Below are 56,741 nucleotides of genomic sequence, written 5' to 3'. Positions count from 1 at the left end.
CCCGGGGCGAACAACGATTAATCAACCCCGTAGGAGAGTCGCGGTCAGCGACGGCTCACACGGTCAAAGTCCCGCCGAGTGCTGTCCGAGCACGCCGGGGACCAACCGGCCGCCCGTGTTGACGGCGCCGACAGGGAGATCTGACCTGGCGAACTTGTACCCTCGCCTCGGGAGTATCGGTCGCGCCTATCGCTTGTATCGGTTCGCACGTGTTGTTCCTCCGCCGGGCCGAGATCAGTATTGCCCTCGTGATACTGATCACTCGTAGGCCCAAGGAGTCGCTTTGAAAACGGATACCGAAGACCCCGCAGCTGGTTCTACCGGGATGGTGCAGCCAGCTCGAGTGAAGTTGCGATCCGTATGGACCGTCGTGATCTTGTGCATGCTCTTCATGGTCATCAATTTCGCCGACAAATCGGTAATGGGATTCGCCGGTGCGGCGATCCGACAGGATCTGGGTATTTCGGCGGAGCAGTTCGGATTGCTTCAGAGTGCGTTCTTCTGGCTGTTCGCTGCAGGTGCGATTTCGATCAGTGCGCTCACGCACAAGTTCTCGCCCGTCAATATCATCATGGTTCTGGTCGTGGTGTGGACCGCTACCCTGATTCCGCTGACGCTGACCGGCAGCTTCGCCGTTGTACTGTTATGCCGCATCATCCTCGGGTTCGCGGAGGGGCCGTCGATCGGACTGGCGATGGCTGTTGCCCACTCATGGGTGCCTGCCCGCAAGCGCGCCCTGGTCTCCGGCGTCGTCAACGCCGGTTCCTCCCTCGGACCCCTGATCGCCGCACCCATCCTGACGTGGGTGATTGCCGCGCACTCCTGGCATGCTGGCTTCTTCGCCCTCATCCCCGTTGCTCTCGCCTGGTTGGTGGCATGGTTCTTTCTGGGTCGTATGGGTCCCGAGACGGTCACGAAGGCGAACTCGGCCGTCGACCGCGATCTGCCTGAGCGGGTGCCGTATCGGACACTACTGATTCAGCCCACCGTGATCGGGATCGCTCTCCTGACGCTTCTGGGCTATTGCTGTGTCGCGTTGAAGATCTCCTGGTTGCCGCTCTTCCTCACCGAAGGATTGGGATACTCCACGACACAGTCGGGTCTACTCGTGACACTTCCCTACATCGTGTCGATCGGAGCGAACATCCTGTTCGGATGGATGTCGTCACGATTGTCCGTCCGGGGCATCCGCGGCAGATACGCTCGCGGATTCTTCGCGGTGGGACTGATGTTCGCTAATGGCATCTCGATGATCCTGTTCACCGTTCTCGGCGCCGGAGTGATGCAGATGGCATTCGTGGCACTGGCCTTCGCCCTGTACTCCGGTGCGATGAGCCTCTCATTCGCGGTGCTGGCTGATGTCGTTCCCCCCGCTCAGCGCAGCACCGTCTACGGATGTGTGATCGCGTTTTACAGCCTGGGTGGTGTCTTCGCTCCACTGCTCATGGGCTGGGTGGTCGGTGCGGCCTCGACTGCCGCGGACGGATACTCTTCCGGATTTATGTGGACGGGCACGGTCATGGCGATCGGTTGCCTTGTCTCTCTCGTACTGATCCGACCCGAAGCAGATGTCCGGCGACTCGTGCGGGTAGCTGCGACCACGGGAGCGCCCGGACCCGGCGCGAACCGGCCCCGGTAAGGCTGACTCCGACCCTTCGCCCCACTGCCAATCGATCTCGATCGGGCGGTCCTGCAGCTTACCGTGGGTGATGCCGGTGACGGCATCACCCACGTCACGTTGTGGCTCGTCGCTGCATCGAGTGACTAAGGTGCCAGGTCGTTGTCTCGCCACTGCGCCGCCGCCTTGCGTGTCAGGCCGATGACGGCGGTCGCGGAACTGGACGGACGCACCGCGTTGCGATAGATGAGACTGATCTCGAGTGTCGAGGGGGGCCCGGCAAACGGAACGCCCACAAGGTCGATGCGTGGCGCAGGGATCCGGCTGCCGAGCTCGGCTTCCAAGGCCACTCCCAGACCCGCTGCCACCATGGCGTGCAGCGTCTCCAGTGTTCCCGCTTGCACGATCATCGGTGTCCGGCTTCCGAAGTGCTCGTCCACCACCCGACGCAGGACAAAGTTCTCGGGAAACAGAACCAGAGGATAGGCCGCTAGCTGGTCCATGGTCACCTCGTCCACAGTCGAGAGGGGATGCCCCTTTGGTGCGCACACAAGTACCCGGGTTGTGAGAAGAGGCACCACGTGTAAGCCGGACACGGTGTCCGCCGGCTCATCCGGGCGGCGGGCGATCAGCCCGAGATCAAGATCTCCGGATAGCACGTCGCGACGAATATCGACCGAGCCTGCCTCGAGGACCTGAAACTCCAAGCCCGGGTGCGCCGCGACGAGCCGTGACATGACACCCGGCAGGAACGTGCGTGCCACAATGCCGATGGAGCCGATTCTGGTCAGCCCCTGACTCAGCCCAGTGATAGCACTTGCCTGTTGACGGATCGCGGTCTCGGCGGCAAGGGCGCTGTGCACGTTATCGAGGATCGCCTCACCGGCGGTCGTGACCGTCACACCCCGTCGCCCGCGCACGAGTAGGACGACGCCGAGTTCTTCCTCGAGCGCTCGAAGCTGCTCGCTCAGCGTCGGCTGGCTGACTCCAAGATGATCCGCCGCCGCGCGCAACGACCCGAGCCTCACCGCGCTGTCGAAATAGTGGAGCTGGGTCAATCGCACAGCGGTTCCTTCCGTGCGTAAGAGCGATAGTCCAGAACTATCACTAGCTTCGTGGTTGACCCGTTGTACCACGACGAGGCGCCGACCACGATGGATTCATCGGACAATGAGAGGACTGCAGTCGTGACGGAGAACCACCACGAAACCCCTTCGGTACTTCCGCTCGAAGGTATTCGCGTTCTGGACATCGCCACCGTGCTGGCGGCGCCGTTCGCCGCAACCCTTCTCGCGGAGTTCGGTGCCGAGGTGATCAAGGTCGAGCAGCCCGAAGTAGGGGATCCGGTGCGACACTTCGCCCCGTACCGGGATTCTCAGTCACTGCATTGGCGGGTCACCAACCGCAACAAGAAGTCGATCACTCTCGACTTTCACACTGAGGTGGGGCGTTCGTTGTTTCACCGACTCGTGCAGGAAGCCGACGTCGTCGTCACGAACTTCCGGCCAGCCAAACTGCGCGAGTGGAACATCGACTTCGACGACCTCGTCAAGGTCAATCCGTCCCTGGTGTACTTCCATCTCACTGCGTTCGGCCGGACCGGGCCCTATAGTGATCGGCCGGGATTCGCACGCGTGGCTGAGGCGATGTCGGGACTGACTTACACCACCGGCTATGCCGATCGAGCACCGGTCTTCGCGGGATATCCCATCGCCGACGGAATCAGCGGAATATATGGTGCCTTCTCGCTCATGATCGCATTGCGTCATCGCGACCTCACTGGCGAACCGCAGTTGGTCGACCTCGCACTGTACGAACCGCTGCTTCGGCTTATGGAAGATCTTGTTGTCGGGTACTCCGGAACCGGCACAGTCAAGGAGCGTGTCGGCAATGCGCAGCCGAACATCTGCCCGAACAACGTCTATCCGACTTCGGATGGCAAGTACGTAATCTTGCCTGCATCGACCGACAAGATGTGGAACCGGGTCGTCAACCTGCTCGATGACGATGAGCTCCGCCGATTCGCCACGAACGAGATACGTATGCGAAACCGGACACTGATCGATGAGCGGATCGCGAAGTTCACCGAGCAGTTCACGCTCGAGGAGGTCATGACGATCTTCCAAGAGAATGACATCGCTTGCGGGAAGGTGTATTCGGTCGCCGATATCGTCTCCGACCCGCAAGTCCTCCATCGAGGCAACCTCACGATCATTCACGACGACGACCTCGACGTGGACCTGATGGTGCAATCTCCGGTACCGCATTTCTCGGCGTTCTCTCCCACTGTAGAGTCCGCGCCGCGCCTGGGCGAGCACAACGAGCTGATCTACCGCGAGTTGCTGGGGATCGACTCCGACGCCGTGAAGCACTACCACGACGCCGGCGTCATCTGAACCGGTTCGACCACTTTCGTCTGTCCGGACGCTTCATCACTCACTCACCGAGAGGTACGTCGATGCATGACAAAATTCGTGAACTAGATTTCGACACTTACCTGTCCACGATCCGCAATTTCACGCGGACCCAGTTGGTCCCGATCGAATGTGAAGTCGACGATTCCGGCATCATCCCGGTCGAGATCGTCGGCGAGATGCGGGCGCTCGGACTGTTCGGTATCACACTGCCCCGCAAGTACGGCGGCCTCGAGTGGACAATGGCAGAGCAGGTTCGGCTGACCTTCGAGTTCACCCAGACCCTCGGCGTCTTCCGATCCCGGTTCTCCACAACCATCGGCCTGGCATCGCAGATGCTCCTCGACCACGGCACCGAGGAGCAGAAGGACGCGTACCTCCCCGCGATGGCAAATGGCGAGTGCATCGGATGCGCGGCAGTCACCGAGCCGGGAGCAGGCTCGGACGCCGGTGCCGTCGAAACCACTGCGGAGCGACGCGGTGGAGGGTACGTGATCAACGGTCGCAAGCGGTTCATCACCAATGCCTCGATCGCCGATGTCATGCTGGTCCTTGCTCGAACGGATTCGGCCATCCCCGGAGCGAAGGGCACATCGATGTTCGTCGTGCCGGCGGACACCCCGGGTATCGAGGTCGTCGCCGCACCGCTCGACCAGATGTTGTCCTGGCGGGGGTCTCCGACATGCGAGATCACCTTCACCGACGTCCGGGTTCCCGCGAGCGCTCTACTCGGTGGCGCCGAAGGTGAGGGCCTCGAGGCGGCGCTCCGCGGCTTCAACCACGCGCGAACTCACATCGCTGCGACCGCAGTCGGGCAGTCGATTCGCCTCCTCGACGAATCGCTTCTGCATGCCACCACCCGTCGCCAGTTCGGTCGGCCGCTTGCGAACTTCCAGCTCATCGCCGGCATGCTCGCCGACATCCAGACCGACGTGTGGGCGGGTCGGGCGATGATTCTCGATGCCGCCGGCCAGTTTGACGCCGGCCCGATTCCACTGACGGAGATCGCGGCCGCAAAGTACTTCTGCAGCGAAATGTCGGGGCGGGTTGCCGATCGGGCAGTCCAGATCCTAGGCGGCACCGGCATCGTCGGGAACGGCATCGTCACCCGGCTCTTCCGTGACGTCCGTGTCCTGCGGGTCGGCGAGGGCGCAAGCCAGGTACTGCAACAGCAGATTGCCCGCCGGATTGGGCAGACGTCGGCGCAAGGGGTGGCGTCGTGAACACAACCGTGACGACGATGTTCGGCTGCACATACCCCATTTTCGGGCTGAGCCACGATCCGGGGGTGGTCGCGGCGATTTCCGAGGCCGGTGGCGTCGGGATCTGGGCCGCGGCGCGGCTCCTACCCGAGGAAATCACCGATCGGGGCCGAGAACTGCGCGAGCGACTGGGGCAACGACCGTTCGGAATCAATGTGATGCTGCCACGTGGGGTACCCGAGAGTTCGGACCGCGCCGCGGTCGAGGCGCAGCTACCCGCCGAGCATCGCGCGTTCGTCGACTCGCTGTATGACAAGTACCAAGTTCCCCGGGATCGGGAGCGCGGCGAGCGGGATCGCATCGTCCGATCGGAGGAACTGTTCTCGGCACAGGTCGACGCTGCGCTCGGTACGGGTGCGCGGCTGTTCGCGATGGCAGTGGGAACCCGTGACGGCATCGCCGAGCGCGCGCGGGCGCAGGGCATGTCGATTGTCGCGCTGGTCGGCGCACCGCGGCACGTGCACCATGCTCGTGAGATCGGGGCGGACGTGATCGTCGCCCAAGGTTACGACGCCGGCGGCCACACCGGGTCCATCGGTACCTTCTCCCTCGTGCCGAGGATCGTCGAACTCGCCGGAGAAACACCAGTTCTCGCCGCTGGCGGTGTCGGTACGGGTGCTCATGTCACCTCTGCCCTCGCGTTGGGCGCAGCGGGGGTCTGGACGGGGACACTGTGGCTCGGGACCGACGAGCACGGGATGCCGGAGGTTCTGTTGCGTAAAGTCATCGAATCCGGCTGCGAGGACACCGTCGTCACCCGCGGCTCGAGCGGCAAGCCGATGCGGCAGATCCGCACTGCATGGAGCGACGAGTGGGCCGCTCCGGCGGCACCGGCCGCGCTTCCGATGCCCTGGCAGGATCTCCTGGTGGGCTCGCTGGAGGGGTCGGTTACCCGGCACGAGATCGCGCCGTTGATGTACACCCCCGCCGGGCAGAGCGTGGAGTGGATCCGGGGGCGCACAACGGTGGCCGACACCATGAACCGGCTCGTAATGGAAATGGAGACGGCTCGAGCGAATCTCGCGTCTTCGCGTACTGGGGGCGGGAACCCGGTGACCGGTGCGTGACAAGTTCACACGAGGGGTGAATAGCTCGACTTTCGCAGTTTCGGGGGATTCGGTGACTGTAGCGGTCCGTTCGCGATGGTCGACCTGCTGTGCGACCCATACCTCTCGCCGACGTCCGCGGGCCAGCCGGACGCGTCTGCGCGATCGCCGCCACCGCCCCTGACTCTCGACGCTCCGGAGGCGGCGCGAACCGAATATATCTGCGGAATTGCAGGCGTTGCGGGGTACGTGCGCGCCGAGACTCGGCGACTTGCTCATCGGTGTAACCGAGTTCGCGCAGGACGACTCCGGTGTGCTGTCCCACGGCAGGCGCCGCGACCGAAATGGTGCGGCGACTGCCGTCGAGGGTCTTCGGCTCAATCGTAGTGTGGTGCACCATGCGCTACACGACGCCGCTTAGCTCCAATTCGGTGGTTCCACAGCGTACCGACCGGTCACAGGTCCAGAGTTCGATCCGACTCCTGCCCTGCGACTTCCAGACTCGTCGAATTCGCCTTCCCCACTGGATGAACCGACTCGATCTCGGACGAGTTGACGGGGTCGTTGGGTCGGCACAACCGATGAGGCTGAACTCAGAGGATTGTGATCGTCGCAGCCACTGCCAAAGAGGTCACCGTGATCACCAATCCGACCGCCCGTCGAATCGTTGGGCGAGCTCGGCCGGCGGTGAAGTCGGCGCAAAGCGCCCGCCGATGCTGGGGCGACGAGACGAGCAGCACCGCGGCGAGCATCAGGGTGGCTAACGGTACGCCGGTCGACCACGTCCGATTGTCGTGGTCGACCGTGGGAAGGCAGCGGCTGCACAGTAGGGCGACCGCGCCGAGGGCCAGTGATGTTCGCACCCACGCCAGTGAGGTTCGTTCTGGCTGCAGTCCTGCGTCACCATGCGTTGTCGTCATCGGATCGCGAATACGAGAGCAAGCGTGGTGCCGGCGCCTGCCAAGACACCGACCAGCATCGGTGCCAGCGCCGGCGCAGGCAGGCTGTGACCGCGGCGCATCGCCGATTCCACACCCATCCATCGGAGGAAGCAGCCAATGGTGATCACTACTGCGGCTACCAGCAATCCGGTCACGAGGAGGCGATGGATCATTGGAGGCAATTCGGGGCCGAATGTTTCGAAACCGACTGCGCCTGCGATCATGCCGAGGGCTGTACGTATCCAGGCCAGGAATGTCCTCTCGTTGGCCAGGGTGAAGCGGGGGTCGGGATCTTCTCCGACACGGAAGGGTCCAGGCCGTCGGCGCCCCTTGGTCATGGCAGCGGAGCGGCGGAATAGATGTCGCGGTACTCGGCGCGGAGGGACTTCTTGTCCAGTTTGCCGACGCTGGTGCGCGGAAGTTCGGACCGCACGACGACAGTGTCGGGTAGTTGCCACTTCGCGAATCGCGTGCTGAGCAGCTCCTGGACCTCGCTCAGTGGCAAGTCCTCTCCGTCAACTGTGGCGACCAGTACCAGCGGTCGCTCCTGCCACTTCGGGTGCGGAACCGCTACCACTGCGGCCTCCGCGACCCGCGGGTGCACCGTGATCAGGTTCTCCATGTCGATGGAGGAGATCCACTCGCCTCCGCTCTTCACCACGTCCTTGAGCCGGTCGGTGAGTTTGAGGTGACCGGTCGGTGCGACGGTACCGAGATCACCGCTGCGCCAGTAGCCGTCCACGAATTGATCATGGCCGGGCTCGCGTCCGAAGTAGCTCGTGGTGATCCACGGTCCGCGCAGCCACACCTCGCCGACGCTGACGCCGTCGTGTGGAAGTTCCCGTCCCTGATCGTCGACGATCCGCACGTCGACCCCGTTCACCGGCAGTCCCTGGCAGCGCTTGAGATCCCACTTCTGATCATCGGAGTACTCACCGAGGGAAAACTTCACGCCGCGGTTGACGAAGGTTGTGGGTGTGGTCTCGGTGGCACCGTATGCGTGGATCACGTCCGCGCCCACCTCGTCGTGGAAGCCACGCATGAGCGCGAGCGGCGGCTCGGTGGATCCGGACAGCAGCCGGGCTCGGCTCAGGTCTGGCTTGGTGTCCAGGGTGCGGATGTACTCCAGCATGGGCCCGAATATCGCCGGGGCACCGTTCGCCACCGTCACCGTCTCGGCGATCATCGCGTCCACCAGCACTCCGATGTCCGCGGCGGTGTACGCCCCGGGCAGGACGATCCGGGCCGCGGTGTACACGGCCGACTGCGGTAGGCCCCAGCTCTGCGCGTGGAACATCGGGGTGATCATCATGACGGTGTCCTCGGCGGACATCAGCAAGTTCACCGCCTGCGCCATGGTGTGTAGGCAGATGCCGCGGTGCGAATAGTAGACGCCCTTCGGCCGCCCGGTGGTGCCGGTTGTGTAGCAGGCGCTGTACGCGGACCGTTCGTCGATCACGGGCCAGTGGTATTCCGACGGTGCCCGCGTCACCAGCTCCTCGTAATCGACCGCGTCCGGCAGGGTGGTCTCGAGCTCGATTACCGGGCGATCCGCCATGACCACCCACCGGCGGACACCGGGGGCGTGCGGTGCGATGGCCTCCGCCACACCGATCAACGATTCGTCGACCAGAATCACCGAAGCGCCGCTGTGCGCGGCGACGTACCCCAGGTCCTCGGGCGAGAGCCGTAGGTTCATCTGCAGCATCACCGCGCCGATGCCGGGGATCGCCCAGTACAGCTCGAAGTGCCTGCGGGTGTTCCAGTCCAGGATCCCCACCACGTCGCCCGGCTGCACGCCCAGCGCGTCCAGTACGTGCGCGGCGCGTTGTACCCCGATGAAGGCGTCGGCGTAGGTGTACCTGTCCCAACCTCCATCGGGTGTCCGGTACACGATCTCCTGTTCCGGATATGTGCGCGCCGAATGCCGTAGCAGCGTGCTGGTGTTGAGCTGGTAGTCGTCGCCGTGGGTCGATTGGTGTCCGGTGATCATGGTCATGGTGGTGCTCCTGCGTGGTGGTCGCCCGGCGCGGTGAGCGCCGGGCGATGAGATGAAGTGGGCGGATCCGAATCGCCAGGGTCAGTGGGCCTTTCGCTCCGCGAGGTGGACGGCGTCCCGGTCCGGGTTCGCCAGCAGCGCCACGGCCAGTCCGGACACGATTAACAGGGCCGCTCCGATCAGGAAGGCGGTGTGATAGCCCGACGCCGCCTGATGTGCGGCCTGGATCAGGCGGCCGGTGAGAAACGGTGCGATGACCCCGGCGGCGCCGAGAAAGGCGAACAGCACACCCAGCACCGCGCCGCGTTGCGCCACCGGGGTGATCTGCGCGACTGCGGCGCTGGATGCGGGGAACGTGGCGGTGAACAGGTTGAACGCGGGCAGCATCAGGATCAGCTGCAGTGTCCCGTCGGTGAATACGAAGCCCACCATGCTGAGCCCGGCGATCACCACCGCGATCCCGGCCACACCGGCCCGCGCCCACCGGGACGGTATGCCGCGGGCGATCAGCATCCGAGACACCACGCCCTGGCCGAACATCGCGATCGCGCCCATCGCGGCGGTCGCCGCGATCCAGTTGCCCGTCGAGATGGTGCTGATCTCGCGCACCGACTCCAGATACGTCGGCAGCCAGCTGGTGAGCAACGCGGTCACGAAGTAGCAGCCGAATCCGGCCAGCGCAAAGCACACCCAGGTGCGAGTGGAGAACAGTCGCCAGTACGACACCCGCCCCGCGGCCACGGAGGCGGATCCGGCACCGGTCGGTTCGGACGCGGCAGCGACACCGTCGGCGGGTTTGTCGTACGGTCCCTCTCGCCCGAGCAGCAACCACACCGCGGCCCACACCAGGCCCGCGATACCGAGCACGCCGAAACACCAACGCCAGCCCCAGTGCACCTGAACGATCGCCATCACCGGCGCGGCGACCAGCAGTCCCAGGCCCGACGCGGCCAGGACGATGGAGTTCGGCAGGTCGCGTCGCTCGTCCGGGAACCACTTCATCACCGCATGCAATGCGACCGGGGTAGCCGGCCCTTCCGCCAGTCCGAGCACGATCCGGGACACCAGCAGCACCGCGAACGAGGCGCCGCCGAGCACCGGAAACTGTACAAGCGCCCAAACCACCGCCATGAGGAGCAACATCGGCTTGGTTTTGATCCGATCAACGAGGAAACCGCCCAGCACGGTGCCGATCCCGAACAGGAAGAAGAACGAACTGGCGATCAGTCCGTACTGGGACGGGGTCAACCCCAGATCCTTCATCAGGGCGCGGGCAGTGAGTCCGAGCACGGACTTGTCACCCCAGTTGATCAGCATGAACAACGCCAGCATGGCGGTGATCAGCCACGCCCTCCGAGTGGAATGGGCCCGGCCGGGCGGGGCCGCCAGCGGGTTGAGGGTGAGGGACACGACGATGCTCCTTCGTACAGAGTGCGGGAAGGGTGTGGGTTGGAATCGGAACTACGGGAGCGGCGTGTCAGACGAGCGAATGGGTGGTCTTCGACTTCAAGCAGGCCGCGAGGCCCTCGGGGCCCAGCTCACGGCCGAGGCCACTGGCTTTCGTGCCGCCGAACGGCGCGACCGGGTCGAGCATGAAGTAGTTGATGCCGAAGGTGCCGGAGTCGATGGCATCGGCGACCGGACGGGCCGAGTCGGGATCAGCGGTCCACACCGTGCCGGCGAGACCGTAGTCGCTGGCATTGGCCAACGCGATCGCCTCGTCCACCGAGTCGTACGGCAGCACGCTGAGGACCGGTCCGAAGATCTCCTCCCGGGCGATGACACTTCCCGGGTCGACGTCGGCGAAGACGGTCGGCTGCACGAACCAGCCACGATCGAGGCGCTGCGGGCGACCGCCGCCGGACACCAGCCGGGCACCGTCGGCCACGCCGCGCGCGATATATCGCTCGACGCGGGCACGGTGCGCCTCGGTCACCATGGGTCCGACGAGGGTGCCGGGATCCAACGGGTCCCCGACCGCCGCGCTGCGGCAGAGCTCGGCGAAAAAGTCGACCGCCTCGGCGTAGCGACCGCGCGGAGCCAGGATGCGGGTGTTGGCGACGCAGGTCTGGCCGTTGTTGAGCAGCGTCGCCTGGAACAGGCCGTCGGCGTTGACGGCGAGGTCGACGTCGTCGAGCAGGATCGCGGCAGACTTGCCACCGAGCTCGAGGGTGACCGGCCGCAGCAGTTGCCCGCAGCTGGCACCGATCTGTCGGCCCACCTCGGTGGATCCGGTGAATGTCACCTTGTCGACGCCGGGGTGCCCGACCAGGTAGCGGCCGATGTCGGCGGCGCCGGGCACGATGGAGATCACCCCCGGAGGCACGCTCGCGGCGCTCACGGCGTCGGCGAACAGGTAGGTGTCCAACACCGTCTCCGGACCGGGTTTGATCACCACGGCGCACCCGGCGGCGAGCGCCGGCGCGACCTTGAAGGCGGTCAGCAGGTTCGGGTAGTTCCACGGGACGATCGCCCCGATCACGCCCACCGGGAGCCGGTCGACGCGGGCGCTGCCGCCGAGCAGCCCGGGCCGGACCTCGGAGAACTCGGTGTTCCGGGCCAGGTCGGCGTAGTAGCGGTAGACCGCGACCGGGATGGCCGCCTCCACCGCCAGCGCGGTGGTGATCGGCATCCCGTTCTGCTGGGCGACCAACGCGGCGGCCTCGGATCCGCGCGCCTCCACCTCGTCGGCGAGGCGGTCCAGCAGGTCGGCGCGGCGGCCGGGATCCCAGCCCGCCCAGCCTGCTTTATCGGTGAGGGCCCGGCGGGCCGCCGCCACGGCAGCGTCCACGTCGGCCTCGCCGGCCGCGGGTGTCCGGCCAATGACCTCACCGGTGGCGGCGCCGATCACCGTGATGGTGTCGGCGCCGGCCGGGGACCGCTGCGCGCCGTCCACGAAGAGTGTGTCGTGCTCGATCATGTTCACTCTCTCCTGTGTCAGTGTGTGATCAGAACGGCTGGTCGCCGACCACGGTGACCCGCTCCATCACCCGGCGCTGCGGGAAGTAGTCGCTGATGGCGTAGTGCTGGGTGATGCGGTTGTCCCACATCGCGACAGAGCCGGGTTCCCAGCGGAATCGCACCTGGTACTCCGGCACCCGAGCCTGGAACAGCAGGTAGTCGAGCAGGTCATTCGCCTCCTCACCGGGCAGGCCGTTGATGGCTTCGGTGAAGGGCTCGTTGACGTACAGGAACTTGCGGCCGGTCTCCGGGTGGGTGCGGACCACCGGGTGGGAGGTGCGCGGATGGATGCTCTCCATCTCGGCGATCGCCTCGTCGGTCATCGTCAGGCCCCACGACTTGACGAAGGTGTGCGTCGCGGTGAGGTCGTCGATGCGCTCGCGCACTCCGTCAGGAATGTTGTCGTACGCGGCAGCCATATCCGCCCACATCGTCTCGCCGCCGATCTCGGGTACCGAGATGGCACGAAGAATGGACAGCATGGACGGATCGCGCCGGAACGAGGTGTCGCTGTGCCAGACGTTCTCCATCCCCACAGCGGTGTCATCCTTGGCCAGCCGGGAGATCGCCTGCACTTCCCCGTTGGGGAAGAAGTCATTCGCTTCGATACCACCCCAACGCTTCGCCAGAGCGATGTGCTCAGCCCCAGTCAAATGCTGTTCGCGGAAGAACAGCACCTTCCATTCCAGCAGCGCCCGGTGCAACTCGGCATGCGTCTCGTCGTCGATCGCGCCCAGGTCTACACCCTCGACCACGGCGCCGATCGTGACCCCGACGGGACGAAGGATCAGGCGCTCGTAGGGCTGATGAAATAGCTGCTCACCGGCAGTGCGGCGCAGTTCACGGGTGCCGAAGTGCAGGCGCGGATAACCGCGGTCACCAACCATGGGGACGCGGGCGAACATGCTCTCTTGCGTGATCGTCGTCATGGTTAAAGTGTGTCGCCAATCACCATCGACGCCACTGTGTCTTCTCGCAACCCTGACCCGGCATGCATGTGCAGTAGCACAATCATAGGATGAAGCATTACCAGCACAACATCGCCGGCCCCGGCCCGCGCCCCGACGGTGTCGACCGGATCCTCAGCGAGTTGGGCGGCCGGATCGCCGATGTCTCGCTACGCACCACCCGGACCGCGGTGACCACCATGCTGTTCCCGCCCGAGATCGTCGACGCCGAGATGCCGGCGATCGCGCGCCGCTCCTTCCCACTAGTGCTGGCTAGCCTGCGGACCGGCAGTACCCCCGGCGAGAACGAGCTCGCCATGCTCCGCGACCGCGCTGCCCAACGGGCCCGCGAAGGTGTACCGCTGACACTGCTGCTCCATATCTGGCAGCACGGCTTCCAGGAATTCTTCGAGGAGTCCGGGTGTATCGCGAACACAGACGAGACGAAAGCGTTGACCTGGATCGGGCGCGCGATAATGCGCCTGCAAGAGATATTCCTCGCTGAGATGGTCACCGCGTATCAGGGGGAACAGGAAACCCTCACCGAGGAACGGTCCGGAGCCGTACCCCTGATCGCGCGCCTACTGCTGCTCGGCCAGGATCCGCGGGCGGACGCGGAGCGGCTGAACATCGCCCTCGCAGAGTGCTACGACGTCCTCGCGGTGCGCCTCGGATCCGTCGCCCACGACGGCCGCGATGCGGAGGCGCGGGAGGTGGCAGAGCGGCGTCGCCTGCACCGCATGCTGGCCCTGTTGCGCACCGGTGGAGGTCCCGCGACGCTGTCAATGCTCGACCGGATCGGAGGCTACGTGCTCGTGCCGCGGTCCCTCGATGCCGCGCGGAGCGCCGAACGACTGGACCGGTTTGTCGCCGCCTTGGAATCCGCTGCCGGCTCCGCGATCACCGCTGCGGTGGTGGAGGACATCCCGATCGGCGGGGTGACCGCCGCCGCCCGACAGGCCGACGAGGTTCTCGATCTGGTGCGCGCCCTGGACCGGAGTCCCCGCCTGTATCGACTCTCCGACGTGTTCATGGCCCACCAATTGAGCCGGCCCGGCCCCGGCGTCGACCACCTGGTGGCCGGTGTGGAACCGGTGCTGAGCCACGACGAACTGCGCACCACCCTGCAGACCTACTTCGACTGCGACCTCGACCGGCAACGCACCGCGCGCCGCCTGGGCGTGCACCCGAACACGGTGAACAACCGGCTGAACCGAATCGCCGAGATCTCACCGCACAGCCCGTTCACCCTCGCCGGCATCACCGCGCTGTCCGCGGCACTGACCGTCGAACGGCTGCGGTCCACCGGTCCACCGGACCAGTCGTAGCACGCCTAGGGATACCCAGCAGGTGGCGACCACCGAGGTCAGCGCCCGCTCGGCACGCTTGCGGCGCTGCAGCAACCAGATGCTCCTATGTTCGTCAAGTGGTGTGCGCGGCCTCGAAATCCGCGCGGATGGCGTGGTAGATCTCGCGGACGACGAACCGCTTCAAGGTAGACACGTTGAGCCGTCCGTGCACGGCCCGAACTGCGAGGTACGCGGTCGCCTGCGCGATGGTGCGGGCCAATCTGCCCTGACGGTCGCCGCTGACTACGCCCTCCGCCGAAATCATTCGAATCAATAACACCGACCACGGCGTCGCAGCGACATGTTCGACAAGGAAGCGCGGGCGCGAGGGTGTGGGGTCAAAATCACGGAAAGGCCGATCGCGATCCTGATAGGTGAACACCCCACGGATGGATGGTGGAGTGGTGGTGGGTGGAGGGGTGTTCACCTATGGCGAGCAACAGTGCGGGCCTTGGTAGGTAGACGAACTGACGGTTCGGTAATCACACGTAAGAGGGGCCTCCAATCACACCTGATTCAACCTGCTGCAGGCACGGTCGCGCACTCCAGGCGAACGGATGGTTGCTGCAGATCGTTCTGGTGGGCGCAGTGCCGGCGGGGGAGTGGAGTGAGTGCTTCACCGTCAGTCCCACTGGCGGACCTGAAGACCTCCGCTGGCGAAGAGTCCATAGGTCGCTGCCGGTCTGTGGGTGACTGCTGTAAAAAACATTTACGCAGCGCCTTCATAAACCAGCAGGCTGGCACACTGTTGTGCTCTGCAGAGTGCGGTCAGAGTGCCTCGGCCTACGGATTTCGTGCACTGAGGGTCGGAAAAAGCGTGACGATCGCGAAGTTGGCCGGACAAGCACCGGTACACAAGCGGCCTCCGGTCAGGCCGTCCGCGACGCCCTCACACGAGAACGCGCCGGTGCCGGTCGTGGTCGATGTCGAACTCGACCAGGGCTACTACGACCGCGGCATCGCCGCCCGCCGCAACGCCCACGTCCACCTCGAGGACATCCTCGACGGCATCGAAGACGAAGCCGACAGAATTCTCGCCGACCTGCTCGCTATCCTCGACTGCACCGAAATCGACTGACGGAGTAGTGATCCCGACACAGGGGATCGTCAACTACGGTGCGATAACTGAAAATATCGCCGCCGAGTGCGCACAAAACCATGAGTGACATGGGGTAGGGCGACAGTGGGGCCGATGTGGTGGCAGGTGGTCCTCCTCCGTCGGATCCAGTTATCCGACAAAGAAGCCCCCGCCAGCGAAACTGGTGTGCGACGGACACGGGTGTGCAGTCGTTATTGATGACGGGTCACTACCTGACCTGGCACTGCCAGATTTCATCTCACAAGGTGGGTGTGTCTGGGGCGAGTGCGTTGCTGTTGTGTCCTGCCATTTCGTCTGGAACGAGGCCTGGGCGAGTTCAGGGTGGGGTGAGACCCTGCGCGTCTGGGTCCGACGGCGTCGATGGCGCTGTCGGTGCCGGTGGTGTTTCGGTCTCGTCGGGCAGGGTGGTGGGCGGTGGTTCGGTGGCGGGCAGGGTGACCGACCATCGTTGCGCCGGAACCCGCCACAAGCGGGCCACACCGAAGAACACGGTCGCCGCCAGCACCCCGAGAGCCAGAGCAATCAGTGGAGCCCGCCGCCCCGCAGCCGGGTACGCCGCCGCACCGAGCATCAGGCCGGCACCCACCGCGTTCAGGGCCAGGGCCGGTTCGGTCGTCACCGCCACAACAGCAGGCAGGCCGATCGCTGCGGCGCCCACGAGCGCGGTGGCGGCTGCGCCGATCCCGGAACGCAACCGCAGCAGCACCGTCAGCACGGCGACGGCAACGACTGCTGCGATAGTTCCGGCCCACTGCGGACTGACCAGCACCCCGCTCAGGCCGTCCTTCGCAGCGATGGTGTGGTCGAGTACCTCCGATTCGCGGAGAGCGAGGCCAGCGAGCACACCGCCGATCAGGGCGGCGACGATCGGGCCACACCGATCAACGAGATCGAGATTCACCGGCAGACCGTAACCCGCAGCATCGGCAGAGCCCGGCATTCCGGGTGAGCCTTAGCTGTGGCTGCGTTGGTGTTCACTGGGGATGTCGGGACCTCGGCGTCAATGGCTGAGGTGTCGTTGGAGTGCCGGAAGATCGGCGAAGCCGATCCTTTTTGCGGTGTGATGACCGTATCGTCCATGTCCTGGGGGTATGGCCGCTGTTCGGTCTGCGACTGTTACTCGCGGCACCGCCTGTGGTGGCGGCATTAGCAATGCGAAAAGTGGGTTTCCTGGTTTGCCGTCGCGGCACTCGTCGGTTTGGCGATCGCCGGGTTGGTGAATTGGGCGTATACCTCTTACTGGGGATTGCTTCTCTTCGCTGTTCCCTTGGCGGTCCTTGGATCAATCGTCGCGACGTTCCAGCGAGCTATCCCGCGTCCGGGGACGTCAGGACGTGGTCCTGCCGCAGCGGGATAAGGGCAGTGCTGAAGACGCCTTGGGGCGACACATTTTCCGACACGCTCTAGACGCGATGAACTGAACGACATCGGTGCTAACGCCGCGACTCGACGTCGCCTCGATGCCCCGCAAGCGGATCCGTGAACGGGCCAGCTGTTCGGTCATCAATCCGCGGTGCGGTGGAACAAATGGCCGAAGTCTGGTGCGAGCCGATCGAGAGTAGTTGAGAAGTTGCGACCTGTACCGCTTTCTCAGTGTGGTGAACCGACTGGGGTTCGGTGTGTTCCGGATGAACGTCGGGGGATCAGGGTCGGGAGGGCACGCCTGATCGGGTTGTCGACGAGGGCGGGTTCGAGCATGAGATCGAGGGCGGTGGCGGCGATCTGGTCGAACGGGGTGCGCACCGAGGTCAGCGGGACGGGAAGTAGATGTGCGAGGGGGATGTCGTTGTACCCGACCAGTGCGATGTCGCCGCCGACGGATAGGGACCGTTGATGGGCGGCCGCGATGACGCCGAGCGCGAGGTTGTCGTTGGCCGCGAAGACCGCGGTGGGCGGGGTGGAGGAGTTGAAGAGTCGGCGTCCGGCTTCTTCGCCGCTTTCGATGCCGAAGGTGGTTTCGATGAGCCGGTCCGGGTTGACCGCGATTCCTGCCTCCTGCAGAGCCCGCCGCGCTCCGGCGAGGCGTCCGGTGGCGGTGGAGGTGAAGAGCGGACCGGACAGCACGGCGATGTCGGTGTGCCCGAGGTCGATCAGGTGCCGGGTAGCGAGGTAGCCGCCGGCTTCGTCGTCGCCGATCGAGGACGGGCTGATGCCGTCGGTGCGCAGGACGAGTGCGTGTGGCACCCCCTGCTCGCGAAGCTCGCGCGGTAGCGGATCCTCGCGGAGGCTGGAGGCGATAATCAGGCCGTCGACGTTGCGGGCGAGGAGAGTGCGTGCCGCCTCGCCTTCGTCGGTGGGGTCGTCACCGGTCGTCGCGACGACGGTGAAGTAACCGAGCCGGGTCGCGGCACGGCTGATGGCCTCGAACATCAACGCCATAACGGTGTCGCTCAACCGCGGGACGAGCACTCCGATGGTCGCAGTCTGGCCGCGCCGCAGGCTGGAGGCGAAGGTGTTGCGCCGGTAGCCGAGTTGATCGGCGACCGCGCGCACCCGTTCGGCGGTGGCCGACCGCGAGGGCGGTACCCGATCGTCGAGCACCCGGCTCACGGTCGAGGTGCTCACGCCGGCTGCCTCCGCGACTTCCCGCAGCGTGACCACCCTGCTCTTTTCCCGCATCCGCTGCGCGCTCCCGTTCGCTTCCATGGCCTTCCTCTCTACCGCCTTCGGTGGTCTGTCGACCCACTGAGAAGGCCTGATCACCGCGTCCTCCGTGGTGACCCTTGACACAGTTACCGATCGTAGCGCACGATGAAATCGTTCACGGGAACGTTCCCGGGAACGTTTGCACAGATTCTTCGAGGGAAAGAGCACCCCATGAGCACACTCGACCTCCGCGGCCTCACCCCGGCACCGGTGACCCCGTTCACCCGGGACGGCGCCGTCGACTACGACGCCATCCAGCGCCTCGGCTCGTGGCTCGGCAGTGTCGACGGCGTCAAGGGCCTGGTCGTCCTCGGCCACGCCGGTGAGGGCACCTTCCTCACCCAGGACGAACAGGTCCGCGTCATCGCCGCGTTCAAGGACTCCGTCGACGGCCGGCTGCCGATCATCGCCGGCATCACCGGCGAGGGCACCGCCGTCTCGGTGGAAGAAGCCCAGCGCGCCGTGGACGCCGGCGCCTCCGCCGGTCTGGTGTACCCGTCGCACGGGTGGCTGCGGTTCGGCTACCAGGACGGCGCACCGCAGGATCGGTACAAGGCCATCTACGAAGGCTCCGGTCTGCCGCTGATCCTGTTCCAGTACCCGGACGTCACCAAGGCCACCTACAACCTGGACACCCAGCTCGAGATCGCCGCCCAGCCCGGCGTGTTCGCCACCAAGAACGGGGTGCGGAACATGCGCCGCTGGGACCGGGAGATCCCGGTCCTGCGTCGCGAGAACCCCGACCTGCAGATCCTGAGCTGCCACGACGAGTACCTGCTGCACACGGTGTTCGACGTCGACGGCCTGCTCGTCGGCTACGGCGGACTCGCTCCCGAGCCGCTGGTCGAGCTCATCGCCGCCGGCAAGGCCAAGGACTACTCCGCCGCCCGCGCGATCCACGACCGTCTGCTGCCGGTGACGGCCAACGTCTACCACCGCGGCTCGCACATGGAAGGCACCGTCGCCCTCAAGGAAGGCCTGGTCGCCCGCGGCATCCTCGAGCATGCCACCGTGCGTCCGCCGTTGCTGCCGCTGGCAGAGGGCGCGGGTGCCGAGATCGCCGCCGCTCTGCAGTCGGCCGGGCTGTCCTCGGTCACCGTTCCCGCTTGACCCGGCCCACCCCTCGCCGGTTCAGGATCCGGATTCTGTAAGAGAGTCCGTTGCGTGCGGTATCTGAGCACCGCGCGCTGGTCCCGCCGCCCGGCCCGCACACCCCCCGGGCCGGGCGGCGGCACCACCCCCGAGTAGTCCCGGGCCACTTCCGGCCCGCCGCGGCCGTGGTCGCCGTACTTCCCCCTTCGAGCCGGCGGCGCCGTCTATCCTCGGCGCCTCACTCCGCATCGGCGGCTCGAACACCAGAAAGTAGGCTCATCGATGAGCACATCAGCCGATTCCGCCGGAGGCACATCAGTGGTCGCAGGCGCACCCCGACCACCGGCCGGCTCTCGCTGGTCGCAACGCACCTTCGTCCGGACCCTGGCGATGGCGGGGCCGGCGTTCATCGCCGGGGCATGGCAGTTCGGGCCCGGAAATCTCGCCAGCGCCGTCCAAGCCGGCAGCGAATACAGCTACTCGCTGATCTGGGTCATCGCCCTGTCGACGATCTTCATGCTCGTCTACGCCGACATGAGTGTTCGCCTCGGCATCCGCACACCCGTGTCGATGATCAGCTCCGTCAAGGACATCCTCGGTCGCCGCGTCGGAACCGCCGCCGGGATCGGCGTCTTCATCATCACCCTGTGTTTCTCCGTCGGCAACGCCGTCGGCTCCGGGCTCGGCCTGTCCATGGTGTTCGGCGGCTCCCCGCTCATCTGGTCCGCGGTCTGCACCGTCTTCGTCGGCCTGATCCTACTGTTCCGCAACGTCTACCGCACCGTCGAACGCGTCCTGCTGGTCATCGTCGCACTCCTGGCCGCCACCTTCATCTTCAGTGCCGTCATCGCCCAACCCGACTGGTTCCAGGCCGTGAACGGACTCGTCCCCTCCATCCCACCCGGCGGGCAACTGCTCGTCGTCGCCCTGGTCGGCACCAACTTCTCCCTCAACGCCGCGTTCTTCACTTCCTACGGAACACACGAACGCAACCGCACCGCAGCCGAATACCGCCAAACGACTGTCGCCGACACCATCCCCGGGATCGTGGCCCCGGGCATCATGACTTCCCTCGTCATCATCGTCGCCGCCGCCGTCCTCGGCCGGCAGAACGCCGAAGCCACCACCCTCGCCGGGCTGGCCAGGATCTTCGAACCCATCGCCGGACCGGTCGGATCGACGATCTTCGCACTCGGCCTCTCGGGTGCCGCATTCTCTGCCATGGTCGCCAACGCCACCGCCGGCGGCACCATGCTCTCCGACGGACTCGGCAAAGGCCCGTCGCCCAGCACCCCGACCGCCAAACGCACCAGCGCCGCGATCCTCGCCTTCGGCCTCGTGATCACGATCCTGTTCACCAAGTCACCGGTGCAACTGATTATCTTCGCCCAAGCCCTCACCGTGCTCATCGCACCCTTCCTCGGGTTCCTGCTGTTCGTGATGAGCAACAACACCCAGCTGATGGGCAACCTCCGGAACACCTGGTGGAAGAACGTCATCGGCGCCCTCGGCTTCGTATCCATCCTGTCGCTCTCCGGCCTGCTGATCTACGAACTGCTCGGCTGACAACGACGCAGCCACCCACCGAGCCCGGCCCTGGTCGACACACTGCGAATGCGGTGTGTCGACCACCGCTCTCGCCGGCCGCGCGGTTCCACACCGCAGCTCCGATTCATCGACCGGCCGCACCTCCGACCGGTTGGGTAGTAGTCCATGCTGAACACGACCCTGTCCACCCACCTGTATGCACCGCTGGCCGACCTCTGGGACTGGCAACTGCACGCTGCCTGCCGCAACCACGCCCAGATCGTCGGCGAGCCGTTCGGAATCTGGTGCGGCACCACCGAATCCGATCGCCGATCCCATGTCCTTGTGCGCACCGCATCACTACCACGTCAGCGGAACCCGTTCGGCCAAAGACCTGGCCTACGGCGGCTGACCCTTCTCCCGGTCACACCCGCGTCCGGGTGGAACGAACCACCTCGCCTGAAACCGAATCGCGACCCGGGCCCATCCGAATTCATTGGTCGGGTCTTGCGGAAACCGTCACATCCATTCCAGGAAGCGAGCATATGCCGGTCTTCGTCATCGAATACACCTACTCTGCCGAGACCGCCGAGGGGCGCGGCCAACACCGAACCGCTCACCGCGCCTGGCTCGCAGACCTCGTCGACCAGCGGACCGTGATCACCTGCGGCCCCTTCGCCGACGACTCAGGGGCGTTCATCATCGTCGATGCCGACAATGCAGAGGTCGTCGAGCATCTCTTCGCGAACGACCCCTTCGCGATCCATGGACTCGTACCGCAGCACCGAATCATCGAATGGACCCCGGTCTTGGGTCGGGTCACCCGCTGAGCCAGAGGGACATCCATGCCCACTCAGCGAATTGCACAATTCGCCTCGCCGGGCTATCGGCGTTCCGGCAAGCAAACCTGCACCGGAACGAAGTGGCGCCCCGCGCATGCCGGCGGAAGTCGGCCCTCGTTCCGTAAGCGGATCCTCGATCGGGACGAGCACAGACCCTTCCGGGTGCGCGCTGGGCGCGGCGACGTTCGCGTCCCGGTGATGGTTCGGCTTGCGGAAAGGCTGCATTTGCCGCCGGCCTGCGTAGATCTGTCGTTGTGGATCGATAACCTCCGCCGCGAAGCGATCACTCGATCGATTGGCAGGCCGGTGGATCGAGGACGATTTCGGCGTCGGCTGGCGCAAAGCGGGCATTGATCGTTACGCGGTCGATCGAATGCTGCTCCCCGAACAAGGAATAGGGGTCATCGGGCCCGAACTCGAACTCCAGCGAGCGTAACGAACCCCCGTCGGCGAGCTCGACTGCAATCGGGCCATCTAGCCGGCCAAGGATCCAGCGATCCCCCCAAACCCGGTCTGGTGTGCCCGCGAACTCATCCTCAGGCAGTGCTGCCGAGTCTTTGAGTTCAACCTCGAAGGTGTCGGTCGACCGGACCTGGACCTGCTTGATCTCGTCGCGCAGACTCTCGACGACTGCGCCGGTGACCCGCAATGTTTCTTCGACGCTAATGGTGCCGGTGAAGTAGCCAACCGGCGCATGGGGGTTCATCCAACACCGCTGTCCGGCGCTACCGGTGGATCCACCGCCAGTCTCGCTTACCGCGCTTTCTGTACCTTCTCCTCCAAGGCCGACCACGGTCCCGATCTCAAACTTGGCTTGCGGTTGCGCTTCACCGACCTCGAACCGAAATCGACCGTCCGGTAGGGATACGAGTCCATCGCCGGACCAACGCGTATCCGCACTCTTGGCCTCTACCGAGAGCGTGAGCACCTCCGCGCCGAATGCCTCATTCGCCGCTCCCTCCTACGCGCGACTCGGGCGTGACAACTCCACCGGACGGCGTCCGCGCCTCGTCGGCTGAGCAGCCGACTGTCGTTGATGCAGAGAGCACACACAGGACGCTCGCTGCGAGGGTTCTCATGCCGCTTCGTCTCGGTCGGCTCAACATGCACGACATCCCTTCGCTCAACTGACGCTAGAGGTTGTCTGCCCATCCTCCGACATCATTAGTACAGGTCACACCTGTCCGCGCGTGGACAAAGACGTCGCCGCGCCCAACACCCCCGAATGGCGTCGACCGGTCAGCGATCGCTGACCGGCGCAACCTCCTGCATCATCGGGAGATGACTTCACGGGGCGTTGTCCGGTTCTGGAAGTGAGAAGACGGGAGGGGCACCATCGACTGTGTTCAGACGCCGGGTGGCTGCTGGGCAGTAGCCGGACACCGGTCTCTCCGGCAACGGCGGCGGATGCACTCGCTACCTTGGATACCGATCGACCGATGATTCTCGCGCTCGCGCGCAGTCTCCATTGATGTCAGCCGTTCAACCTGGAGGTCGCCGTGCGCAATTCCCTCACTCGCGCCACCCTATGGTCTGCGGCCGCAACCGAACGCGCCGCTCTTGCCGATGACCTCGCTGGTCTTCACGAGGCGCAGTGGGCACAGCAGTCGCTGTGCGGACGGTGGGTGGTAGAGGAGGTCGTTGCTCACCTCACGGCGGCGGCGAGTATCGGTGCGCTTCGTTGGTTTGGCAGTGTCCTGGGGGCACGGTTCGACTTTGACCTGCACAACGACCGACGTCTGGCCGAGTACCGAGGCGCGACCCCCGCCGAGACTCTCGAGTGGTTCCAGCGGGTCGTCACCAGCACGACGTCGGCGCCGGGTCCCACCGCGGCGTGGCTTGGTGAGGTGGTGGTGCATGCCCAGGACATCCGGCGGCCGCTCGGGTTCGCGCGCACGCCCGCCGTCGAGACGGTCACCGAGGTTGCCCGCTTCTACGCCCGGCGGGACTTCACCGTGGCCGGCCGCAGCACCATCGCAGGTCTTCGTCTCGAAGCGACCGACGGGCCCTTCACGACGGGAGCCGGCCCGATGGTCAGCGGCACGACCCTGGCGCTCACGATGGCCATGGCCGGTCGCGGTGCCTACTGTGATGACCTCACCGGGCCGGGCGTGCCGACACTGCGGGACCGCTGCACAACCTGACTGCGCTTGAGATCGTCCGCTGACGGAACCTGCACCGGGACGAAGTGGCGTCGCACCGCATGCCGGCCAGTCGGCCCCTCGTTCCGTAAGCGGATCGTGCAGCGGGCATGTACTCGTGGATGATCTGCCCATGCCCACATCCTCGGCCCACGCGGCATGCAGGACTGTCTTCGGCTCACCGACTGCCCGGGCTGAGCAGCCTCGACCAGTGAACCGGGCACATAGCGTCGACGATTAAGCGGGTGTCACGGCGGTGTGAGGTTGTATCGGGCGATCACGTCGGGCAACCAGTCGGGTTCGCCGAATTGCAGACCGTAGCGCTCGGCAATTGCGGCGATCTCGGCGATATCCCGCTCGCCGGCGGCGATCAGTTCGGACACTTCCAGGAAGCAATGTTCGAAGCCGGCCGGACTGATGATCTCGATCATGCGCGCCGGGACGGTGCCGGCGTTCCACATGGTGTGCATCTCACCCCGGGGTTTTGTGATGTATCCGCCGGATTCGAGAACGGCTTCCCGGTCGCCGGAGCGGAATCCGATCGCACCCTGGGTAACTATCGAGAATTCGTCCTCCCGCGTATGTAGATGTGGCGGGACCAGCGCACCGACCGGGAACGGGTGCTCGACGACCGACAACACCCCACCGGTGTCACGGCCCCATAGCTTGAATTCGACCCCGATCGGGCCCAGGTCACCGGTCTGCCCGGTCCCCGGCGGTACGACGACCAGCGGTGGGGGATCGATCTCGCTCACGCTTCTCACCTACTCACCGACGTTGACAGATCGGGTCACAAGGTCTCTGCTCAACTTTTCGCCGACGGTGCCGGCATTGTCAACGTTCCGGCGCATAGCCGATCGATAATCCTGGCTCCGTGATCGGTGCGCAGGCGATGCAAGAATTCGAGGATGGTCGTGGCGGCCATTACCGGCACTGATCGCAAGGTCCGGCAGTGATGCCGAGGAGCACGTGACGCTGACTCGTACCCATGATGCCGATTGAGGAATCCGGTGCTCCGGTAGGCGCTAGGACCCTTCGATGGTCCACGTGGCGATTCGCGGGAAGGCAGCTTCGAGTTCGCTGACCAGATCCTTCCACAGTGGCCCGTACACAAGCAGCGTGCCGTGGAGGGCGAGGAACGCGGCGACTGCGGGGTCGGGGTCAAAGCCATAGATGAGCGCGTTCAGTGCGCCAAATACGGGGTCGACAGGCTGTCCAACGTTCATGTCCCAGTTCGCATCACGGCCTCGGGCGTGCACCCGTACCCGGTACCGACCCGGCTCGACGACTGTCAGATCGGTGAGTCCTCCACTGGGTCGCCCTGCAGGGTCATCACACAATGTGGAGGCGTTGATGGTGCACTCGGCAACGTTCTCCCACTCCTCAACAACGTGCTGTCAGGTTGGTCGCGAAGTATTTCCACGCCGATCGAGAACGGGTCGTACGCGACACCGGTACGGACCGTCAGGAAGCCGCTTCCTGCGTCGAAGAGACTGCTCTCGACAGCGACCGCCAGGGTGTCTGCCATCTCGGACGGTGGGTGGTGGGTGGAGCCGATGACGGGAATCGAACCCGCGTATTCAGCTTGGGAAGCTGATGTTCTGCCATTGAACTACATCGGCGCGCACGATATTGGGCGCCCTTAGGCAGGCCCAACACCCTGCGGCGGAAACATTATCAGATGGTGATCCGGACTACCCGGGCACACTCGCGGTGTGTCATACGAGCGGTTTGCCGGCCTTCATTCGGCGTCGCAGATCGAACATGAGCAGGTTGTAGGGGAACTCCCGGATGCGGACGGGGATGCGCCTGCTGACGGCACCGATGGTGCGCAGGGTCCGGTCGAAGCGCTTCTGGTCTTTGTCGGTCCACGTGAGGTGCATTTCGTCGCGGAACTGCTGGGGGAGGAAGCCGTTGGTGAAGAACATGTTGAGCCGGCCGAACAGGCGGGAGACGATGGCGGGCAGGAATTCGAGGCGCGCGATGGAGAGGACGTGTTCGCGGATGGTGTCGTCGATGGACACCTTGTCGAGGGCCTTGTTCCAGTACTCGTCGAACGCGACGCGGTCTTCGGGCCACATCTCCGGGGGTACCTGGAGGGTGGTGCCGAACGTGGCGCCTTCCTTGTAGAAGAACTCGGCGGCTGTGGGGGAGAGGTCGCCGTGCAGGGCGCGGTTGACGTCTTCGAACCCGCGGTAGATGCAGGCGGCTACCCACAGCTGCAGTTCGGGGTCGAACGCGTTGTACTGGACGGGGCTGTCGGGGGTGGAGCGCACCTTGGCGTGGGCACGGTTGACGCCCTTGCGGAACGCCGCCTTCTCTTCGTCGCTGCCGCGGGCCGCGACCACGAGGTAGGTCAGCGTGGTACGGGTCCGCTTGATCGGGTGCCTGAACAGCTGGCCGCTCTCGACCTTGCTCTCGTACACGCCGTACCCGACCCCGGGATGGGCGAGCTGCATGATGATGTTCGCGGCGCCTGCCAGTAGTCCGGCGCCGTCCATGACCTGATCGAGACGGTCCGGTACTTCGAGTGACGTCGACATTTTGTTCCCTCTCCCCACCACGGATTCGCTATCTGAACACGACCGTACTCACATATATGTTCGCCGTCCAGAGTCCGGTGGAAAGATGGTGCGCATGGCTACCGCACCGGTGAACGCGAACGTCGGAAACTCGACGAGCGACGGTGGGCGCGTCTATGGCGGCCAGGAGCGTGACCAGCGCAAATCAGAACGACGCGGCCAGCTCATCGAGGCCGGACTCGACCTGTTGGGCAGCGCGGACGGCGACCACGCCTTGACCGTGCGCGGAGTCTGCAAGCAGGCCGGACTCGCCACCCGCTACTTCTACGAGAGCTTCACCGACCGCGACGCGCTCACCGTCGCCGTCTACGACCACGTCGTGGACCGGATCGCCACCAGCACCCTCGACGCCGTGTCGAACGCCGGGCCGGGTGAACGCGACATCGTGCGCGCCGGAGTCCGCAACATCGTGCGCGAGGTCGCCGAGGATCCACGCCAGGGTCGTCTCATGTTCTCGGTGGCGCAGTCGAGCGCGGTGCTGGCGCAGCGCCGCCTCGACAGTTCGCGGCTGTTCGCGGGCCTCGTCACGAAGCAGACGGTCGGGTACTACGAGGTGGCCGAGAGCCCGCGCCTCGACCTGGCCGCGCACTTCATGGTCGGGGGCCTGGCGCAGACCCTGACGGCGTGGTTGAACGGCACCGTGACCCTCCCCGAGGAGGAGCTGGTGGACACCTGCACCGAACTGCTGCTCTCGATGGCCATCCACACCCGTTAACCTCTACGTGTGCTCCTCTCCGATCGCGATCTCCGTGCCGAAATTTCCGCTGGACGTCTGGGCATCGACCCGTTCGACGATTCGATGGTCCAGCCCTCGAGCGTGGATGTGCGCCTCGACAGCCTGTTCCGGGTGTTCAACAACACCCGCTACACGCACATCGACCCAGCTCAGCGGCAGGACGAGCTGACGACGCTGGTCGAGCCGGCCGAGGGGGAGCCGTTCGTCCTGCACCCGGGTGAGTTCGTCCTCGGCTCCACGCTGGAGGTGTGTTCGCTGCCCGACGACCTGGCGGGACGCCTCGAGGGCAAGTCCTCGCTCGGCCGCCTCGGACTGCTGACGCACTCCACGGCCGGGTTCATCGACCCCGGCTTCAACGGGCACATCACCCTGGAACTCTCCAACGTCGCGAACCTGCCCATCACCCTGTGGCCGGGCATGAAGATCGGCCAGCTGTGCCTGCTGCGGCTGTCGAGCGCGGCGGAGCACCCGTACGGCAGCTCCGCCGTCGGCTCCAAGTACCAGGGCCAGCGCGGCCCGACGCCGTCGAAGGCCTACCTCAACTTCGCGCAGAGCTGAGCCCCGCGGCCCGACGAAAAAGTTGCAAACCGAGTGGTCCGCTACTCGTGTGTATTGCGGCGGGTGAGAGAAGACTGGGATTCGAAGCCGCCCTCTCCTGGGCGTTCGATCCCGGAGGCCGCCATGAAAGACGTAGTCGTGTTGTTGCCCGGCATCGGCGGGTCGGTCCTCGCTCGTGACGGCAAGGACGTATGGGCACCGACTCCGGGCGTCGCGCTGGCGGGCGTGCTGTCGCTGGGCGGGAACATCAAACGCCTGAAGCTCGACGGCGACGATCCGGACGTCGACGACCTGGGCGACGGCGTCGTGGCCACCCGCCTGGTCCCGGACTTCCACTTCGTTCCCGGGCTGGACTGGAAGATCGACGGGTACACGAAATTCCGTGACGACGTCGTCCGCCGATTCGGGGTGATTCCCGGCGACAACTATTTCGAGTTCCCCTACGACTGGCGGCGCGACAACCGGGTGGCGGCCCGCGCCCTGGCCCGCCGGACCCACGAGTGGCTGACGCGGTGGCGCGAGAAGTCGGGGAACGCGGACGCGAAGCTCGTGCTGGTGTGCCACTCCATGGGCGGAATCGTCGCTCGACTGTTCCTCGAATTCCTGGACGGGTGGCGTGACACCCGCACCCTCGTCACGTTCGGCACCCCGTACTCGGGCTCGGTCAACGCGCTCGACTTCCTCGTCAACGGGTTCCGCAAGGGCTGGGGTCCGTTCACCGTCGACCTCAGTGCGCTGATCCGGTCGTTCACGTCCGCCTACCAGTTGCTGCCCTCGTATCGGTGCATGGCGGGCGACGACGGGTCGTGGCTCGCGCTCGACGACGAGACGCTCGACTGGTCGGGGACGGGTCTGGACGCCGGCCGGATGAGTGCGGCGGTGCGCCTGCACCGGAACCTGCGCGACGCCGTCACCGCACGGCTGGATTCGGGACACGAGGGCTACGACATCCGGCCGGTGATCGGCGACTTCCAGCCCACCAAGTGGGCCGCCCGGCTCGCCGGGACGAAGGTCGAGACGATGACCGTCCGCGGACCCGGCGAGAGCGGCGGCGACGGCACCGTGCCGAAATTGTCGTCCACCCCGCACGAACTCATGACGGGATGGAAGAACGCGGCCTTCTTCAGCCAGCGGCACGGCTCCCTCCAGAACGACGACCCGGTACTCGACCATGTCGGCGGAATCCTGAACACCGCAATCCTCGCGCCCCCGAACGTGTTTCCGGCGGTGAACGAATCGGTCGCGCTGGAAGTCGACGACGTCACGACCGCCGAGCCGCTGGTGATCCGTGCGCGCACCGGTGCCGGGGGCGCCCGGCTTCTCGCGACGGTCGAGCCGATGGCCGGCGGTCCGAGCCGGGAACACCCGCTGGCGTCGACCGCCGACGGCTGGCAGCAGACCAGCCTCGACGGGCTGACCGCCCAGGACTACCGGATCACCGTCCGCGCACCCGGGGTGCACCCGGTCACCGACGTCGCGAGTGTGGTCGACCTCGACGAGATCGCCCGGTCCGTGGACGTCTAGGAGCGCGGACGCATGGGACCGACACCCGGTTTCGAGGCACTGGAGATCAGCGTTCTCCGGGCCGGCGACCACGTCTGGCTCTCGGCGCAGTCGCGGATGGGCTCGGTCTTCGCGGTGCGGCGGCCGATCCCGGAATGGAAACTGCCGAACGACGTCACCGGGAAGACGATCGACACACCGTCCGACTGGTTGACCGACACCGTCCGGCACGCGCGCACCGACGCCGCAACCCATGCGCTCGACGTCGGGCAGGTGCTGACGGATCTGGTGTTCGGGGTCCCGGACATCGTCACTCTGCTGCAGCAGAGCCGGGGGTTGGCCCGGACCACGGGAACCCAGCTCCTCGTGCGCGTCCTCGCCGCGCCGCAGGAAGTGTGCGCCTGGCCGTGGGAGTTGCTGCTGGATCCGCAACGACCCGACCAGTTCCTCGCCATGGCGCGCGACGTCCACGTGGTGCGGTCGGGACGGTCGCGCACCTACCCGCTGCGGCAGACGCCGATCGAGCCGCCGCTCAACCTCCTGCTGGTGATGTCGAGCCCCCTGCGGGAGGGCCCCGAGGATTCCGAGGCCCCGTTCGACCTGTATGCCGAGAAACGTAGCCTCTTGTCGGAATTGCGGCCCCTGGTGGACCGGGGTCTGCTCCGCGTCGTGGTCGAAGACCGCCCATCAGTCGAACGGCTCCGCAGTCGAATGGGCATGCAGAGACGCGGTTTTCACCTCTTCCACTATCTGGGCCACGCCAATCCGGACGGGCTCAAGCTGGAGCGGCGCAACGGTCGCGGGATGCTGCTGCCCAGCCAGGAATTCGCGTTGCTCTTGCAGCAACTCCCGGACCTCCGGCTGGCGGTGTTCGCGGGGTGTGAGACGGCACGCGCGCCGGACGGTGCCGCCGACGACGATCCCTGGCCCGGGCCGCTGTCGTCCGCCGACATCTGCGTGCGTGATGCGTGCCCGATGGTGATCGGGATGCAGGCAGTGCTGCCGTTCAGGACGGAGCGACTGCTGACGCGCTTCTTCTACCAGGCACTGACCGCAGGCCAGCCGGTGGCCGAGGCGTTGCGGCTGGCGCGGCTCGCGATCAACGGCGACGAGAACAGCGGTGACCCGCTGCTCGACTGGGCGGTTCCGTGCCTGTTCGTCGGGGGTAGCGAGCCCGGCGCGATCATCGATCCGGAGGCGCGGGCGCGGCCGGAGCCGCCGACCCGGCGGGTCGGGTTGCGGCTCGGTATCCGCCAGGGCGAACTTCGTTTCATCTCCCGCCTCGCGGAGCTGCGCGAGGGGGTGGACGTATTGTCCGGGCAGACGCCGGCGCGGTTGCTGCACGTCGTCGGAATGCCGTCGACGGGAAAGACCTCGCTTCTCGACCGGGTGCTCGACGAGCTCGACCCGCAGATCGCCCATCTGTACATCAGCGCGAAACGGCTGCTCGCGGAACCCGAACCGGTCCGCGAACTGGCTCGCCTCGTCGACGAGCTGATGCGCGAGGTCGGGGTGCGCACCGTCCGGCCGGGCAGATTCAGCGCAGGCGACTGGTGGGAGCGACTTCTCGGCGACCTCACCGAAGTCCCGGTTGCGATCGTCATCGACGACGGTGACCTGCTGCTCGGCGACGCGCCCGGCGCCCCGGGCCTCCTCGACGCGCTGGTCCTGCTGACGCAGCGGCGCAGCAAGGCACGGCTCGCGGTGGCGGCCACCGTGGACCTCGTCGAACTGACGCGACCGCTTCGCCCCTCGGAGGTGCGCACGATCCGCCTCGACGCCCTGTCGTGGCCTGAAGTGTGGCAATGGATCCGGCGCAATCTGCCGACCCTGACCCGCTATCCGGAGAAGGATCTGTCTCGGCTCTACGCGGACGTGCGGCACCTGGAACTGTGGGAGCAGTTGGCGGATCTCGCCGCCCGGAACGGCACGTTCGACCCGCGGGACCTGCCGATCCTCGTCGGGCAGCTCGGCGTCGGCGCCGCGAAAGCGGCGCCCCAGGTATCGAACGGGTCCGACTTCTTCGGCGCCGAAACCGCTGTGCCCGAAGCGGAGGCGGCGGCAGCGTCGCCGGTGCGGCGCGCGTTGCGGTTGGCGGTCGCGGGTCCGTTCACGGTGGGCCGACGCGAGGAGATCGCCGTCTCTGTCACGCAGTGCGCCATCAAGCACGGGGTTCCTGGGCGGGTAGTAGCCGGAGAGACGGGGGAGGGCGAATCGGCACTGGCCGAACTCCTTCCCGGGGAGCTGGCCTTCGGCGACGGTATCCCGTCCGAGCGCGACGTCTGCCGGTGGATGGAGGAGGGTGCCCTGGCCGACGCGGACATCCTGGTGTTGGACTACGGCAACGCGGTGCCCTCGGATGCGCAGAATGCGGTGATTGCGCGCCTGGTGAGCGACGGCAGGCTGGTGATCGCCTCGGGCGACCACTCGGACGAACCGGCATATCCGGCGTGGAGTGCGGATGCATTCGCCGTCGGAGCCGTCGAGGACGACGGCACGCTCACCCACGAAACCCCGTACTTCCCCGACGCGGGAAAACCCGACATCTACGCGCCGCGGACGATCACCGGGACAGCGTGCGAGCAGCTCGTCGACCGACCGGAGATGGACGGCACGACGTTCGCCGCGCTGTACGTGGCTGTCGCGGCGATGCTGGTGTGGGCGACCGACCGCGACCTGACGGCGCAGGACGTCCGGGCGCTGCTGGTCGAGACGGCGACACCGATCTCGGCCCCGCGGGGCGACACCGCGAAGCAACTCGACGTCGAGGCGGCGCTGGATTCCGCGCGGCGGAAGGTTATCGTCGGCGCGCTCGGATCGGACGCACTCGAACTCGGGCAGCTCCTCGCGGAAACCCCCATCCGGCCGGAACTGGCGGTACCGCTCCTCGACGACCTCGTGGCCGACGGCGACCGCATCCGACGGGTCGTCCGAAACGGCGTCGAACAGTACGAACGCGCCGACACCGTGGTCGGACCGAGAAACGAGTAGCCCACTACGCATGACCGACGTGCCCGCGACGAGCAGGCTCGCAATCACAGGACGAGCCGCCCGACCTACGTGAGGACCGAGTCATGACCATCGTCGACAACATCGGAGACGGACAGTCGCAGCGCGCGATGCCCGGGGGGACGTTCGAGGCGGAACGACAGCGACAACGCGATGCGGCGGAACGGCGTGCCCGCGAACGGGCACCGCAGCGGGGCGAGCACGTGGACGCGCTCAACGGCCCCGGAGGTGTCGCCGCCGCGGATACTCCCGAACGGATCGCGAAGCGGGTGGACCGGCTCGGCCGCTACTACGGCAATGGGGGCTGGGAGTCCGACGCCCTCCCGGAACAGGTTCTCGAGAAGATAATCAACACAGCCGATTTCGTCGGCGTCCGATACCTCGATGCCGGTGCAGCCGCCGCCCGGTCGATCGGACGCGTCAACATCCGCGACGCGCGGGGAACCCTGCAGGGCTACGGCACGGGCTTCCTCGTCTCACCCACGCTGCTGCTGACCAACCATCACGTGCTGCCGAACGCGGACACGGCACGAAGCAGCGTGATCGAGTTCGACTACCAGGACGGTATCGACGGAAAACCCCGCCCGGTGCAGATGTTCCCGCTGGACCCCGGTCGGTTCTATCTCGCCGACCGGGAACGTGACTTCGCGCTGGTCGCGGTCGGAGCCGAACCCGGGACGCTCGCCCAGTTCGGTTTCAACCCGCTGATCCAAGCGGAGGGCAAGGCCGTCATCGGCGAGTTCGTGACCATCGTGCAGCACCCCCGCGGCGAGAAGAAGCAGATCGCCCTGCGGGAGAACCGTATCGTCGACATACCCGAGCGGTTTCTGCACTACTCGGCCGACACGGAACCCGGATCCTCGGGTTCACCGGTGTTCAACGACCAGTGGGAGGTGGTCGCGTTGCATCACGCGAGCGTGCGGGCGCCGCAACACACCGAGTTCGGTGGTGTCCTCAACGAAGGGGTGCGCATCAGCCGCATCCTCGAGTACGTGCGGGCGCAGAACCTGACCCCGCAGTCGCGTGACCTCGTCGACGACATCGTCCACGCGGAGCGGACGGCACCGACGGTATCCCCGGCCGTCGAACGCGAACGGGAAGTGACCGTCCGGGTTCCCCTCGAGATCACGGTACGTCTCGGCTCCGTCGACTCACCGGCCGCCACCCGGCGACCCGCTGAGCCCGAGGCGATCTCGATCGACCCGGACTACAGTACCCGCGGCGGGTACGACGCGAACTTCCTGCGCACGCCGCTACCCCTTCCGCGGCCCGCGACGCCGTCGGTCGCGTCACCGGAGTTGAAGTACCACCACTTCAGTGTCGTGATGCACCGCGAGCGGGCACTCGCGCTGTTCACCGCCGTGAACATCGACGGAACGCAGTCGCAGAGCCCGCGGCGCGACAGCGACAGATGGATTCTCGACCCGCGACTTCCGGCCGATCAGCAGACGGGGGAGGACGTGTACCGCGACAATCCGCTCGACCGCGGGCACCTCGTGCGCCGACTCGACCCGGCGTGGGGACCTCGCGCCAAGGCGGCGAACGACGACACGTTCCACTTCACGAATTGCACTCCGCAACATCACAGTTTCAACGCGGGGCAGACGCTGTGGCTCGGCCTCGAGGATTACGTTCTGAAGAACGCGGACAACGCCGATCTCGCCGTCAGTGTCGTCACCGGACCCGTTCTCGCGCCCGACGACCCCGAATACCGCGGGGTGGCGTTGCCGCGTCAGTTCTGGAAGACGGTGGCCATGGTCAAGCAGGACGGCGGTCTCTCGGTCACCGGATACCTGCTCAGCCAGGCCGCCCTGCTCGACGAATTCGCCGAGGGGGAGGAGGCGTTCTCCTACGGTGCGTACCGAACGTTCCAGGTGCCCGTCCGGCGGATCGCCCAGTTGACCGGTCTGGTCCTCGATCCCCACATCGCGGCCGATCCGCTCGAGCGGATCGAGGCGAGCGCCCTGCCTCGCGAACTGATCCGTCCCCAGGACCTGATTCTCTGAAACCGAAAGGGAGCCCGACGCCATGAGCACCAACGAATCAGAGGTCGATCTGCCCACGCGCCGCACGTGCGGGGCGATGGACGTGCACCGCCGGTTGTTGACCGAGTCGGAGTCGTATCGCATCGCCCGATCGGAGATCGAGAACCAGACCATCGACCTGGAATCGCTGCAGTCGATCGCCGCCCGCGGCGTCGCACGAATTCCGGTCGTCGTCCACGTCGTGTGGAAGACTGCGGCGCAGAACATTTCCGACGCCCAGATCGCGAGCCAGATCGTGGTGCTCAACAAGGATTTCCGGGCCACCAACGACGACGTGGACACCGTTCCGTCCGTGTTCGAGCATCTGGTCGGCGACGCGGGAATCGAATTCCACCTCGCCGACACGGACCCGGACGGACGGGCGACGAACGGAATCACCCGAACCGCAACCGAAGTCGACACCTTCGACCAGAACGACGGCGTCAAGTCCGCGGAGACCGGCGGCGCCGATCCGTGGCCGACGCAGAGATACCTGAACATCTGGGTCTGCGCGCTCGGCGGTGGTCTGCTCGGCTATGCACAGTTCCCCGGCGGTCCGGTTGCCACCGACGGCGTCGTGATCACCTACACCGCGTTCGGGACGACGGGCACTGCGCGGGCCCCGTTCAACCTCGGGCGCACCGCGACCCACGAGATCGGGCACTACTTCAATCTGTTCCACATCTGGGGCGACGACGGCACCGGGTGCCGGGGCTCCGACGAGGTCGGCGACACACCCAATCAGGGCGGGCAGAACGTCGGGATGCCGCGATTCCCGCACATCAGTTGCGGCAACGGCCCCCACGGCGACCTGTTCATGGATTACATGGACTACACGGACGACGCCGGGATGGTCATGTTCACCAAGGGGCAGGGCGCGCGGATGGGAGCGTGCCTCGACGGCGTCCGCAAGCAGTTGTGGACGGGGCGCCCTGGGGGAACGGAGTCCGCCGCGTCCGCGCTGGTTGCCCGAAGTGCTTCGGGACGCTGGCGGCATTCCTTCGAGGAGGACCACGACAGCGTCCGCGTGTACCGGCCCGCTGGATTCGACTTCCCGCGCGCGAGGGGGCGTGGCGGAATCGAATTCCGGCCGGACGGCTCGTTCGTCGACTGGGCGATCGGCCGGGGAGATGCCGACGAACCACGCGAAGGCACGTGGGTGCCCGCCGGCGACGACGGGCGACTCGAGGTGACTACGGCGGCGGGCGATTCGCGCACCGTCCGGGTGGTCCGGATCGAAGAGGACCGCCTCGAATTGGATGTGGGCGACGCCTTCTGACCCTGGCGGTGGGAGGTACCTGCGGGGATATAATTCTCTGACCTGGTATTCACACTCAGTGACGCGGTTCCGCCGTACTCGGGGAGACGGATTGGCGCGCCCCGAAAGGAATTCCGATGTCTACTCGACAAGTGGTGGGCCGGCTGGGCGCAGTGATCGCCGCCGCCGGCGCACTGTCGTTCGCAGTGCCCTCGGCCGTCTCCGCGGCGCCCTTCATCCCCGGCTCGATGTCGATGTGTGCCCCCGGCGCCTGGCTGACGTTCAACGCGGAGCGGGTCGCGCCCGACCGGATCCGGTACACCACCGCCGCGCCGCTCGCGCAGTGGAACGGCGCCGTCGTGCAGTTCACGAACCTCACCACCGGGTTCCGGGGTGTCGCGTTCGTCAACGACCCGGTTCCCGCCGCCGTCGGATTCGGCCCCGTGCTGAGCGAGGTCGCCGGATTGCTGCCGTGCTTCGTCAGCGCGGGCGTCACCATGTCGTAACGCCTCAGCTGGGGTCGGAGCCTCGGATGGCCGCCAACCACATCGCGACGGACGCCGCCACACACGTCGCGCCTGCGAACGCCGGAACCCCGCCGCCCGCGACGTACACCCACAGTGCCCCGGCGAACGGCGCCGCCACCGCGAATTGGGCGTCGAGGAGGAGTCGGCGGCCCGGCCGTGCGGCCATGTGGGCGCGCACCGGACCGTCCGGATCCGGGCGCGACGGGTTGTCGATCAACCGCCCGGCCGGCTCCGACCGACGGGCTCGCCCGGAGGGGAGCAGTCGACGGCCTTCCCAGACGACGACACTGCGCCGCCCCGCTTCGTGCACCGTCGCCGCGGTCGGGGTCGGCAGGGTGATCAGGGCGGGATCGAAGAACACGGGAATCCACACCGAACCCGATTCCTCACGAACCTCGATCCAGGACCTGCTGGTCAGCCGATACTGCTGGCGGACCCGGTGCACCGTGGCAGGGCGACCCGGCTCCGACCCCGAACGGGTGGCGGCGAACCACGTGTAGCCGGTGACACCGAACACCGTCGCCGCGACCACGACCAGTGCACTGAGCTGATCGGCGTCGGCGACCACGGCGAACGCGCCGCACACCGCCAGCGCGCACACGCCGACGGCCACGGGGTAGCGCACGGCTAGTTCAGGAACCCGATCGTGGTGTAGTCGTAGGACGCGAGACCCGCGGCGCCGAAGTTCGCCAGGTTGTCGCGCACCGCGACATTGCCCGGCGCCTGCACCAGCGGCAGCGAGAAACCCTCCTCGAACACCGCGGTGTCCACCTCGTTGGCCAGTTCGATCGCCTTCTGCGGGTCGAGTTCCGAGATCGTCCGCTCGATCAGCGCGTTCAGTTCGGGCGAACCGATCCGGCCGTAATTGCCCTGCAGGTCGTCGGGGTTGTACGCGTAGATCTGCGGTAGGCCGCTGAGCGGGAACGGATCACCCACCCAGGAGAATTGGGCGATGTCGAAGTCGCCGGGCTGAATCACATCGGTGAAGAACCCGGTGCCGCCGCGGGTATCGATGTTCAGCTTGGCGCCGATCTGCGCGAGGTTCTGCTGAAGGATCTGCGCGATCTGAACCCAGGTGGTCGACTGGTACATCACGTCGCGGATCTCGAGCCTGCGGCCATCCTTCTCCCGGAACTCGCCGTTGAGTTTCCAGCCGAGTTCGTCGAGCCGCCTCGCGGCCTCCTCGGGGTCGTAGGAGACGGCTGCGCCGTTGTCCTGGTAGCCCTCCTGACCGTTGAGGTAGACGTGGTTGTTCAGCGGCTGGGGATCGTCGACCAGACCGTTCTGGATCGCGGTCGCGATCCCCTGCCGGTCGATGCCCTTGGACAGCGCCACCCGCAACTCAGGGTCGGCGAGAATCGACCCCTCCGCGCCGTTGAACGTGATGTGCGAGAACTGGTTTCCCGGAGCCCGGCGGATCGCGATTCCTGCCGATCCCTGTGCGGTCTTCACCTCGTCGATGGTGCCCAGTCCGGACGCGTCGATCTCGTTGTTCTGCAGCGCGGGAATGCGCGCCGAGTCGTCGAGCACGCTGTAGGTGATGGTGTCGAGTTTCGGCGTGTTACCCCACCACGCGGGGTTGCGGCCCAGTGTGATTCGGTTCTGCGCCCGGTCGATCGACGCGATCCGGAACGGTCCCGACGTCAGCGTGACCCCGTCGCGCAGACTCTCGTTGAACGCCTCGGGGGTCGCGGTCACCGACTTCGGGTAGAGCATCGAATTGCCCGCGAACTGGCCCTTCCATTCGGCGTACGGCTCGGCGAACGTGATCACCGCCTGACGGTCGTCGACGCCGCGCTCGACCCTGTCGACCCGCTCGAACCCGGACGTGTTCGCGATCAGGAAGTCCTTGCTCTTCCCGCTGAGCGCCGCAGCCTGGGACTGGATGTCCGCCCACGTGATCGGGGTGCCGTCGGACCACACCGCCTTCGGGTCGATCGTGTACGTGACCTGTTGGGGATCGGTGCCGGTGAGCGCGACGTCGGTGAAGTAGTCGTGGTTCACCGACAGCGCGCCCGAGGCGTCGGTGCTGAACGCGCGGGGCATCATCGGCTTCAGCATGCCGGCGATCTCGGTGTCGTTGCCGTCGTTGGACAGCGTGTTGAAGTTCGGGGGGAAACCCGACAACGCCAACCGCAGATTTCCGCCGTCGCGCAACTCGCTGGGGTCGTGCGGATTGATGTCGTTGGTGGTGCCGATCGACCCGGACCCGGCCTCGACATCGCCGGTGTCCGAACCCCCGCAGCCACCGAGAACAAGTCCGAGGGCTAGGACCGATACCGCGAGGCGGGTGCGTGCCGAACGAATCCTCATGGGGTGCCCTTCCTCGAAGTTCGTAGACGTCAGTGTGCCAAATACGTCGGATCCGGAACGGGAATTGCCTCGAGGAGCGCCCGGGTGTACTCGTGCTGCGGATCCTCGAAAATCGTCTGCGCGGCCCCCGACTCGACGATCCTGCCCCGGTACATCACCGCGACGTCGTGCGCGATGTTGCGGACCACCGACAGGTCGTGGGAGACGAACAGGTACGACATGCCCCGCTGCTCCTGAAGATCGCGCAGGAGGTTGAGCACCCCGGCCTGGATCGAGACGTCGAGCGACGAGACCGGCTCGTCCAGGATCAGCAGTTCCGGGTCGAGGGCGAGCGCCCGGGCAATGCTGATCCGCTGCTTCTGGCCGCCCGAGAAATCGGCCGGATAGCGATCGGCGTGCTCGCGGCGCAACCCGACGAGGTCGAGCAACTCCGGTACCCGGCGGCCGACCTCCTCACGCCTGCGACCGTCCAGCCGGAGTGGCTCGGCGAGAACGTCGAACACCGGCAGCCGGGGATCCAGCGACGCCGTCGGATCCTGGAAGACGACCGCCATCTTGCGCCGGATCGCGCGCTTCTCGGGTGGGCTCAGCGCTGCGACGTCGGCGCCCAGCACCGCGATCGAACCGGATTCCGGCGCGGCCAGGTCGAGGATCTGCGTCAACGTGGTCGATTTGCCCGAACCGGATTCACCCACCAGCGCCAGCGTGCGGCCGGCTCGGATGTCGAAGCTGATGCCGTCGACCGCCCGGATCTCGCCCCGCTTGCGGCGGAAGACCAGACCGCTGGTGATCGGATACGTCTTCACCAGATCGGTCACCTGCAGCACCACCCGCTGTTCGGGTGCCATCTTCGCGGTGGGGGCGGATGCCGGCTGGTCCCGCCGATACGCCGTGAACAGGTCCCGGGTGTCCGTCTCGTCGACGCGGATGCACGCAGCCTGGTGACCGGGTCCGGTCGAGACGAGTTCCGGCTCGGCGAGCAGGCAGGCGTCCACCGCGAGCGGACAGCGCGGCGCGAACGTGCAGCCGGGTGGCAGCGAATGCAGCGCGGGCGGGGCACCGGCGATCGAGACCAGGCGGCTCCGGATCGGCGCATCCATCCGCGGCACGGACACGAGTAGCCCTGTGGTGTAGGGCATTCGGGGTTCGGCGAACAGTTCGCGCACCGGCGCCGACTCCACCACGCGGCCCGCGTACATCACCACCACGCGGTCGGCCAGCGTCGCGGCGATGCCCATGTCGTGGGTGATCATCACGACGCCGGCGCCGGTGAGGTCGCGGGCCTTGCGCAGCAGGTTCAGGATCTGCGCCTGCACGGTCACGTCGAGGGCAGTGGTCGGTTCGTCGCAGATGATCAGCGCGGGGTCGTTGGCGATGGCGATGGCGATCACGACGCGCTGGCGCATGCCACCGGAGAACTCGTGGGGAAACGCTTTGGCGCGCACCGCCGGATCGGGTATCCCGACCAGGTCGAGGAGCTCGACGGCGCGCTGCGCGGCGTCCTTCTTGCCGCTCGCCCTACCGTGGGCGAGCAGCGCCTCGGCGATCTGGTCACCGACCCGGTACACGGGCGTCAACGCGGACAGCGGGTCCTGGAACACCATGCTGACCGTCTTCCCGCGCAGCGACGACAGTTCCCGGTCTCCCATGCCCAGCAACTCGCGGCCCTGCAACCGGATGGAGCCAGTGACGCGCGCATGCTCGGGCAGCAGGCCCATCACGGCGAGTGACGCCACCGACTTACCCGAGCCCGACTCACCCACGATGGCGAGCACTTCGCCGTCGGAGACGCCGTAGCTGACACCCCGGACCGCCTCGATGCGGCCTTCCTCGCTGGGAAAGCTGACCCGCAGGTCCGCGATGTCGAGCAACGGTTGCCCGGTCACCGCTTCGCCTTCTTCTTCCTCTTGCCGGACCGGGCGCGCGTCGAGCTGGGGTCCACCGCGTCGCGCAGACCGTCGCCCACCAGGTTCGCCGACAACACGGTGATCACCAGCAGACCGCCGGCGAACAGGAACAGCCACGGGTAGGTGAGGGCGGATTCGGTGCCGTCGGCAATCAGCGACCCGAGGGAGATGTCCGGCTTCTGGACGCCGAACCCGAGGAAGCTGAGCCCGGTCTCGGCAAGGATCGCGGCACCGACGTTCAGGGTCGCGTCGATGATCAGAATCGACGCGATGTTCGGGACGATGTGGCTGGTGATGATCTTGTGCGTGGGGGCGCCCATGTACCGGGCCGCCTGAACGAATTCCCGCTCGCGCAGGCTCAGCGTCATTCCCCGAACCATCCGGGCGGTGATCATCCAGCCGAACACCGCCAGCAGCAGGATTAGCAGGGCGATCGAACTCGAGGACTTCAGCCGCGGGGTGAACACGGCGATGATGATGAAGCTGGGAACGACGAGCAGCAGATCGACCAGCCACATGATCACCCGATCCGGCCAGCCGCCGACATACCCCGCCAGCGCACCGACGAGCGCCGCGATCGCGGTGGAGAAGAGCGCGACGCAGATCCCGATGATCAGCGACTTCTGCAGCCCGCGCAGCGTCTGCGCGAGAACGTCTTGGCCGATCTGGTTGGTGCCGAACGGATGTTCGGGGCTGGGCGGCTGCAGCAGCGCGGTGTAGTCGAGTTGCTGATAGTCGTAGGGGAGCAGGTACGGTCCGACGAAGCTGCCCACGAACAGCAGCACCAGGACGCACACCCCGGCGATGGCGGGCTTGTTCCGGAGAAAGCGCCGCCACAGCAGGGTCCGGCGACCGACGGCCGACACCGCCGCATCGGTGGACGCGATCTGGATCTCAGTCACCCGACACGCACCCTCGGGTCGAGCGCCGCGTACACCACGTCCGAGAGCAGCCCCGACAACAGCACGATCAGCCCGGTGAACGACGTGATCGCCACGACGATGTTGGTGTCCTGATTGTCGATGCCGATGACGATCCACTCGCCGATGCCGTGCCAGCCGAAGATCGTCTCGGTGAACGTGGCGCCGACGACCAGCGCCCCGAATCCGTAGGCGAACAGTGTCGCCATCGGGATCAGCGCTGTCCGGAGCCCGTGCTTGAGCAGTGCCGCCCGCCGGGTCAGCCCCTTCGCCCGCGCGGTCCGAATGAAGTCGCTGCCCAGAACGTCGAGCATCGCGTTGCGTTGATACCGGCTGTAGCCGGCGATGCTGCCCAGCGCCAGCGCGATGGTCGGCAGCACGAGATGCTGCACGCGGTCGACGAACTGCGGCCAGAACCCGGTGATCGTGCTGGCCGAGGATTCGCCGGTGTACAGGAAGATCTGGCTGCCGGTGGCCGAGTTGATTTGGAGAGCACCGTATTTCAGCAGGGTCGCGACGAGGAACACCGGCGCACTGAGAATCAGCAGCGACACGACGGTGCTGAAATAGTCACTGAACTTGTACTGCCGGATCGCACCGGCGGCGCCGATCAGCACACCCAGCACCGCTCCGATCACGGAACCGAGGATCAGCAACCGCATGCTCACCAGGATCCGGCGGCCCAGCTCGTCCGACACCGGCTGACCCGTGATGGTGGTGCCGAAGTCGCCGTGGACCACGCCGCCCAGCCAGTTCGCGTACCGCACCGGGATCGGATCGTCCAGATGCAGTTCGGCGGCCTTCGCGTCGATCACCGATTGCGGTGGCCGCGGATTGCGCTGCTCAAGGCTGTCGAGCGGACGGAACGTGAGCGAGGCGAGACTGAACGTCAGGAACGACGCCAGCAGCAACAGCACCACGTAGTTGAGCGCTCGTCGTAGCAGGAAGCCGGCCATCCGTCCCCCTCGCAACTAGGGCTCAGGGTACGAATTATAGGAGCGTGCCGCCGGGCGTCAGCTCGACTCGGCGAAACCGGTGCCGCGTACGAATTTCCCGCCACGCACGTCGCGTCGTCGCTTGTTAGCGTGGCGGTGTGACAATTCGTGCCGGGTCCGTCGAACCGCTGACGCGGTGCACGGCTCACCTCACGACGTACGACGAGCACGCGGTGACCGTCCCGCGTTCCGGCGATCGTGCGCTGGTCGCGGTGCCGCGCGGGGTGACGCCGTCGGCGTTCGCGTGCTACCTGCACGGGCGGACGGGGGACGAGAGGTCGATCGACGACCGCGCCGGTCTGCGGGACGGCCTGCTGGACGCCGGATACCTGGTCGCCAGCCCATACCTGCACGGCGACCAGTGGGGAAACCGGCTGGCGCAGGACGCCGTGGTCGCACTGGACGAGTGGGTGTCGCACCGGTGGCCGGTGACACGTCGGTTCCTGATCGGCGAATCGATGGGCGGTAACGCCGCCGCCAACGCCGTGCGCCTACACGAGGTCGCGTGGGACGGCGCGGTGTTCATCGCGCCGTCGTTGTCGCTGCGCGCCGTGTGGGAGCGGGGCGAACACGGACGCGACACCGTGCGGGACGCCTTCCGCTTGTCCGCGGACGGGCACGACCTCGAACCGAAGACCGAGCGCTGGGACGCCGTCCGGCACGAGCCGGGAGACTATGTCGGAGTGCCGATTCGGGTGTACGCGTCGCGGGAGGACGAGGTGGCGAACATTGCCGGCGTCACGGGACCGTGGGTCGAGATGCTCCGCCGCGGCTCGGACGCCGTCGAATTCGTCGAGGTGAGCGGCCCGCACGTCTCGGAAGACCACTTCCGCACCGCGGAGGTCGTGCAGTTCTTCGAGACGATCCGGTGAAGACAGGGAGGCCTTCTCGGCGAAGGCCTCCCCGCGAGTTCAGGCCTCGGTGCGGTGCGTGGTGTCCAGGCGGAAGATGTTGGTGAAGAAGTCCTTGACGGCCTGGATCTTCTCGTTGGTCAGCTCGATGGCGTGGCGACGCGATTCTTCGAGCGCGGTGGACATGGCGGCTTCCTTTCGTCGAGGGGGCACAGCATGGCGATCGACAGTCTGCCTCACGATGCTGACGTCCGCATGACGAACAGGTGTCCTCCGTGCAACTCGAACAGCAAGCGGGGGAGCACGTTCGGCTAACCTTGCACGATGACGACGAGCAGCACAGACGGCCGGGTCGCGATCACCTACTGCACCCAGTGCCAGTGGCTGTTGCGCGCAGCGTGGATGGCGCAGGAATTGCTCGGCACGTTCGGGCAGGACCTCGGCGAGGTCGCGCTCGTCCCCGGCACCGGCGGGATCTTCCGCATCACCGTCGACGACGAACTGATCTGGGACCGCAAGGAGCAGGGCGGCTTCCCCGACATCACCGTGCTCAAGCAACTGGTCCGGGACCGGGTGGCGCCCGACCGCCACCTCGGGCACAGCGACCGTAAGAGTCCCTAGGATCAGATTCCGACCGCGCGCTCGAGGGCGCGCAGTTCGTGTCCCAGCCGGGCGGGGATCGACTTCAGGTCGGGCACCGCGCTGCGGCAGCCGGTGACCCCGAACGAGATGATGTCGTCGTTGCTGGTGCAGGTGATGTTCAGGCCCTGGCCGTCGACGGGCACCGACAGCGGGTAGATGGCGTCGAGCCGCGCCCCGTTCCAGTACAGCGGTGAGCTGGGGCCCGGGACGTTGGAGATGATGAGGTTGAACGGCGGGCGCACCCGCGAGTTGTGCCCGAACAGCATGCTCGCGCCGATCGGCGCCGCACCGAGAGCGCTCATGGCGAGGATCTGCGTGGCGCTCATCGTCTCGTACGCCTCCTTGCCCTCGCGCATGGACGTCCGGATGGTGTCGAGGCGATCCGCCGGTTCGGGGAGGTGGGTGCCGAGGTTGCACATGAGCACCCCGATGTTGTTGCCGTTCGACGCCTCGCGCTGACTCTTCAGCGACACCGGCACCATCGCGATCAGCGGCTCGGCGGGCAGCTCATTCTGATCCTCGAGGTAACTGCGGAGTGCCCCGGAGGACATCGCGAGCACGACGTCGTTGATGGTGCTGTCGGACAGCTTGGCGACGAGCCGGAGACGTTCGAGCGGCCACGACTGCGCCGCGAACTGGCGGGCACCGGTGATCGGCACGTTGAACGGGGTCTTCGGTGCGGACAGGGCGAGCGGGCCGCCCTGGTCGCGGAAGGCGCGGGACACGGTGCCTGCGAGCGCGGGCACGAGCCCGGCGACCTCACCGACGGTGTCGCGGGCGGTGCGGAACGTGGAACCGGCCAGACCCGACAGGCTGAACCCCTTCGACGGCGTCCGCTGCGGTCGCGGGCCGCGCGGCTGCCACGGAGCCGGCACGTCCCGATCCTCCGAGTTCTCGCTGAGCGCGTTGCGCAGCATCTTCATCGCGGTGACGCCGTCGGCGACCGCGTGGTGGATCTTGGTGTAGACGGCGAACCGTCCGTCGCTCAGTCCCTCGATCAGATGCATCTCCCACAGCGGGCGGCTGCGGTCGAGCAGCGATCCGTGCAGCCGCGAGCACAGTGCCATCAGCTCGGCCTCGCCTCCGGGGGCGGGCAGCGCGTCGTGCCGGATGTGGTGGCCGAGGTCGATGTCGTCGACCGTCTCCCAGCTCCACTGACCGAGCGTCGAGAAGGACCGGTGGGCTCGCTTGGCGAGCCGGGGCGTGACGATCCCGTCGCCGTCGGCGAGCGCGCGGTCGAGCATCGCGCGCATGTCATACGTGTCGGCGCCTTCCGGGAGCTGGAAGATCTCCACGCCGCCGACATGCATCGGGTGCTCACGGGACTCACCGAGAAGGAACATCGAGTCGAGAGGGGACATGGGGAGCGGCATCTGAGGCCCTTTCCATCCCGAAGACGACTTCCCGGATCGCGGGAGGGCTCGTCTGTGGTCTGAGGTAACGGGAGATGGTGACGTTCCTTTTGTCAGGGACCACCACCGGATAACTAATTGATATGGGACGGGTCACGAAAGAGTGACGCTCGTATTTCTACAGGTTTCGCGTGAGCCATGCCACTAGACAAGCGTCCAGTTTGGAGGGTGTCATTCGGGCGGTGTACACCGAACGTGAACTCCGTGTGAACATCCGAATTTTGTGCACTCAGTGCGGAATTCACGAATCCAGGCCTGCATAGGGCCGAAAGTCCCTACTCGGTAAGAATTGTGGCATGAACAAGCCATGGGCGGTTGTCAAGCACGTGTCGTTCGAAGGACCGGCGCTCGTCGGTACTTTGCTGGCGGAGCGGGGAATTCGCTACACCGAGTACCCGATGTACCGAGCGTCGGAACTCCCGGCCGTTCACGACATCGGCGGCCTCGTGGTGATGGGCGGTCCGATGGGCGCCCAAGATGACGTTACCCACCCGCAACTTCCGCGAGAGCGAAACTTCATCAAAGAAATTGTGGGCGCCGGACTCCCGATGCTGGGAATCTGCCTCGGCGCTCAGCTTCTCGCCGCCTCGTTCGGCAGCGCGATCCGCCGGGGGCCGACCCCGGAGAACGGTGCCGGGACGGTCACGGTGTCAGAGGACGGGACGCGCGATCCCGTGTTCGGTTCGGTCGGTGCCGAGGTGCCCGTCGTCCACTGGCACGGCGACACGTTCGACCTCCCCGGCGGCGCGGTCCGGCTGGCGAGCAGTCACCTCTACGAGAATCAGGCTTTCGCGATCGGCCGCCGCGCGTACGGGTTGCAGTTCCACGTCGAACTGACCCGCGCGCAGCTGCCGGTGATGCACGCCCACATGCCGCCGGGCACCGCCCCGTCGGGCGAGCACCTGGACGACGTGGAGGCGGCCGGACGGATCATGATCGGCTCGTTCCTCGACCTCGCCGAGAGCTGAGAGGATCGGGCGGGCGGTGACCGATGAGTTTTGCGCACCGCTGTGGTCTGTACCGATGACCTTCCGCACTGGGCGGAACCCGAGAAGGAGAATCACATGTCCCGGATGCTCTTCGTGAACCTGCCGATCAAGAACCTCGACGCGACCAAGACGTTCTTCGGCGGACTCGGCTTCGAGTTCAACTCCACGTTCAGCGACGACTCCTGCACCGCCATGGTCATCAACGAGCACACGTCCGTGATGCTCCTCGTCGAGTCCCGGTTCAAGGACTTCATCGAGGGCGGCATCTGTGACACGTCGAAGTCCGTCGAGGCCCTGATGTGTATCTCGGCCGACAGCCGCGAAGAGGTCGACAGCCTCGTCGACAAGGCCATCGCCTCCGGCGGGACGTCGTGGGGCAAGCTCCAGGACGAAGGCTTCATGTACGGACGCGCGTTCCGCGACCTGGACGGTCACGTCTGGGAGGTCATGTGGATGGATCCGGCCGCCGTGCCGGCGTAGGGGTCAGGCGGGCGGGGTCTCCGATAGTCCGAACTTCTCGAACAGATCGACGTCGAAGAAGCAGACGACGTGGGAGACCCCGTCAGCCGTGACATCCAGGACGTGGAGCTGGAACGGACGGTGGACGCCGTCCACCCCGCGCATGTACAGGCCGAGGGCCGGCTGTCCATTGGCCGCGGTGGGCACCAGGCGCATGTCGCCCGGCCCCTTGGCCGGACAGTTTCCGCTGATCAGGGTGCCGATCGACGCGCCCCCGCGATACCAGCCGTCGAACGGGGGCATTTCCCAGACCGCGTCCTTGGTGAACAGTTCGACGATCGCGTCGATGTCGTAGTCCTCGAACGCGGCGACGTAGCGGTCGAGGAGCTCGCGTTCCTCGGGGGATTCCGGTTCGACGAGAGAGTCGGCCGTCGGTGTGGCCAGTTCGAGTTGCGCGCGTGCGCGCTGCAGCAGGCTGTTGACCGCCGTCGTGGTGGTGCCGAGAGCCGCCGCGACCTCCGACGCCTTCCACTGCAACACGTCGCGGAGGACGAGAACGGCGCGCTGACGTGCAGGAAGATGCTGAAGGGCGGCGATGAACGCCAGCCGCACCGACTCGCGCGACGTGACGACCGTGGCGGGATCGTTCGCGTCGTCGTCGATGAGACGGTTGGGGAGCGGTCCGAGCCACGGCACCTCGTGTCGCTCGACGAGGTCGGCCGTCGGGTCGGAGTCGGGAGCGCCCAGCCCGCTCGGCAGCGGACGCTTCGATTTGCTCTGCAGGGCCGTCAGGCACGTATTGGTGGCGATCTTGTACAGCCACGTCCGCAGCGACGCCTGCTGCTGGTAGCCGTCGTACCCCCGCCAGGCCCGGATGAACGTCTCCTGCATCTGGTCTTCGGCGTCGTGAAGTGAGCCCATCATGCGATAACAATGGGCGAGCAACTCGCGCCGGTAAGGGTCGGCGAGTGCGAGGAAATCCCCGTCGAGCGACTGCGCAGCCGTCATGGTTGGAGCTTACTGCGGCCGTCCGACAGATGTCGGGCCCTCGCGCCCACCGACCCCCGCGCTCAGCCCCAGTTCACCATCGGCTGCCCCGTCTCGAGCAGGGTCTTCATTCCGCTGAGCACCTCGTTCCAGCCGCCGCCCGCGCCCTCGGACTCGCGCCTGCCCGCGACGATCTCGGCCAGGCCCGGTGCGTTGGTGAGGTCGTGTGTGACAGTCAGTTTCGCGACTCCGGGCCGGCTCGACTGCACGATCTCGTAGGTGAGAGTGGTGAAACCCTCCACGTTGTCGGCGTCCATCAGCATGCGCCACGTCTGGACCAGCTTCTTCGGCGGATCGGATTCGATCACCTCGCCGTCGACGATCACGTCGGGCACGCCCGGGTATTCCTTCATCGCGTCGTCCGCGCGTGAGCGGAAGGCGCCGCCCGCGCGGAGGTCGTAGTCGACGAGGCCGCCGTAACCGTACTGCTGCGACCACTCGGGTTTGGTGATGGCGTCCCAGATGGCCTCCGGTGTCGCCTTGATGTAGACGGCGTAGATCTGGAATGCGTCGGCGGTAGTCATTTCTCTTCCTCCAGTTCGGCTTTCAGCTGAGCGAGCGCACTCGTGTGACGCTCGGTGTACTTGTCGATCCACCGGTTGTGGATCAGCTGTATCGGCACAGGATTGAGGTAGTGAAGTTTTTCCCGGCCGGAGCGGCGCGTGACGACGAGTCCCGCGTCTTCGAGCACACGCAGATGCTTCATGACCCCGAATCGCGTCATCTCGACCTGCGACTCGAGTTCGGTGAGCGTCTGACCGTCCTGGGCGAACAATCGGTCGAGTATCAGGCGCCGGGTGGAATCGGCCAGCGCCTTGAAGACGTGATCGTCGTCCATGAATCGACAATAGGTGACCATTTAGTCACATGTCAACGCCTGTGAGTACTTGTTAACCGCCGGCGGTTAATAAGTACTCACAGGGGGAAGTTCTCGTCCGGTTCATGCGCCCGCCACGGTGCGTCCACGAAGCAGGGCAACGCGGTACCTACCGTCCGGAGGTCCCGGTTCGTCACCATGGAGGTTTCAGACAGTGTCCACTGCACCACTCAACCGCCGCGGATTCCTCGGTCGCACCGCGCTCACCGGCCTCGGTGTGGCACTCGCCGGAAGCGTCGAAGCCCTCGTCCGGCCGGCGTTCGCGTCCGCAGCACCGGGACAGGCGATCGGCTACGGACCGCTCGTGCCGGACCCGAACCGCATTCTCTCGCTCCCCGTAGGTTTTTCGTACACCGTCGTCGCCCGGTCGGGTGAGACGCAGTTGGACGGTGGCGTACCGGTGCCGAGCGATCCCGACGCCATCGGGGTGTTCGCGCGACCCGGCGGTTCCACACTCGTCACCAATCACGAGATCGGCAGCGACGAACCGTTCGGCGTGCCCGCTCTCGACGGATTGACGTACGACACGGGCGCGCGCGGCGGCACGACCACGACCGCGGTCGGCGCCGACGGGGCACGGCAGGGCCAATACGTCAGCGTCGCGGGCACCGTGAACAACTGCGCGGGCGGCATCACCCCGTGGGGAACGTGGTTGACGTGCGAGGAGACGGAGGCTCGCGCGGGGGAGGACGGGTTCCTGCTCGACCACGGTTACGTTTTCGAGGTGGACCCGGCGAGTCAGGACGCGAACAGGGGCAAAAGTCCTGTGCCGCTGAAGTTCCTCGGCCGGTACGCGCACGAGGCCGTGGCGGTGGATCCGGCGTCGAGCACCATCTATCTCACGGAGGACGCGTCCGGGCCGAACGGCCTGTACTACCGGTGGACGCCGCCGCAGGGTTTCCGGGGCGGGCCGAACGCGCTGCGTGAACTCGCGCAGTCCCCGGGCGGCGACACCGCGGGTGCCCTCCAGGCGATGGCGTGCTTCCAGGGCGGAGCGCACGTCCCCGACCTGTCGCAGGCGACCGAGCCCGGCACCGTGTACACCGTGCAGTGGGTAGGAGTGCCGGATCGTGACGCGACGAGCACGTCGGTGCGCGAGCAGTTCGGGAACGACGTCGTCACCCGCAGCCGCAAGCTGGAGGGACAGTGGTGGGGCGACGGCGGCGCCTACTTCGTCGCGAGTTACGCACGGACCAGCGACGGCAGCGTCGCCGAGCACGACGGCCAGGTGTGGTTCTACGACCCGGTGAAGCAGACGGTCACGCTGAAGATCCTGTTCGGTGTCAATCCCGATCCCGCAGTCGACACCGGAAACTACGACGGCCCCGACAACATCACCGTGTCGCCGTACGGCGGCGTGATCCTCGCCGAGGACGGCGAAGGAATCAGCCACCTCGTGGGCGTCACGGCGGAGGGTGTGCCGTTCGCGATGGCTCGGAACGAGTTGAACGACAGCGAATTCTGCGGTCCGGCATTCAGCGCGGACGGGAGGATCCTGTTCGCGAACATCCAGTCGCCGGGGCTGACGCTGGCGATCAGGGGTCCGTGGCACCGTCCCCTGTGAGTACTTGTTAACCGCGGGCGGTTAACAAGTACTCACGGGGCGAAGACCCACCCGCGGAGCGCGAGGAACCGCAGCCCGCCGACGACGGCGCTGACGGCGATGACGAGCGCGACCTGCGCCGGGCCGTCGGCGCCGGGGAAGAGCATGTGCAGGAGGGCGAGCGCGAGCGAGCTGACGGCCAGGCCGAGCAGCGCGAGGGTTCCGCCCTCCCACTGCGCGACGAACCAGCGGACGCGGTCGACGGCGCGGAAGGTGAGCCGCCGGTGAAGTTCGTTGGCCAACATCGAACTGGTCACCACGCCGACCAGGTTGGCAACGAACGACCCGTACATGTCGAGGGTGAAGAACGCGAGGGCGTAGAGCACATTGCTCGACGTACCCACCAGCGTGAACCGGGTCAATTGAGCGATCACGCCGCCGGCCCGCCCACGTAGAGGGGGATACGTGGGCGGGCCGACGGCGTCGTGGAACTGAACGATCATCTCATTCAGCGGATGAGGGCACCGTTGCCGGTGTCCGCCACGTGGCCGCCGCCGAGGACGCCGGCCACCTGCTCTTCGCTCAGTCCCAGCTCGCGCAGGCGATCCCAGACCGCGTCGAATTCGACGAGCTTGGCGTTGAGGTCGTTACGCAGGCGGTTGACCTCGTCGCGGATCTTCTCCGCTTCGTCGATCGCTTCCAGCGTCCGCTCCGGCTGCGGCAGCAGCATGGACAGGAGACGGTCCCGGGCGTCGGCGCTCAACCCTGCGAAGGGCTGCCGCTGATCGGCGGGGGCCTCGTGCCTGCCGCCGCGGACCTCGGACGACTGGATCGGCGCCGTGTCGGGCTCGAGTGCGTACTCCGGGACGGGGGCGTACTCGGGTTCCTGGACGGGCTCCTGCTCGCTCGACAGGTCGATGGTGCGACGCAGCGGGCGGTTGGGCAGCAGTATGACGGCGATCAGGGTGATGACGGCGACGACGGCGGCGATCAGGAAGATCCGGCCGGTCGCGTCTCCGTATGCGGCACGGATGACACCCTGCACGGGAGCGGGCATGGACGTCAGGTCCAGGCTTCCGCCACCGCTGCTCGACCCGGCGGGGATGCCGAGCTTCGCGAAACCGTCGGCCGACAGGTCGGCGACGCGGGTGGCCAGCACCGAACCGAGAACCGAGACGCCGATCGCGCCACCGAAGGTCCGGAAGAAGGCAACCGAGCTGGATGCCGCACCGATGTTCTGGACGCTGACGGTGTTCTGAACCGCGAGGACCAGGTTCTGCATCAGCATGCCCATGCCGAGACCGATGATCGCGATGTACGCGCCGACCAGGGTCAGGCTGGTCTCGTGATCGATGGTGCCGAGCAATCCGAAGCCGACGATCATCAAGACGGCGCCGCCGACGACGAACGGCTTCCACTTGCCGAAGCGGGTGATGAGCTGTCCGGATCCGACCGTGCCGAGGAGCATGCCTGCGACCATCGGGATGGTGAGCACTCCGGCCATGGTGGGGGTGTAGCCACGCGAGGTCTGGAAGTACTGGCCGAGGAACGTGGTGGAGCCGAACATTCCGACACCGACGGCGACGGACGCGATGATGGCGAGTCCGGTGGTCTTCTCCGTGACGATCTTGAGCGGGATGATCGGCGACTTGGCCTTGGCCTCGACGAGGATCGTCGCGGCCAGCAGCAGCACACCCGATCCGACGTACATGACCGTCTCGCGGGAGAACCACTCGTAGTAGCCCGCCTTACCGGCGAACGAGACCCAGATCAGCAGGATGGACACACCGGCGGTCAGCAGCAGGGCGCCGAGCCAGTCGATGGAGACGTCATCCTTCTTTTCGGTCGCGAGGTGCAGCGTGCGCTGCAGCAGGAACAGTGCGATGACGGCGAGCGGCACGCACACGAAGAAGCACCAGCGCCAGCCGAGGGGGCTGTCGACGATGACGCCGCCGAGGATCGGGCCACCCGACATCGACACGGCCATGACGGCACCCATGTAACCGGAGTAGCGGCCGCGCTCACGGGGAGCGACGATGGTGCCGATGATGGCGACGACGAGCGCCGTCAGGCCACCCATGCCGATGCCCTGGATGACACGCGCGGTCAGCAGGATCGGCACGTTGTGCGCGAAGCCGGCGATCACCGAACCGATGACGAAGATGACGATCGCGCTCTGGACGAGGACCTTCTTGTTGAACAGGTCGGCGAGCTTGCCCCAGATGGGTGTCGAGGCGGCGTTGGCGAGCAGTGCGCTGGTGATGACCCAGGCGTACGCGGTCTGCGTGCCCTTCAGGTCGCCGATGATCGTGGGGAGGGCGGTGGCGACGATCGTGCTGCTCAGCAGTGCGGTGAACAGCGCCGCGAGCAGGCCCGTGAGGGCTTCGAGGATTTGGCGGTGCGTCATGGCCGTCGTTTCTTCAACCGGCGGCCGAGTCTGTGTTTCGGTCATACGCTTTGTGTTCCAATCGGGTTCGAGCTCGTGACGATCCGGTGTTCTGGATCGAAGAGTGTTTCCTTCAGGTGCCGGATGGACTCGAGGGCAATCGCTGCCTCGGTCTCGTTCCATCCGGTCATCAACTTCTGCATTCGTGCCGCTCGCTGTGTTCTCACGTGCTTGACGTACGCCATTCCCTCCGGCGACACGCGTATTCGGAATGCGCGTCCGTCGGCGGGATCCGAGTGGCGGGTGACGTAGCCGACGTCCACCAGATCGGTGATCTGGCGACTGAGTGAGGACTGGCTGACACACAGCTCGGAGGCGAGTTCGTTCTGCCGGCATTCCCCCCGGGCGGCGAGAACGAGGAGGACCCCCGTCAACGCGCGCGGGATGTGACCGTCACCTTCCGACACCAGGGCGTCGCGAAGCACGCGGCCGAAGAGGAAGACCTCGTCGATGAGCGCTTCGGTGGTGCCGAGAGATACGGACGACACGGAAGGCACTGACGAGACGGACATGGCAACCCCTGAAGGACGACTTACTTGATGCAAGCAACTATATACATCGTTAGTGCAAGCAAGTAAGTCATTTCGGTGTCTGGTGCATCACAAAACGAAGTGACCTATTATCTGCGTATGAATGCAGATATGCGCGCTTGCCGGCGCCGGCTCGACGAAGACCAGGTCGGGCTGGTAGTCGAGGTCTTCCGCATGCTCGCCGACGCCACCCGGGTCCAGCTGCTCTGGCAACTGGTGGGAGGCGAGCTGTCGGTGAACGAGTTGGCCGAACGGGTGGGAAAGCCGGCGCCATCCGTCTCGCAGCACCTCGCGAAGCTCCGGATGGCGCGGCTGGTGCGCACGCGGAGGGAGGGGACGTCCATCTACTACAGCGTCGCCAACGAGCACGTGCAGCAGCTGGTCACCGACGCCGTGTTCAACGCTGAACACGCGGGCCCCGGCATCCCGGGACACCACCGCGCCGCCGGCGACCTGCAGGTCATCCACGAGGACCCGGACCTCGCCGCGGAGGGAGGCGGCTCGTGACCGGCCACGGACATTCCCACGGGCACGGGCACGGCCACCGGCATTCGGGCGGTGTCCGCGGGGCGATCCGCCAGATCTTCGCCCCGCACAGCCACGACTCCGCGGACAGCGTCGACGACGCACTCGAGGCGAGCGAGATCGGGATCCGGGCGGTGAAGATCAGCCTGGTGGTGCTGGGCGTCACCGCCCTGGCCCAGGTGATCGTGGTGGGGCTGTCCGGTTCCGTCGCTCTCGCCGCCGACACCGTGCACAACTTCTCCGACGCGCTGACGGCGGTGCCGCTGTGGATCGCGTTCGCCCTCGGACGGCGGGCGGCCACCCGCCGATTCACGTACGGCTACGGCCGGGCCGAAGACCTCGCCGGGTTGTTCGTCGTGGTGATGATCGCGTTGTCCGCGGTCGTCGCGGGTGTGGAGGCGACCCGCCGCCTCCTCGATCCCGTGCCCATCGACCACCTCGGGTGGGTGGCCCTCGCCGGTGTCATCGGTTTCGCCGGCAACGAATGGGTGGCGCTGTATCGCATCCGCGTCGGCAGGCGGATCGGCTCTGCCGCGCTCGTCGCCGACGGCCTGCACGCACGGACCGACGGATTCACCTCCCTCGCCGTGGTGCTGGGCGCAGGCGGTGTCGCGGTCGGGCTTCCGCTCGCCGACCCGGTGGTGGGCCTGGTCATCACGGCCGCGATCCTGCTCGTGCTGCGGACCGCCGCCCGCGACGTGTTCCGGCGGCTCATGGACGGCGTCGACCCGGAACTGGTCGATGCCGCCGAACGGGCCCTCGCCGCCGAACCGGGGGTGGTCGGGGTGCGGAGCGTGAAGATGCGGTGGATCGGGCACCACCTGCATGCCGACGCCGAACTCGACGTCGATCCGTCGACCAGCCTGCGCGACGCACACCGTGTGGCGCACACCGCCGAACACGCACTCACCCATGCGGTCCCGAAGTTGAACACCGCCCTGATCCACGCCTATCCGGCCCACGACGCGGAGCAGGTCGGTCAGACGGCGTGACTCGCGGTCAGAACGGCTCGGGCCCGGTGGCGACCGGACGCCCGGGATCGGACGACCACTGCGACCAGGACCCCGGATACAGGGCGGCGTCGACGCCGGCGAGCGCGAGTGCTGCGACCTGGTGGGCCGCTGTCACACCCGATCCGCAATAGACGCCGACGGGACGTCCGGGTTCCGCGCCGACCGCGGCGAACCGTTCGCGCAGTGCCTGGACAGGCGCGAACCGTCCGTCGGGCCCGAGATTCTCGGACGTCGGGGCGCTGTGAGCGCCGGGAATGTGCCCTGCGCGGGGATCGATGGGTTCGGTCTCGCCCGAATAGCGCTCGGCGGCACGGGCATCGAGAAGGCAGCCGTCGGCGGCGAAGTCGGCGGCCTCGTCCGCGGTCAGCGTCGGCAGGTGGCCGCCAGTCAGCACGACGTCACCCGGGAATCGTGGGTGCTCGTCACCGGATCGGACGGGGTGGCCCGCCGACGTCCACGCGCCGAGGCCACCGTCGAGCATCGTCACGTCGGCAACTCCGGCCCAGCGCAGCAGCCACCACGCCCGCGCGGCGGCAAGGTTCCCGGTGGCGTCGTAGACGACGACAGGGCTGCCCTCCCGGACACCCCACCGGCGCGCGGCGTCCTGGAGGTCCGGCAGGGTCGGCAGCGGATGCCGGCCCAGTTCCGGAGATCCCGGCGCGGCCAGTTCGGTGTCCAGGTCGACGAACACGGCACCGGGAATGTGCGCGTCGAGATAGTGCTGCCTGCCTTCGGTGTCGCCGAGCGCCCACCGCACGTCGAGAAGGACCGGCGGGGCGTCGCTGCTCAACGATTCCGCCAACTCGTCGATCGTCACCACAGGGCTCATCGGACCACTGTCGCACAACGAAGGTTCGGTGTGCCCGGGAGGCGAGAACCTGGCACTCTGACACTGATGACGGGACGTCGCACGACGGCGCTGCTGCTTGCGGCCGCGGTGTTCGGGTTGGCAGGGTGCGGGGCGGCCGAGTCGGCGAAGACGCTGCCCCCGGTACCCCGGGTGCAGGCCACCGCGTCCGGGCTGACCCTCGACGGCCGCCCGTGGTGGCCCGCCGGACTGAACGCCTACCAGCTGGCCACCGACTGGTCCGTCAACCGCGGGTGCGGTGCAGAGGTGGACCTGGACAGCTTCTTCGGCAGTCTGCCGGTCGGGTCGCTCACCCGGTTCAACGCGTTCCAGTGGCTGGCGATCGACAAGACGACCGGCGCTCTGGACTTCACCGGGATCGACAACGTCTTCCGGGCTGCCGAGGCGCACCGCCAGCTGGTGATCCCGGTCCTCGCCGCGCAGGACGGATCGTGCGGCGACGAGATCTTCAAGTCGAGCGAGTGGTACGACGGCGGTTGGCGCACCGTCGGCCCCGGTTCGGTGCTGAGTTACGAGGACTGGGTCGCGACGGCGGTACCGCGGTGGCAGGACTCCCCGTCGCTCGCGATGTGGGAGTTGATGGGGGAGCCCGAACCGCTGACCCCGTTCCGCAGCTGCGCGGACACTGCGGGCGAGACGCTGCGGACGTTCGTCGACGACGCTGGTGGTCTCGTCCGGAGCCTCGACGACCGACACCCGATCACTCTCGGGATGATCGGCGGTGGCCAGTGTGGAACGGCGGGCCCGGATTACGAGTTCGTGGGTGCGTCGCCGGCTCTCGACGTGTTGCAGTACCACGATTACGGCGCCGACGGTGTTCCGCTGCCCGGCGACCGGTACAACGGCCTCGCCCTGCACATCGAACAGGCCGAACGCCTCCGCAAGCCGATCCTCGTTGCGGAGATCGGACAGTATTCGGGGGCGGGATGCGTCCCCGTCGAGGAGCGGGCGCGGGAAGTGGCCGTGAAGATCGACGGGCAGCGTGCGGCCGGCACCGCGGGTGCCCTGCTGTGGGCGTTCGTGCCCGACCCTCGTCCCGGCGAGTGCACGTACGACATCGGTCCCGCCGACCCGGTGCGGGGGGTGCTGCGGGAACGCAACGGCACGCGCTGACGGTCACAGGATCCGGTACAGCCGCCAGGTGGGTTGGTCCTGGCCGTCGTTCGGGATCTCGAGCTCCAGCGTGGCGATGTTGGCGCCCGTCTCGTACAGCGTCGGATACCGCCGGTTGACGGCATCGGATTCGCCACGACCGCTGTCGGGGACGGCCAGGACGTACTGGACGCCGTGGTCGGCGGGCCGGTTGACGATCGACGTGAAGTC

General features: G+C 66.6%; 54 protein-coding genes, 1 tRNA gene and 1 pseudogene (1 of these 56 only partly in view). 25 read left to right on the top strand and 31 right to left on the bottom strand.

The window, feature by feature from the left end:
- Window positions 1-343: 343 nt before the first annotated feature.
- The gene (locus DTA22_RS06885) at window positions 344-1,639 is read left to right on the top strand and encodes an MFS transporter (RefSeq protein WP_160118496.1); all 1,296 of its coding nucleotides are present in this window, start codon (window positions 344-346) and stop codon (window positions 1,637-1,639) included.
- Window positions 1,640-1,764: 125 nt separating this feature from the next.
- Here the strand turns inward: DTA22_RS06885 and DTA22_RS06880 are convergent, their stop codons facing one another.
- Window positions 1,765-2,682: a LysR family transcriptional regulator gene (locus tag DTA22_RS06880; protein ID WP_146777759.1), complete on the bottom strand. Its 918-nt coding sequence runs from the start codon at window positions 2,680-2,682 to the stop codon at window positions 1,765-1,767.
- 63 nt (window positions 2,683-2,745) lie between these two features.
- Here DTA22_RS06880 and DTA22_RS06875 point away from each other — a divergent pair, with 63 nt between their 5' ends.
- The 3 genes from DTA22_RS06875 (at window position 2,746) to DTA22_RS06865 (ending at window position 6,361) form a co-directional block, all read left to right on the top strand.
- Window positions 2,746-4,014 carry a CaiB/BaiF CoA transferase family protein gene (locus tag DTA22_RS06875; protein WP_160118495.1) on the top strand — a complete coding sequence of 423 codons (1,269 nt, stop codon included), beginning with the start codon at window positions 2,746-2,748 and terminating at the stop codon, window positions 4,012-4,014.
- 62 nt (window positions 4,015-4,076) lie between these two features.
- A complete protein-coding gene (locus DTA22_RS06870; RefSeq protein ID WP_112298961.1) occupies window positions 4,077-5,255 on the top strand; it encodes an acyl-CoA dehydrogenase family protein in 1,179 nt (392 codons plus the stop codon).
- Complete coding sequence (locus DTA22_RS06865; protein WP_218027704.1) at window positions 5,252-6,361, top strand: NAD(P)H-dependent flavin oxidoreductase; 1,110 nt, start codon at window positions 5,252-5,254, stop codon at window positions 6,359-6,361. Before DTA22_RS06870 ends, DTA22_RS06865 begins: the two co-directional genes overlap by 4 nt.
- Window positions 6,362-6,933: 572 nt before the next feature.
- Here the strand turns inward: DTA22_RS06865 and DTA22_RS06860 are convergent.
- The 6 genes from DTA22_RS06860 to DTA22_RS06835 form a co-directional block, all read right to left on the bottom strand.
- Window positions 6,934-7,260: a DUF202 domain-containing protein gene (locus tag DTA22_RS06860; protein WP_112298960.1), complete on the bottom strand. Its 327-nt coding sequence runs from the start codon at window positions 7,258-7,260 to the stop codon at window positions 6,934-6,936.
- Window positions 7,257-7,619, bottom strand: a complete 363-nt coding sequence (locus DTA22_RS06855) for a YidH family protein (protein WP_112298959.1) — start codon at window positions 7,617-7,619, stop codon at window positions 7,257-7,259. Before DTA22_RS06855 ends, DTA22_RS06860 begins: the two co-directional genes overlap by 4 nt.
- A complete protein-coding gene (locus DTA22_RS06850) occupies window positions 7,616-9,280 on the bottom strand; it encodes a long-chain-fatty-acid--CoA ligase (protein WP_112298958.1) in 1,665 nt (554 codons plus the stop codon). Before DTA22_RS06850 ends, DTA22_RS06855 begins: the two co-directional genes overlap by 4 nt.
- 81 nt (window positions 9,281-9,361) lie before the next feature.
- Window positions 9,362-10,690 (bottom strand): MFS transporter, encoded by a 1,329-nt coding sequence (locus DTA22_RS06845; protein ID WP_112298957.1) that lies wholly within the window; start codon window positions 10,688-10,690, stop codon window positions 9,362-9,364.
- A 67-nt stretch (window positions 10,691-10,757) separates the two neighbouring features.
- Window positions 10,758-12,200: an aldehyde dehydrogenase gene (locus tag DTA22_RS06840; protein WP_112298956.1), complete on the bottom strand. Its 1,443-nt coding sequence runs from the start codon at window positions 12,198-12,200 to the stop codon at window positions 10,758-10,760.
- Window positions 12,201-12,228: 28 nt separating this feature from the next.
- Window positions 12,229-13,170 carry a TauD/TfdA dioxygenase family protein gene (locus DTA22_RS06835; protein WP_245973344.1) on the bottom strand — a complete coding sequence of 314 codons (942 nt, stop codon included), beginning with the start codon at window positions 13,168-13,170 and terminating at the stop codon, window positions 12,229-12,231.
- An 89-nt stretch (window positions 13,171-13,259) separates the two neighbouring features.
- On the opposite strand from DTA22_RS06835, the gene DTA22_RS06830 reads away from it, so the two are divergent.
- Window positions 13,260-14,516 (top strand): PucR family transcriptional regulator, encoded by a 1,257-nt coding sequence (locus DTA22_RS06830; protein ID WP_112298955.1) that lies wholly within the window; start codon window positions 13,260-13,262, stop codon window positions 14,514-14,516.
- Here the strand turns inward: DTA22_RS06830 and DTA22_RS36465 are convergent.
- Window positions 14,517-14,594, bottom strand: a pseudogene (locus tag DTA22_RS36465) (hypothetical protein); the annotation flags it as partial.
- A gap of 16 nt (window positions 14,595-14,610) precedes the next feature.
- Entirely contained in the window at window positions 14,611-14,919 is a 309-nt protein-coding gene (locus DTA22_RS35905; RefSeq protein ID WP_128970046.1) for a hypothetical protein, read from the bottom strand.
- A 435-nt stretch (window positions 14,920-15,354) separates the two neighbouring features.
- On the opposite strand from DTA22_RS35905, the gene DTA22_RS06820 reads away from it, so the two are divergent.
- On the top strand, window positions 15,355-15,615 hold the full coding sequence (locus DTA22_RS06820) for a hypothetical protein (protein ID WP_128639686.1): 261 nt from the start codon (window positions 15,355-15,357) through the stop codon (window positions 15,613-15,615).
- A gap of 337 nt (window positions 15,616-15,952) precedes the next feature.
- Here the strand turns inward: DTA22_RS06820 and DTA22_RS06815 are convergent, their stop codons facing one another.
- Together DTA22_RS06815 and DTA22_RS06805 are read right to left on the bottom strand one after the other, a co-directional pair.
- Window positions 15,953-16,537, bottom strand: coding sequence for a hypothetical protein (locus DTA22_RS06815; RefSeq protein WP_112298953.1), 585 nt, complete (start codon window positions 16,535-16,537; stop codon window positions 15,953-15,955).
- Between the two features lie 689 nt (window positions 16,538-17,226).
- Entirely contained in the window at window positions 17,227-18,282 is a 1,056-nt protein-coding gene (locus tag DTA22_RS06805; protein WP_112298952.1) for a LacI family DNA-binding transcriptional regulator, read from the bottom strand.
- A gap of 171 nt (window positions 18,283-18,453) precedes the next feature.
- On the opposite strand from DTA22_RS06805, the gene DTA22_RS06800 reads away from it, so the two are divergent.
- The 3 genes from DTA22_RS06800 (at window position 18,454) to DTA22_RS06785 (ending at window position 21,731) form a co-directional block, all read left to right on the top strand.
- The gene (locus tag DTA22_RS06800; RefSeq protein WP_037235446.1) at window positions 18,454-19,392 is read left to right on the top strand and encodes a dihydrodipicolinate synthase family protein; all 939 of its coding nucleotides are present in this window, start codon (window positions 18,454-18,456) and stop codon (window positions 19,390-19,392) included.
- A gap of 300 nt (window positions 19,393-19,692) precedes the next feature.
- Window positions 19,693-20,940 carry an Nramp family divalent metal transporter gene (locus tag DTA22_RS06795; protein ID WP_409372690.1) on the top strand — a complete coding sequence of 416 codons (1,248 nt, stop codon included), beginning with the start codon at window positions 19,693-19,695 and terminating at the stop codon, window positions 20,938-20,940.
- 506 nt (window positions 20,941-21,446) lie between these two features.
- Window positions 21,447-21,731, top strand: coding sequence for a YciI family protein (locus tag DTA22_RS06785; protein WP_112298951.1), 285 nt, complete (start codon window positions 21,447-21,449; stop codon window positions 21,729-21,731).
- A gap of 295 nt (window positions 21,732-22,026) precedes the next feature.
- Here DTA22_RS06785 and DTA22_RS06780 read toward each other — a convergent pair whose 3' ends face one another.
- Entirely contained in the window at window positions 22,027-22,449 is a 423-nt protein-coding gene (locus tag DTA22_RS06780; RefSeq protein ID WP_112298950.1) for a hypothetical protein, read from the bottom strand.
- A 793-nt stretch (window positions 22,450-23,242) separates the two neighbouring features.
- Between DTA22_RS06780 and DTA22_RS06775 the strand changes: the two genes are divergently transcribed.
- Window positions 23,243-23,887: a maleylpyruvate isomerase family mycothiol-dependent enzyme gene (locus DTA22_RS06775; protein ID WP_112298949.1), complete on the top strand. Its 645-nt coding sequence runs from the start codon at window positions 23,243-23,245 to the stop codon at window positions 23,885-23,887.
- Between the two features lie 245 nt (window positions 23,888-24,132).
- Here DTA22_RS06775 and DTA22_RS06770 read toward each other — a convergent pair whose 3' ends face one another.
- The 4 genes from DTA22_RS06770 to DTA22_RS06755 form a co-directional block, all read right to left on the bottom strand.
- Window positions 24,133-24,639 (bottom strand): cupin domain-containing protein, encoded by a 507-nt coding sequence (locus tag DTA22_RS06770; RefSeq protein WP_037235457.1) that lies wholly within the window; start codon window positions 24,637-24,639, stop codon window positions 24,133-24,135.
- Between the two features lie 270 nt (window positions 24,640-24,909).
- Window positions 24,910-25,110 carry a hypothetical protein gene (locus DTA22_RS06765; RefSeq protein WP_112298948.1) on the bottom strand — a complete coding sequence of 67 codons (201 nt, stop codon included), beginning with the start codon at window positions 25,108-25,110 and terminating at the stop codon, window positions 24,910-24,912.
- Between the two features lie 322 nt (window positions 25,111-25,432).
- Window positions 25,433-25,506, bottom strand: a tRNA-Gly gene (locus tag DTA22_RS06760).
- Between the two features lie 96 nt (window positions 25,507-25,602).
- Window positions 25,603-26,427: an oxygenase MpaB family protein gene (locus tag DTA22_RS06755; RefSeq protein WP_112298947.1), complete on the bottom strand. Its 825-nt coding sequence runs from the start codon at window positions 26,425-26,427 to the stop codon at window positions 25,603-25,605.
- A gap of 85 nt (window positions 26,428-26,512) precedes the next feature.
- Here DTA22_RS06755 and DTA22_RS06750 point away from each other — a divergent pair, with 85 nt between their 5' ends.
- The 7 genes from DTA22_RS06750 (at window position 26,513) to DTA22_RS06720 (ending at window position 36,060) form a co-directional block, all read left to right on the top strand.
- The gene (locus tag DTA22_RS06750; protein WP_037235467.1) at window positions 26,513-27,181 is read left to right on the top strand and encodes a TetR/AcrR family transcriptional regulator; all 669 of its coding nucleotides are present in this window, start codon (window positions 26,513-26,515) and stop codon (window positions 27,179-27,181) included.
- Window positions 27,182-27,190: 9 nt separating this feature from the next.
- Window positions 27,191-27,760 carry a dCTP deaminase gene (gene dcd, locus DTA22_RS06745; protein WP_005238072.1) on the top strand — a complete coding sequence of 190 codons (570 nt, stop codon included), beginning with the start codon at window positions 27,191-27,193 and terminating at the stop codon, window positions 27,758-27,760.
- A 123-nt stretch (window positions 27,761-27,883) separates the two neighbouring features.
- Window positions 27,884-29,284 (top strand): lipase/acyltransferase domain-containing protein, encoded by a 1,401-nt coding sequence (locus DTA22_RS06740; protein WP_112298946.1) that lies wholly within the window; start codon window positions 27,884-27,886, stop codon window positions 29,282-29,284.
- Between the two features lie 12 nt (window positions 29,285-29,296).
- Window positions 29,297-32,254: a CHAT domain-containing protein gene (locus DTA22_RS06735; RefSeq protein WP_112298945.1), complete on the top strand. Its 2,958-nt coding sequence runs from the start codon at window positions 29,297-29,299 to the stop codon at window positions 32,252-32,254.
- A gap of 83 nt (window positions 32,255-32,337) precedes the next feature.
- A complete protein-coding gene (locus DTA22_RS06730; protein WP_112298944.1) occupies window positions 32,338-34,278 on the top strand; it encodes a DNA/RNA non-specific endonuclease in 1,941 nt (646 codons plus the stop codon).
- 22 nt (window positions 34,279-34,300) lie between these two features.
- Window positions 34,301-35,575, top strand: coding sequence for a zinc metalloprotease (locus DTA22_RS06725; protein ID WP_112298943.1), 1,275 nt, complete (start codon window positions 34,301-34,303; stop codon window positions 35,573-35,575).
- Between the two features lie 116 nt (window positions 35,576-35,691).
- Entirely contained in the window at window positions 35,692-36,060 is a 369-nt protein-coding gene (locus DTA22_RS06720) for a hypothetical protein (RefSeq protein WP_112298942.1), read from the top strand.
- A gap of 4 nt (window positions 36,061-36,064) precedes the next feature.
- Here DTA22_RS06720 and DTA22_RS06715 read toward each other — a convergent pair whose 3' ends face one another.
- The 5 genes from DTA22_RS06715 to DTA22_RS06695 are packed head-to-tail and all read right to left on the bottom strand — an operon-like array spanning window position 36,065 to window position 42,177.
- Window positions 36,065-36,706: a hypothetical protein gene (locus DTA22_RS06715; RefSeq protein ID WP_245973342.1), complete on the bottom strand. Its 642-nt coding sequence runs from the start codon at window positions 36,704-36,706 to the stop codon at window positions 36,065-36,067.
- Window positions 36,707-36,708: 2 nt separating this feature from the next.
- Entirely contained in the window at window positions 36,709-38,394 is a 1,686-nt protein-coding gene (locus tag DTA22_RS06710) for an ABC transporter family substrate-binding protein (RefSeq protein WP_112298941.1), read from the bottom strand.
- A gap of 29 nt (window positions 38,395-38,423) precedes the next feature.
- Complete coding sequence (locus DTA22_RS06705) at window positions 38,424-40,280, bottom strand: dipeptide ABC transporter ATP-binding protein (protein WP_112298940.1); 1,857 nt, start codon at window positions 40,278-40,280, stop codon at window positions 38,424-38,426.
- Window positions 40,277-41,203, bottom strand: coding sequence for an ABC transporter permease (locus tag DTA22_RS06700; protein ID WP_037235488.1), 927 nt, complete (start codon window positions 41,201-41,203; stop codon window positions 40,277-40,279). Before DTA22_RS06700 ends, DTA22_RS06705 begins: the two co-directional genes overlap by 4 nt.
- Window positions 41,200-42,177, bottom strand: coding sequence for an ABC transporter permease (locus DTA22_RS06695; RefSeq protein ID WP_112298939.1), 978 nt, complete (start codon window positions 42,175-42,177; stop codon window positions 41,200-41,202). The genes DTA22_RS06700 and DTA22_RS06695 overlap by 4 nt, the downstream gene beginning before the upstream one ends.
- 137 nt (window positions 42,178-42,314) lie before the next feature.
- Here DTA22_RS06695 and DTA22_RS06690 point away from each other — a divergent pair, with 137 nt between their 5' ends.
- Entirely contained in the window at window positions 42,315-43,088 is a 774-nt protein-coding gene (locus DTA22_RS06690) for an alpha/beta hydrolase family protein (protein ID WP_037235495.1), read from the top strand.
- Between the two features lie 39 nt (window positions 43,089-43,127).
- Here DTA22_RS06690 and DTA22_RS36695 read toward each other — a convergent pair whose 3' ends face one another.
- The gene (locus tag DTA22_RS36695) at window positions 43,128-43,253 is read right to left on the bottom strand and encodes a hypothetical protein (RefSeq protein WP_005257351.1); all 126 of its coding nucleotides are present in this window, start codon (window positions 43,251-43,253) and stop codon (window positions 43,128-43,130) included.
- Window positions 43,254-43,391: 138 nt separating this feature from the next.
- Between DTA22_RS36695 and DTA22_RS06685 the strand changes: the two genes are divergently transcribed.
- Window positions 43,392-43,688, top strand: coding sequence for an Rdx family protein (locus tag DTA22_RS06685; protein WP_037235497.1), 297 nt, complete (start codon window positions 43,392-43,394; stop codon window positions 43,686-43,688).
- A gap of 2 nt (window positions 43,689-43,690) precedes the next feature.
- On the opposite strand, the gene DTA22_RS06680 is transcribed toward DTA22_RS06685, so the two are convergent.
- Window positions 43,691-45,082 carry a WS/DGAT/MGAT family O-acyltransferase gene (locus DTA22_RS06680; protein WP_037235501.1) on the bottom strand — a complete coding sequence of 464 codons (1,392 nt, stop codon included), beginning with the start codon at window positions 45,080-45,082 and terminating at the stop codon, window positions 43,691-43,693.
- Between the two features lie 335 nt (window positions 45,083-45,417).
- On the opposite strand from DTA22_RS06680, the gene DTA22_RS06675 reads away from it, so the two are divergent.
- The gene (locus tag DTA22_RS06675; RefSeq protein ID WP_112298938.1) at window positions 45,418-46,089 is read left to right on the top strand and encodes a type 1 glutamine amidotransferase; all 672 of its coding nucleotides are present in this window, start codon (window positions 45,418-45,420) and stop codon (window positions 46,087-46,089) included.
- Window positions 46,090-46,185: 96 nt separating this feature from the next.
- A complete protein-coding gene (locus DTA22_RS06670) occupies window positions 46,186-46,590 on the top strand; it encodes a VOC family protein (RefSeq protein WP_112299023.1) in 405 nt (134 codons plus the stop codon).
- A gap of 3 nt (window positions 46,591-46,593) precedes the next feature.
- On the opposite strand, the gene DTA22_RS06665 is transcribed toward DTA22_RS06670, so the two are convergent.
- The 3 genes from DTA22_RS06665 to DTA22_RS06655 form a co-directional block, all read right to left on the bottom strand.
- The gene (locus tag DTA22_RS06665) at window positions 46,594-47,577 is read right to left on the bottom strand and encodes a sigma-70 family RNA polymerase sigma factor (protein ID WP_112298937.1); all 984 of its coding nucleotides are present in this window, start codon (window positions 47,575-47,577) and stop codon (window positions 46,594-46,596) included.
- A gap of 62 nt (window positions 47,578-47,639) precedes the next feature.
- Window positions 47,640-48,140 carry an SRPBCC family protein gene (locus DTA22_RS06660; protein ID WP_037235510.1) on the bottom strand — a complete coding sequence of 167 codons (501 nt, stop codon included), beginning with the start codon at window positions 48,138-48,140 and terminating at the stop codon, window positions 47,640-47,642.
- The gene (locus DTA22_RS06655; RefSeq protein ID WP_005573288.1) at window positions 48,137-48,454 is read right to left on the bottom strand and encodes an ArsR/SmtB family transcription factor; all 318 of its coding nucleotides are present in this window, start codon (window positions 48,452-48,454) and stop codon (window positions 48,137-48,139) included. Before DTA22_RS06655 ends, DTA22_RS06660 begins: the two co-directional genes overlap by 4 nt.
- Before the next feature lie 193 nt (window positions 48,455-48,647).
- Here DTA22_RS06655 and DTA22_RS06650 point away from each other — a divergent pair, with 193 nt between their 5' ends.
- Window positions 48,648-50,057, top strand: a complete 1,410-nt coding sequence (locus tag DTA22_RS06650) for an alkaline phosphatase PhoX (RefSeq protein WP_112298936.1) — start codon at window positions 48,648-48,650, stop codon at window positions 50,055-50,057.
- A gap of 32 nt (window positions 50,058-50,089) precedes the next feature.
- Here DTA22_RS06650 and DTA22_RS06645 read toward each other — a convergent pair whose 3' ends face one another.
- The 3 genes from DTA22_RS06645 to DTA22_RS06635 are packed head-to-tail and all read right to left on the bottom strand — an operon-like array spanning window position 50,090 to window position 52,994.
- Entirely contained in the window at window positions 50,090-50,539 is a 450-nt protein-coding gene (locus tag DTA22_RS06645; RefSeq protein WP_112298935.1) for a GtrA family protein, read from the bottom strand.
- Between the two features lie 5 nt (window positions 50,540-50,544).
- Complete coding sequence (locus DTA22_RS06640; RefSeq protein WP_112298934.1) at window positions 50,545-52,488, bottom strand: MDR family MFS transporter; 1,944 nt, start codon at window positions 52,486-52,488, stop codon at window positions 50,545-50,547.
- Window positions 52,485-52,994, bottom strand: a complete 510-nt coding sequence (locus DTA22_RS06635) for a MarR family winged helix-turn-helix transcriptional regulator (RefSeq protein WP_037235522.1) — start codon at window positions 52,992-52,994, stop codon at window positions 52,485-52,487. The genes DTA22_RS06640 and DTA22_RS06635 overlap by 4 nt, the downstream gene beginning before the upstream one ends.
- Before the next feature lie 117 nt (window positions 52,995-53,111).
- Here DTA22_RS06635 and DTA22_RS06630 point away from each other — a divergent pair, with 117 nt between their 5' ends.
- Both DTA22_RS06630 and DTA22_RS06625 read left to right on the top strand, forming a co-directional pair.
- Window positions 53,112-53,519 carry an ArsR/SmtB family transcription factor gene (locus DTA22_RS06630; RefSeq protein WP_037235525.1) on the top strand — a complete coding sequence of 136 codons (408 nt, stop codon included), beginning with the start codon at window positions 53,112-53,114 and terminating at the stop codon, window positions 53,517-53,519.
- Window positions 53,516-54,529 (top strand): cation diffusion facilitator family transporter, encoded by a 1,014-nt coding sequence (locus DTA22_RS06625; RefSeq protein ID WP_112298933.1) that lies wholly within the window; start codon window positions 53,516-53,518, stop codon window positions 54,527-54,529. The genes DTA22_RS06630 and DTA22_RS06625 overlap by 4 nt, the downstream gene beginning before the upstream one ends.
- Before the next feature lie 7 nt (window positions 54,530-54,536).
- Here DTA22_RS06625 and DTA22_RS06620 read toward each other — a convergent pair whose 3' ends face one another.
- Entirely contained in the window at window positions 54,537-55,370 is an 834-nt protein-coding gene (locus DTA22_RS06620; protein ID WP_112298932.1) for a sulfurtransferase, read from the bottom strand.
- Between the two features lie 75 nt (window positions 55,371-55,445).
- On the opposite strand from DTA22_RS06620, the gene DTA22_RS06615 reads away from it, so the two are divergent.
- Window positions 55,446-56,531, top strand: coding sequence for a beta-mannosidase (locus DTA22_RS06615; protein WP_112298931.1), 1,086 nt, complete (start codon window positions 55,446-55,448; stop codon window positions 56,529-56,531).
- Window positions 56,532-56,534: 3 nt separating this feature from the next.
- Here DTA22_RS06615 and DTA22_RS06610 read toward each other — a convergent pair whose 3' ends face one another.
- Window positions 56,535-56,741: the 3' end of a glycosyltransferase family 39 protein gene (locus DTA22_RS06610; protein ID WP_112298930.1), read on the bottom strand. It continues 1,431 nt past the right edge of the window; only the last 207 of its 1,638 coding nucleotides appear in the window; the start codon falls outside the window, past its right edge; the stop codon is at window positions 56,535-56,537.

It is taken from the genome of Rhodococcus wratislaviensis (assembly GCF_900455735.1).
Taxonomy (GTDB): domain Bacteria; phylum Actinomycetota; class Actinomycetes; order Mycobacteriales; family Mycobacteriaceae; genus Rhodococcus_F; species Rhodococcus_F wratislaviensis.
The sequence above is the reverse complement of the archived record's forward strand: the minus strand, read 5'-3'. Positions and strand labels throughout refer to the sequence as shown.

What these genes read in the sequence shown, in the direction of transcription:
- DTA22_RS06630 (WP_037235525.1), top strand. Translation starts at nt 53,112, where the DNA reads ATGAATGCAGATATGCGCGCTTGCCGGCGCCGGCTCGACGAAGACCAG.
- DTA22_RS06720 (WP_112298942.1), top strand. Translation starts at nt 35,692, where the DNA reads ATGTCTACTCGACAAGTGGTGGGCCGGCTGGGCGCAGTGATCGCCGCC.
- DTA22_RS06740 (WP_112298946.1), top strand. Translation starts at nt 27,884, where the DNA reads ATGAAAGACGTAGTCGTGTTGTTGCCCGGCATCGGCGGGTCGGTCCTC.
- DTA22_RS06805 (WP_112298952.1), bottom strand. Translation starts at nt 18,282, where the DNA reads ATGGAAGCGAACGGGAGCGCGCAGCGGATGCGGGAAAAGAGCAGGGTG.
- DTA22_RS06675 (WP_112298938.1), top strand. Translation starts at nt 45,418, where the DNA reads ATGAACAAGCCATGGGCGGTTGTCAAGCACGTGTCGTTCGAAGGACCG.
- DTA22_RS06830 (WP_112298955.1), top strand. Translation starts at nt 13,260, where the DNA reads ATGAAGCATTACCAGCACAACATCGCCGGCCCCGGCCCGCGCCCCGAC.
- DTA22_RS06660 (WP_037235510.1), bottom strand. Translation starts at nt 48,140, where the DNA reads ATGACTACCGCCGACGCATTCCAGATCTACGCCGTCTACATCAAGGCG.
- DTA22_RS06835 (WP_245973344.1), bottom strand. Translation starts at nt 13,170, where the DNA reads ATGACGACGATCACGCAAGAGAGCATGTTCGCCCGCGTCCCCATGGTT.
- DTA22_RS06735 (WP_112298945.1), top strand. Translation starts at nt 29,297, where the DNA reads ATGGGACCGACACCCGGTTTCGAGGCACTGGAGATCAGCGTTCTCCGG.
- DTA22_RS06685 (WP_037235497.1), top strand. Translation starts at nt 43,392, where the DNA reads ATGACGACGAGCAGCACAGACGGCCGGGTCGCGATCACCTACTGCACC.
- DTA22_RS06725 (WP_112298943.1), top strand. Translation starts at nt 34,301, where the DNA reads ATGAGCACCAACGAATCAGAGGTCGATCTGCCCACGCGCCGCACGTGC.
- DTA22_RS06635 (WP_037235522.1), bottom strand. Translation starts at nt 52,994, where the DNA reads ATGTCCGTCTCGTCAGTGCCTTCCGTGTCGTCCGTATCTCTCGGCACC.
- DTA22_RS06765 (WP_112298948.1), bottom strand. Translation starts at nt 25,110, where the DNA reads ATGAACGTTGGACAGCCTGTCGACCCCGTATTTGGCGCACTGAACGCG.
- DTA22_RS06730 (WP_112298944.1), top strand. Translation starts at nt 32,338, where the DNA reads ATGACCATCGTCGACAACATCGGAGACGGACAGTCGCAGCGCGCGATG.
- DTA22_RS06800 (WP_037235446.1), top strand. Translation starts at nt 18,454, where the DNA reads ATGAGCACACTCGACCTCCGCGGCCTCACCCCGGCACCGGTGACCCCG.
- DTA22_RS06870 (WP_112298961.1), top strand. Translation starts at nt 4,077, where the DNA reads ATGCATGACAAAATTCGTGAACTAGATTTCGACACTTACCTGTCCACG.
- DTA22_RS06780 (WP_112298950.1), bottom strand. Translation starts at nt 22,449, where the DNA reads ATGAACCCCCATGCGCCGGTTGGCTACTTCACCGGCACCATTAGCGTC.
- DTA22_RS06860 (WP_112298960.1), bottom strand. Translation starts at nt 7,260, where the DNA reads ATGACGACAACGCATGGTGACGCAGGACTGCAGCCAGAACGAACCTCA.
- DTA22_RS06840 (WP_112298956.1), bottom strand. Translation starts at nt 12,200, where the DNA reads ATGATCGAGCACGACACACTCTTCGTGGACGGCGCGCAGCGGTCCCCG.
- DTA22_RS06640 (WP_112298934.1), bottom strand. Translation starts at nt 52,488, where the DNA reads ATGACCGAAACACAGACTCGGCCGCCGGTTGAAGAAACGACGGCCATG.
- DTA22_RS06710 (WP_112298941.1), bottom strand. Translation starts at nt 38,394, where the DNA reads ATGAGGATTCGTTCGGCACGCACCCGCCTCGCGGTATCGGTCCTAGCC.
- DTA22_RS36695 (WP_005257351.1), bottom strand. Translation starts at nt 43,253, where the DNA reads ATGTCCACCGCGCTCGAAGAATCGCGTCGCCACGCCATCGAGCTGACC.
- DTA22_RS06655 (WP_005573288.1), bottom strand. Translation starts at nt 48,454, where the DNA reads ATGGACGACGATCACGTCTTCAAGGCGCTGGCCGATTCCACCCGGCGC.
- DTA22_RS06755 (WP_112298947.1), bottom strand. Translation starts at nt 26,427, where the DNA reads ATGTCGACGTCACTCGAAGTACCGGACCGTCTCGATCAGGTCATGGAC.
- DTA22_RS06850 (WP_112298958.1), bottom strand. Translation starts at nt 9,280, where the DNA reads ATGACCATGATCACCGGACACCAATCGACCCACGGCGACGACTACCAG.
- DTA22_RS06645 (WP_112298935.1), bottom strand. Translation starts at nt 50,539, where the DNA reads ATGATCGTTCAGTTCCACGACGCCGTCGGCCCGCCCACGTATCCCCCT.
- DTA22_RS06665 (WP_112298937.1), bottom strand. Translation starts at nt 47,577, where the DNA reads ATGACGGCTGCGCAGTCGCTCGACGGGGATTTCCTCGCACTCGCCGAC.
- DTA22_RS06695 (WP_112298939.1), bottom strand. Translation starts at nt 42,177, where the DNA reads ATGGCCGGCTTCCTGCTACGACGAGCGCTCAACTACGTGGTGCTGTTG.
- DTA22_RS06855 (WP_112298959.1), bottom strand. Translation starts at nt 7,619, where the DNA reads ATGACCAAGGGGCGCCGACGGCCTGGACCCTTCCGTGTCGGAGAAGAT.
- DTA22_RS06670 (WP_112299023.1), top strand. Translation starts at nt 46,186, where the DNA reads ATGTCCCGGATGCTCTTCGTGAACCTGCCGATCAAGAACCTCGACGCG.
- DTA22_RS06680 (WP_037235501.1), bottom strand. Translation starts at nt 45,082, where the DNA reads ATGCCGCTCCCCATGTCCCCTCTCGACTCGATGTTCCTTCTCGGTGAG.
- DTA22_RS06615 (WP_112298931.1), top strand. Translation starts at nt 55,446, where the DNA reads ATGACGGGACGTCGCACGACGGCGCTGCTGCTTGCGGCCGCGGTGTTC.
- DTA22_RS06785 (WP_112298951.1), top strand. Translation starts at nt 21,447, where the DNA reads ATGCCGGTCTTCGTCATCGAATACACCTACTCTGCCGAGACCGCCGAG.
- DTA22_RS06750 (WP_037235467.1), top strand. Translation starts at nt 26,513, where the DNA reads ATGGTGCGCATGGCTACCGCACCGGTGAACGCGAACGTCGGAAACTCG.